This window comes from Halomonas sp. Ps84H-12 (assembly GCF_024124725.1).
GTDB lineage: Bacteria > Pseudomonadota > Gammaproteobacteria > Pseudomonadales > Halomonadaceae > Vreelandella > Vreelandella aquamarina.
Genome location: NZ_JAMXSJ010000009.1, coordinates 57,672 through 115,224, shown reverse-complemented (window position 1 = coordinate 115,224; position 57,553 = coordinate 57,672). Strand labels below are relative to the sequence as shown.

Below are 57,553 nucleotides of genomic sequence, written 5' to 3'. Positions count from 1 at the left end.
TTCTTAGCCGGTATCGTGCCTGGTTTCTTACTTGCCCTTGGGCTCTCAATTTACGTCTACTTCTTTGCAGGCGACCTTAGTACGGCGAAGGTAAAACAGCAGTCACGGCGTCACGCGTTACTGCATGGCCTACTGCCTGCGCTCATGCCGGTGTTTGTGGTGGGCGCCATTCTTGCGGGCATTGTCACTCCTACGGAGGCGGCAGCGTTTGCCGTCGTGTATGCGCTGATTCTCGGCGTGGTGCTCTACCGCAATATCAAACTGGTCAACCTGCCCGGTATCTTTGCCCGCGCCATGCGCGATAGTGCGGTGATCATGGTCATCATGGGTGCCGTGGCCGCCGCCAACTGGGTGTTAACGTTCGAGCGTGTGCCCAACATGCTGACAGAATGGGCCTTAATGAGCATTGATACCCAATGGACCTTCCTCATTGCCGTCATTCTTTTGCTGCTGGTGGTCGGGCTATTTTTAGAAGGCATTGCCGCTATTTTGGTGCTTGTCCCCATCCTTCACCCCATTGCCATGGCGCTGGGCATTGACCCCTTGCACTTCGGCATTGTGGTTATTTTTAACTTAATGATGGGCCTGATTACCCCTCCCATGGGTCTCTGCCTCTTTGTTGCGGACTCCGTCTCAGGCGTGGGCATGGGCCCCATTATCCGTCGCATTATGCCCATGCTCGCGGTCCAGTTCTTAGTGCTGCTGCTCATTACCTTTGTACCGTCCTTAGTGACGTTCCTGCCGCGTTTGGCTGGCTACTGATCTCCACCATTACAAGGAGCATGATGCTATGTACTCATCAATTGCTACCGTTTGCCTCAGCGGATCACTGGAAGAGAAAGTAGACGCGATTGCGCAGGCAGGCTTTGAAGGGCTCGAGCTATTTGAAAACGATTTAACCGCGTTCGCAGGCACGCCACGGGAAGCAGGCGAGCTCATTCGCGCCCGCGGTTTGAAGCTGGTCACCCTACAGCCTTTTCGTGACTTTGAAGGGCTACAGGGCCGCGCGCGGCAACGGGCCTTTGATCGCGCCGAGCATAAGTTCGACCTGATGGAAGAGCTCGGCACCGATTTGCTGATGGCATGCAGCACCGTCCACCCAGATGCACTCCCCGGGATTAGCCGCGCTGCCGATGATTTTTTCGAGCTTGGCGAGCGCGCTGCTAAACGCCAGTTACGCGTGGCCTATGAAGCGCTGGCCTGGGGGCGACATATTCACGATTACCGAGACAGCTGGGAAGTGGTCCGCCGTGCCGCCCACCCTCATGTTGGCTTGGTGCTGGATACTTTCCATATTTTCTCGCGCCAAACAGAGCTAGGCACCATTGGCCGTATTCCCGGCGATCGCATCTTTTTGGTACAGACCGCCGATGCGCCGCGCCTGTCTATGGATCATCTCTCATGGAGCCGCCACTACCGCTGTTTCCCCGGCCAAGGCGAGCTTCAGATGGATAAATTCATGGCCATGCTGGAAGAGACTCGTTACGACGGCCCGCTCTCCCATGAGATCTTTAACGATGTGTTCCGCATGGGCCACAGCGACCAAACCGCCCGCGATGGCTTGCGCTCTTACCATTTGCTGCGCAGCATGCAAGCCGATAGCGGCATTCCCGCTCCACAGCCGATTGAGTCCGTGGCCTTTCTCGAAATAGCGGTTGAACCCAATGATTTGGCACCGCTGCGCGAGCTGCTCAGCGCACTGGGAATGGCTTGCTTAGGTCGGCATCACACGCTGAACGCCGAGCGCTGGGCCGCAGGCGACGTCAACTTAGTACTGAATACTGAATCAAGCTTTACGGGCCGTGTACCAGGGCGTGACGCCACGGCCGTCACAGCGATTGGCCTACGTGTAGGCAACGCGTATGAGGCGTTTAAACGAGCAGACAAGCTGGGTTACGAGATTGTGGAGCCTGAAGAGGTAGGGGCAAGCCACCGAATGAGCGCGCTGCGCAATGTCGACGGCAGCCTCTCTTATATCATCGACGATTCGCAGCTGAGCCGCACGTGGGATCGCGAATTTCCAGTGGAGCGCCAGCCGGTTCCCCAAGGGTCACTGGTGGATATCGACCATATCAGCGTCGCGCTCTCCTACCATGACTATCTTTCACTGATGCTGCAGTACCGCGCCATCTTCCAGTTGGAGGTGACCCCCTCTTTCGATGTCACCGACCCACGGGGCTTGATTCAAAGCCAAGTCCTCCAAAACGGCAATGGTCGTTTTCGCTTGGCGCTCAATGCCAGCGCCTCACCGGATACGGCCAGCAACCGCTTTGTCCGTCAGTACGGTGGTTCAGGCGTTCATCACATTGCCTTAAGCACCACCTCCATGCGCGATACTAGTACGGCCTTACATCAGGCGAAGTCCCCAGTGCTACCGATACCCAGCAACTACTATCGTGACTTGGCGGCGCGTTTTGACCTCCCTGCACAAACGCACGCCTGGATGCAGGAGCACCACATTCTCTTTGACCAAGACAGTCACGGCGACTTCCATCAGCTCTATACGCAACCGAACCATAAAGCCTTCTTCATCGAATTGGTGCAGCGAGAGGGCTATCAAGGGTTAGGCGCGCCAAATGCCTTCGTGCGCGTCACGGCACAGCAGCGCCTAGAAGCTGACCTCTTAGCCTCAGATATTAATGGTGACACGGACAACACTCGTCGCGACACGGGAGAGCGCCCAGCATGATCAAATTAGGACTCGTCGGCGAAGGTATCGCCAAATCACAATCTCCCGACCTGCACGAACGCCTGGGCGCATCATTGGGCGTGGCTGTTCGCTACGACTTAGTGGACAGCCTAGGTATCGTGGATTTTGACTTCCCCAGCGCGATTCAAACGCTACGCGCAGAGGGATACCGGGGCACCAACGTCACCTTTCCCTTTAAAGAGAAAGCCGCAAAATTAGCGGACATCTGCGGAGAAGGCGTACAACGAGTCGGTACCGCCAATACGTTACTGTTCGATGAGCAGGGGTTGCGAGCCGAAAACACCGACTACACGGGTTTTATTAGCGCCTACCGCCACTCGTTTGGCAGCCAGCAAGCGGGCGATGTCTTACTGATCGGTGCCGGTGGCGTAGGACGCGCCGTGGCATGTGCGCTCGGTGAGCTGTCTGCCCACTGTATCCATATTCTGGAGCGCGACGAGCAGCGTGCCGACACCCTGTGTCGAGACCTTAACGCCATGGGCATCGCAGCGGAGTGCGTTTCAGCCAAGCAAGCGCAGCGCGAACTGGCAACGTGGCAAGGAGTCGTGAACTGCACCCCCATTGGACACATCAACCATCCTGGTTGCCCTATCGATACCACCGGTCTTGGCGCTCAGCACTGGGTGTTTGATGCGGTTTATATTCCGGCCCATACCGAGCTGTTAATGGCGGCTCATCGAGCAAAAGCGAAAACGCTCTCCGGCGTTGACCTGTTCGTCTTTCAGGGCGTGGACGCATTTCGATTTTTCACCCATGGCCACCTCAGCGCTGAACAGATTACGCCTCATGTGATCCCCCTGCGCACGCACTATATCGAGCAACTTGTCTCACCAAGAGCACAACGTGTGCCATGATAGACTCTCGCAATAGCGTACAATTATTCGCCATTCGAACTTGAGCCTTTCAACCTCCTAATGCGCTGGAGAGACTTCCATGCTCGCCATCCTAGCCATTACCACCCCTATTTTTCTGCTGATTGGTATTGGCTACATAGCTCGGTGGAGCGGGGTTATCCAGCGCGAACAGCTGCAAGGCGTGGGTATTTTTGTGCTGTACTGTGCCCTGCCAGCCCTGGTGATTCGCGCATTAACCCAACAGCCACTAGGCAAGATTTTTCAGCCCAGTTATTTGCTGGCGTACGGTTTGGGCTCGATAGCCGTGTTAGGCGCAGGCTTAGTACTTTGCTTAAAACTGCAGCGCCAACCCCTTAATGCCAGCGCCATGCAAGCGCTCGGAATGGCCGCATCGAATAGTGGATTTGTTGGCTACCCGGTCGCCGCGATGGTCATTGGCTCACCGGCTGCGGTGCTATTAGCTCTCAATATGCTCGTTGAAAACCTGCTTGTGATTCCCACCGCGCTTATTCTTGCTGAGATGGGTAACCAGCATGGCTCAAACGTGTGGCAGACCCTGCGCCAAACGGCACGAAGCCTGGCCAAAAACCCCATACTGATTGGGTTAACCGTGGGGATCGTCATCGCATCTACCGAGATCGTCATTCCTCCCCCTATTGATAAAGCGATTCATATGCTGGCGGAAGCAGCAGGACCTGCCGCGCTATTTGTCATCGGTGGATCGTTATTTGGTCTGCGCGCTCAAGGGATGATGAGAGATGTAGGACAAATTGTGGTTGGTAAGCTGCTCATTCACCCCTTGGCTATTTTGGTCGCGTTTCTACTGATGCCTAATATTGAGCCAATATACATGGCGGGTGCACTACTGTTTGCCGCGTCACCAATGATTAGCATCTATCCCCTATTTGGACAGCGCTATCACTTAGGAGACGTGAGTGCCACCGCCATGCTAGTGGCGACGATCGCTTCCTTTTTTACGCTTAGCCTACTTATTTGGCTCATGACACTCAGCGGTATTCTTAATATATAAACTATGTAGCGGATTCGCTTATGAGTGAGTTTAAAGCTGCCTGATAGCCATAAGTCCCAAGGCCTGCAATCACACCATCGGCACGCAGTGACACATAGGAGTGGTGGCGAAAGCTTTCCCGCTTGTGTACGTTTGAGATATGAACTTCAATCACTTTTCCTTCAAAAGCATTCAGCGCATCAAGGATAGCGACCGATGTGTGCGTGTAGGCAGCAGGATTAATGATGATGGCACTGGTCCCGTCTACTCGTGCCGAGTGAATTGCATCAATTAATGCGCCTTCATGATTGCTTTGAAAACAGTTGATCTCCCAACCGGATAGGACGGCTATTTCACGCAACGTATTATTCACATCCTCTAAGGTCTCATAGCCATAAATCTCAGGCTGACGAGTTCCCAAGAGATTCAAATTAGGCCCATGCAACACGGTGACTTTACGCTGGCTCATTATTCCGTCTCTTTGTGAATGAATCGAACAGTATGAATTTACCATAATGGGGAAGCTGTTCATCCGCCTATTAGCCAGAAAGCACAACTGTTCGCTATTCGAACACTATGCTACCTTAACGGCTGACCATGTAATAATACGATGAGTAGACAAGAATGGACGACTTCCCCCAGGAAGAGGCGCTCAAGCCCGACGACCGCGACTTTGTGACTGCCCTGGCAAGTGGTTTAGAAGTCATCATGGCTTTTGATGATAGCCACCCACGTATGACACTGAGTGAAGTGGCAGCCCGCACTAGCATGAACCGTGCCAAGGCTCGGCGTTTTCTACTGACACTGCACGCCCTTGGCTATGTTCGTAAACAGCAGCGCTACTTTGAATTAGCACCACGCGTACTCCAGCTAGGTTATTCGTATTTATCGTCCAATAATTACCGTAGTGCTATCCAACAGTATTTAGAAGAAATTACGCTCAAATGCGGTGAATCCTCCTCGTTGGGAGTACTGGATGGTGATGACGTAATTTACGTTGCTCGTTCAGCAGCGCACCACCGCTTAATGGCAATCACGCTCTCCGTGGGAACACGCTTACCAGCCGCACATACGTCGATGGGACGCGTCTTATTGGCTCAGTTGCCCGAAACCTCGCTAGACGATTATTTAGGACGTATCTCACTACAGCGATACACCGACAAAACCATTACGGATGTATCTAGCCTAAAAACATGCATTAACCAAGTGCGCCAGCAAGGCTATGCCATCTCCGACCAAGAGCTAGACTCTGGGCTTCGCTCGTTGGCCGTACCTGCCTTCGACGCAAACGGTAAACTGCTTGGCGCTATTAATATCAGCACTAATGCCGCTCGCGTCGATATGGACACCTTGCTCAAAGAGTATTTGCCGCTGTTGCAGGAAACGGCGCGCCTCATTCGCACTACGATTAGTGCGTAGCCCCCAATACCGACAACGCCTTATCCAGTGACGCCTGCTGGCGGCTTGCATACAGCGCAATCTCATCAATCACGGAGGCCCCCAGGTCACGTTCGAATTGGGCTTGGTTGGCTTGGCTTGCGTATTCGTCGCGCTGCTCGCTGCCCAGGTTCGACTGGAAGATGCCCGCCGCGCTGACCGGCAGAAAGTCCTCATAAATCATGGGCTGGCAAGTCAGCGCGCCTTGCTCGATGAGTGCGTCAAGGGTATCCGGGTTAATCTGCGCGGGTAGTGATGCAGTGGTACCCGGCACGGCGTGATAGTGGAAGAACGCCAGCCCTTCACGACGTAGCGTGGCGTGGTCGTCTGGGAATGCTTGGAATACTTCCGCCAGCTGCGCCTGATGAGCGCTGTTATCTTTAGCGGGAGGCAACTGCTGCGACTTGGCCAGCAGGCGGTCGTATAGCGCGCGTCCTTTTTGAGTGAGCGCAACCCCGCGCTGCTCGATCTCGCCAAAACGGGCGGTATGGTGGCCCGCCACGCTGTCGGCAAAGGTAATGGTCTCTTCCAGCGCTTTGAAGCTGGTTTGGCGCAGTAGAATCGGGCAGCGGCGACGGGGCGGGCCTTCGATCACCGCCTTAGGGTCGATGCCAACACTCGGCATCTGCTGCTGTACTGCATCGATATCCAAGGTGCGCGGGGTTAAATGGTTGATATGCGGGCCTCTAAAGCTCACCACGTCGGCAATCAACCGATGCTCTTGATGCAAACGGTCGTAGGTGGCGCGGTCGACGGTGGCATCGTGGTGCCAGCGGAACGTATTGAGCGCGGCCTGCACGAATGCCTTGGCATCGGTCGCGTTTAGGCCACCCTGCTCTTCGCAGCGGGCGATTAGCGCCTGGGCCTCGGGGGTGACGATTTCACGGTGGGAGAGAATTTCCCGCGCCTGCTCGCGAAGCGCTGCGTTTTCGATGAGCTCTAGCCGCAGCAGCGAGGTAAAGACACGAAAGGGATTGCGCTTCAAGGCGTCATCATCCACCGGGCGAAACGCCGTGGAGTGCACCGGTACCCCGGCAGCCGCCAAGTCGTAATACCCCACGGGGTGCATGCCCATCACCGCAAACATACGCCGCAGCAGTGACAGCTCTTCAGGCAAACCAACGCGGATCGCTCCATGCCGCTCAACGCTAAGGCGCGCCAGTTCGTCTGACGCTTCGAGCGTATGTGCTAAGGCGGCATCCTCTGCCAGCACATCATGATTCACGCTCTCTACCAGCGAGAGCAACGTGCCATATTGCGGCACTTCCTGTTGATACATCGCCGACATCGCTTTGGAAAACTGATCGCGAATATCGTCGGCGCTTACATGAGCAGCATCCATGAAGCGTTCCTGTCGGTTAATTGTTGAAGAATGCGATGATCACCATAGTAGCGCTGCAGTGGCCGGGAAAATTTCATAATTTTGGCCGTTATCTTCATTAACACGCCTTGCGCCCCCACCACCGCTCATGGTGTTACGGTTACACTAAGCCTTTCTGTTTCGACAATTCTACGTTTCGACAAAGGCCACCGCTTAGATGACTGCCTCACGCTCGCCTCTACCGCTCTATCTGGGCTTGCCCATGTGGGCCAATCAGGATTGGCAGGGCAGCCTCTACCCGCGCCAAGCCAAAACCGACCTGCTCAGTGATTACGCGGCAGTGTTTTCCAGCGTGGAGGGCAATACGACGTTTTACAGCGGTGCGCCCAAATCCGACACCATCGCTGCTTGGGCCCGCCAAGCCCCAGCGCACTTTCGCTTTTGCTTCAAACTGCCGGCGAGCGTGACGCATGACCAGCGCCTCGGCAGTTTAGCGTCTGCCTGGGAGTTTATAGAGGCACTGACGCCGCTCCATGACCGGCTTGGTCCAACCATGGTCCAACTACCGCGTGATTTCGGCCCCTCAGAGTTACCTAAACTCGAAGCATTGCTCGCCCACTGGCCAGCGTATCTGCCCTGCGCCGTGGAGGTGCGCCACCCTGTTTTTTTCCACAAGGGTGAGGAGGAGAAAGCCTTCAACCAATTGTTGATAACTTATGGCGCCAACCGTGTGATGCTCGATGTGCGCCCCGTGTTCTCGACCCCAGCCAATGGCCATGCAGGTCTCGCTCACGCTCAGCAGGAAAAGCCGAAACTCCCGTTACACGTGCTTTCCACAGCGGAGCTGCCGATTATTCGCTTCATTGGCCATATTGACAAAACCATTAATACTCGCTACTTCGCTCCGTGGATAGAGCGCCTAAAGCTGTGGATAAGTCAGGGGAAAACCCCTTTCTTATTTGTGCATACAGCGGATAACCGCGAGTCCCCCGAGATGGCTCGACACCTGTACCACACCCTTCAACAGCACATCGCACTGCCTGAGCTTGACCCCTTTGCCGATGAAAAGCAGAGCCAGCTGTTTTAAGCCGTCTTTTTAGATGAGCTGACTGGCATGCCCTACCATGATCGGATAAATTGCGCGTTCTTTCGGAAAAGTACGCTGGCAATTTCTCTATTTCCGAAAATCGGCGCAGCAAGCCGATAACGACTCATTACAATTGAACGTATAACACAGGTGATTTATGGCAAAACTTGCACATGCACAGTGGTCATCGCGTATGACCTTTGTGCTGGCCGCAGCGGGCTCAGCGGTTGGCTTAGGAAATATTTGGAAGTTCCCGTACATGGTGGGCGAAAGCGGCGGGGCTGCTTTCGTATTTGTTTATCTGCTTTGTATTGGGCTCATTGGCTTGCCCATTCTTGTTTCTGAGTGGCTTATCGGGCGGCGCGGCCAGAAGAATCCAGCAAGCACGATGTCTGAGCTGGCACGCCAAGCCAATAAATCCAGTATGTGGGCCGTGGTGGGTATTAGCGGCATTGTGGGGGCGTTTTTAATCCTGTCGTTCTATAGCGTGATCGGCGGCTGGTCGCTCTACTACACCCTTAACTCCGTAAGCGGCACCTTCAGCGGCCAAGACGCCGACGGCATCGGGGCGCTGTTTAACGGTATGCTCAGCAACCCCGGGCTGCTCCTGCTTGGCCACTCTGCCTTTATGCTGTTGGTGATTGGTATTGTTGCCCGTGGTGTAACAAAAGGGCTGGAAGGCGCTGTACGCATCTTGATGCCGGTACTCGCGTTACTGCTGGTCGTGCTGATCGGTTATGGCATGTCGACCGGCCATTTCGGTGAAGCGCTGGCATATATGTTCAACCCGGACTGGAGCAAGCTAAGCGCAGAGACAGTCCTGGCCGCGTTAGGGCACGCCTTTTTCACCCTGTCGCTGGGTATGGGCATCATGATGGCGTATGGCTCTTACCTGGGCAAAGAGATCAACCTACTCCAAACCGCCCGCACAGTGATCATTATGGATACGGTGATCGCTCTCGGCGCAGGTCTTGCGATCTTCCCCATCGTGTTTGCGAACAACCTTGACCTAGCCTCAGGCCCTGGGCTGATCTTTGTTACGCTGCCCTTAGCATTTGGCAATATGGACGGTGGCTCTCTGCTGGGTTTGATGTTCTTCCTGCTACTCACTTTCGCAGCGCTGACCTCGGCCATTTCGCTGCTTGAGCCCGTGGTTGAGTTTATTGAAGAGCGCACGCCGCTGTCTCGCGTGATGGCGACCGTTGTTGCCGGGGTGGGCGCTTGGGCGCTGGGTATTGCCGCTCTGCTCTCCTTCAACGTGTGGAGCGAGCCGCTCATGTTCGGTATGGGCGTGTTCGACCTACTGGATACGCTGACCAGCAAAATCATGCTGCCGCTTACCGGCTTGGGTGCGATTCTCTTCGCTGCGTGGTGCTTAGAGCGCAAGAGTGTCGAGGCTGAGCTTGGGCTGTCAGCCACTGGCGTAAGCGTATGGAACATCATCGCGCGCTATGTAGCGCCCGCAGGCGTCATCGCTGTCTTCGTCACAGGCTTACTCTAAGCCGTCACGGCCCCGCTAGCTGGCGGGGCTGTCTATCGCACGCTGTTGTTAGTGCAATTCGCTCTCTTGCGGTTCGTCATCGTCCGGCAAGGGAGCGATATCCCGCGACAATTTCTGAAACTCCCGATGCAGCTCAATCCCTCTGCGTGCCCTTAGGCTACGCTGGGCGGCGCTGCGCCGACGTTGGGCATGCTCATCGACCTCCATACTCATGAATATGTCGAGCAATTCGCTTTTTACCGAGGTCATTCGTTCGACGTTTCTCATGATCGACGCTCCTCCAGGTGAAGTTGCCTACGTCCACCTGCATCCGTGACGACTGATTTTTAAATGATGCAGTGCGGCACGTCACTTCTTACTATAACCTACTTGACAAAATGATGACGATTCTTGAAGAAAGGGGGTTAACGCCCTTTAAACGGCAGCCATTACGGGTGATTACCGCTGCCCTCTTCGCGTCACTCAGGCATACTGTGGCCACCTAGGCTGCATAAGCACGATCGAGAATTTAAGGAGCTGAACGTGAGCCGCGCCCTGTTCGATGAAATGAGACGCCGCATGGAGCATTTCCGTCGCTCCGAACAAAAGGTAGCGCGGTTCGTGCTGCGTAACCCCGATGAAGTGATCCATATGCGGATCGTGGACCTTGCCACCGAGGCGAAGGTGAGCGAGCCTACCGTGGTGCGCTTCTGCCGCGCCCTTGGCTGCAACGGTTTCCAGGACTTCAAGCTTCAGCTCGCCCAGATGCTGGCCAGCGGTAGTCAGTTCGCCCAGTTCTCGATGAACGATAGCGACTCAGTGGCGGAGTTCTCTCACAGCATTTTTGACTCCACCGTCGGCACACTGCTGTCGGTACGCGATCGGCTCGACAATGAAGCCTTGGGGCGAGCAGTGAATGCACTGGCCATGGCCAACCGGGTGGAGTTTTACGGCTTTGGTGCCTCTGGTGCGGTGGCCTTCGATGCCCAGCACAAGTTCTTCCGCCTGCAGATCTCAACCTCCGCCTACGCCGACCCGCACATGCAGAACATGTCGGCAGTGACCCTGCAGGAGGGCGACGTGGTGGTCGCCATCTCGCAGACAGGCCGAACCCGGGCGCTGGTGGCCAGCGTGCGCTTGGCCCGCGAAGCGGGCGCTACGGTGATTGGCCTGTGCCCCAGCGAGTCGCCGCTGGCCAATGAAGTGAGCCTACCGCTGTTTATCGATGTGCATGAAGATACCGAGATTTACACGCCGCTCAGCTCGCGCATCGCGCACTTGGTGCTGATCGACGTGCTGGCCGTTGGTGTCGCGAAAACCCGCGGCCCCAAACTCGCCGAGCAGCTTAAAGCGGTGAAAAAGAGCCTGACCACGCTGCGTTACCCAGACGACCACTAACGGCGGGCTAACGCGACGCACGCTGTATACCCAGCCAGTGGGCGGGCTGTGCTAAACTGACCGCCCATTTTTCGAACCGGCAGCGGCTTATATGGACGACGTCACGGCGATACTTGATCAGCTCAACCCCGCCCAGCGAGAGGCCGTCAGTGCCCCCCAGGGCAACCTACTGGTACTGGCGGGCGCGGGCTCCGGTAAAACCCGCGTGCTGGTTCACCGCATTGCCTGGCTGATGCAGGCCGAGGGGCTGTCTCCTTATGCGCTGCTGGCGGTCACGTTTACCAACAAAGCGGCACGGGAAATGCGCACGCGCTTAGAAGCGCTGCTGGGCATTTCCATGCGCCACGTGTGGGTCGGCACCTTCCACTCCATTGCCCACCGGCTGCTACGCACCCACTGGCAAGACGCCCGCTTGCCCCAACACTTTCAAATCATTGACTCCGACGACCAGCTCCGGCTGATCAAACGGCTGCTCAAAGATTACTCGATCGATGACGAGCGCTTCCCGCCCCGCCAGGTGCAGGGGTTCATTTCTGGTTGCAAGGAAGAGGGCCTGCGACCCCATCAAGTGAACGTCAATGGCGATGCGTACCTCGCCCAGATGGTCGAGCTCTACGAGCGCTACCAGTTCACCTGCGAGCGAGGCGGGCTGGTGGATTTTGGCGAGCTGCTGCTACGCAGCCTAGAGCTTCTGCGCGATAACCCGCCGCTGCTGAACCACTATCGCGAGCGCTTTGGCCATGTGCTGGTGGATGAGTTTCAGGATACCAACACCCTGCAGTACGCCTGGCTCAAACTGCTCACCGGCCAGCAAACGCCGATGACGGCGGTCGGCGATGATGACCAGTCCATTTACGGCTGGCGGGGCGCCAAGGTCGAGAACATTCGCCGCTTCGAAAAAGAGTTTCCCAACACCCATACCGTGCGCCTGGAGCAGAACTATCGCTCTACCAGCGCGATTCTGGAAGCGGCCAATACGCTGATCAGCCATAATAGCGAGCGGTTGGGCAAAAACCTCTGGACCGATGGTATCCAGGGCGAGCCGATCTCGGTGTATGCCGGGTTCAACGACCTGGAAGAAGCCCGCTACATCGTCGACACCATCAAAGAGAAAATCGAGGAGGGCTTCAACCGTCGTGATGTCGCCATCCTATACCGCTCCAACGCCCAGTCGCGACTGCTGGAAGAGACGCTGATTCGCCAGGGGATACCCTACCGCATCTACGGCGGCCACCGCTTTTATGAGCGGCTGGAGATCAAAAACGCCCTGGCCTACCTTCGCCTGCTGCTCAACCGGGACGACGACGCCTCCCTTGAACGCGTCATCAACGTGCCCACCCGAGGCATTGGCACCCGCACGGTGGAAATCGTCCGCCACCGCGCCCGTGAACAGGGCGTTTCGCTCTGGCAGGCGCTCCACGACGCGATTCAGGATGGCACCTTAAGAGGCCGGGCGGGCAACGCCGTGCAGGCCTTTACCAACTTGATCGAACAGCTGGACAACGACACGTCCGGGCTGCCGCTCCACGAGATCATCGACCACGTCACGGCGCGCACCGGGCTGATTGAACACCACCAAAGCGAGCGCGGTGAAAAAGGCCAGGCTCGGGTCGAGAACCTGGAAGAGCTGGTCAACGCCGCGCGCGCCTTCACCCATGGAGACGCCTTTGAAACCCCGGAAGCCGGAGAAGGCATGGCCGCGCTGGAAGCCTTCCTTTCGGAAGCCGCCCTCAACGCAGGCGACCATGAAGCCGAGGAGTTCGAGGACAGCGTGCAGCTGATGACGCTGCACTCAGCGAAAGGGCTAGAGTTTCCCGTTGTGTTTATCGCCGGTGTGGAGGAGGGGCTGTTCCCGCATAAGATGTCGGTGGAGGAGCCGGGGCGGCTCGAGGAGGAGCGTAGGCTTTGCTATGTAGGCGTTACCCGCGCCATGCAGAAGCTCTACCTGACCCACGCAGAAACCCGTCGCCTGCACGGAAAAGAGGTGTTTCCACGCCCGTCCCGGTTTCTTCGTGAGCTACCGCCTCATCTGCTGGAAGAAGTGCGTCTGCGCGGCCATATCTCCCGCCCGGTAACCGCATCGCGGCAAAGCTTCGCCCAAACCAGTATCGAGAGCGACGGCGAGCTGCCTGCGCTGCATGTCGGCCAGCGGGTCGAGCACCCGGTATTTGGTGAGGGGATTATTCTCAACGCCGAGGGCGAAGGTGCCCGTGCTCGCGTGCAGGTAAGCTTCGACGGTAACGGCGTGAAGTGGCTCGTGCTCGGGTTTGCCAAGCTTACGCCGCTTTAAAACCTATCGCCGTTTTAAAGCCTAAAAAGGGCAAGGGAAGACAGATACTTGCCCTATAAAAGCTGCTTAGCGCATACTGGCGGGCGGACACTGCGCTCACTGCGCTTATAAAAAACAGCCTATAATTTCGGAGTCATGCCCGCCATGCAACGCCGCCAATTTTTGAAAACCGCCGGCCTAGGTGCCGCCGGTGTCGCTGCTGCCCCCTTTGTTTCTACCGCCAGCGCTAACGAAACCTACACCTGGGATATGGTCACCTCCTGGCCGAAGAATTTCCCCGCCCTGGGTACCGGTGCTAACGACTTTGCTCGCCGTGTGGAACAGCTCTCTAACGGCCGCATGCGCATTCGCGTTCACGGTGCAGGCGAGCTGGTACCGGCACTGGAAGTCTTTGATGCCGTCGCCGCTGGCACGGCTGAAATGGGTCACTCCGCGTCTTACTACTGGCGCGGTAAAGTCGCGGCTTCTCAGTTCTTCACCGCCGTGCCATTTGGCATGACCACCACTGAAATGAACGCCTGGCTGTACCACGGCGGTGGTCAAGAACTGTGGGATGAGATCTACGCCAACCACAACCTGAAGCCGTTTGCCGTGGGTAACACCGGCACACAGATGGCGGGCTGGTTCAAAAAAGAGATCAACTCCCTCGACGATATGCAGGGCCTGAAGCTGCGCTTGCCGGGTCTCGCCGGTGAAGCCATGAACGGCATCGGTGTGAGCACCGTGAACATGGCCGGTTCAGAAATCTTCACCTCGCTACAAACCGGTGCGCTAGACGCCGCTGACTGGGTGGGTCCGTATAACGACCTGGCCTTTGGCCTGCACCAAGTGGCAGACTACTACTATACGTCCGTGTGGAACGAGCCCTCTGCCGTTCTTGAAGGCACCATCAACCTGGATGCGTGGAATGCGCTGCCGGAAGACCTGCAGGACGTGATCCGCGAAGCGGCACGCGCTGCTAACCTAGCGATGATCAGCGAGCTTGCCTACCGCAACGCCCAGGCCCTGGAAACGCTGGTGGAAGAGCACGGTGTGCAGCTGCGCACCTTCCCGGAAGACGTGATGGCCGCGCTGTACGAGTCGTCTAAAGAGGCCATTCAGCGTCAGGTAGATAGCGACGAAGAGTCTCGCCGCGTTTACGAATCCTACTCGGCGTTCCAGAAAGTGGTGCGCCCGTTTAGCGATGCGGGTGAGTACGCTTACCTGAAGAGCCGCGACAACGTAGGTGCATAACCTGTTCTCGGCTAATGACAAAAGGGCGCCTCGGCGCCCTTTTTGCTGCTTTGTAGATAGAACAAGTGACAGAGAGCTTAGCCGTGTACGGCGCGAATACGCCCATTGTCATCCAGCGCCACCATCACAAAGCGTGCTTCAGTGACTTTCTGGCGCTCTTCAATATGGCGGCCGTGGGGCGGGCGCACCCATACCTCTACATCAATTTTGATGGAGCTGTGGCCAATGTCTTGCACTTGAGTATACACGCTCACCATAGAGCCCACTCGCACAGGGCTGAGGAAATCCATCGCTTCAATGGCCACTGTGGCAGTGCGCCCACCGGCTTCGCGCCCGGCGGCCAATTCCGCCGCTTGATCCATTTGATTGACTAGCCAGCCGCCAGGAATATCGCCATAGAGATTGGTATCTTGTCGAGAAGCCAGTAACTTTAAGGTGAGCTGCCCTTTTGGGGCGGGTACATCGTCCAAGTCGGTGTCCAGCGGTGTCATAAGGTGGTCGCTTTGTAAGGTTATTGTTGTGATGTTACTCGGTGATACGGATGAGTGTCGTGTTGCTGCATTGCAACAGGTTGACGATAGTTAATCATAAGAGGGGTGACGTTTGAAGGGCAATGGTTTGAAGCGCTATCGCTTGAGGTTTAACCAACACTACCGCCTCTGGTTGGCAGGCGGGCTGCTATTTTTTTGCGCCTGCGCTTGGGGACAACCAAGCCCTGTTGGGGGCACTTTAGGGGCGGTTGGCTCCGACACCATGGCGGGGCTAATGCTACGCTGGGGGGAAGCGTTACATCACCGCTACCCTGATATTACGCTGCAGTTTCAAGCAGGCGGTTCCGCCAGCGCACCGACCGCCTTGGTGGCGGGCACAACGCGCTTTGGGCCGATGTCGCGCCCGATAACCGAGAGCGAGCGCCAGCAGTTTATCGAACGTTACGGCTACCCCCCTCACGAGCTGAGCGTCGCTCGGGATGCCCTGTTGTTGGTGGTTCACCGTCATAACCCGCTGGCATCGCTAACCCGCAAGCAGGCCGATGCCATCTTTTCCACATCGCTGGACTGCGGAGGACCCCAACCCATTCGCCGCTGGGAAGACCTGCTGCCCGCAGATCAGTGGCCCTATGGAAAAATTGCCCTGCACGGCCGAAATTTAGCCTCGGGCACCCATAGGCTATTTCAGGAACGGGCGCTATGTAACGGCCAGTTTCGCCGCGATATTAGCGAACACCCCGGCTCTTCAGCGGTGATTGCCGCCGTAGGCGAATCCCCCAACGCCATGGGCTATGCGGGCTATAACCACTTAAATCCCATGGTACGCGCGCTACCGCTGATCAACGATAAAGGCACTGCCATTACCCCCAGCGTGGCGACAATTCAGGACGATACCTATCCGCTCTCGCGGGATCTCTACCTTTACGTTAACCTGCCGCCCGGTGAGAGACTGCCGCCCGCCGAGCAGGCGTTTCTTGAACTGATTTTCTCGGATGAAGGGCAACAAATAGTACAAGCCGCTGGCTTTGTGCCTCTGCCTCAGACCCAGCGCTCACCTCTACTGCTTGGCGACTAAACTGTCACTTAACTGTCATAAACATACCGTAGGGTATAAAGCTTCGGCCATGTACGTACTTTTTGCTACGGCACTCGTTTCTTTATGATGTCGACATGACTCCTCCACGGCTTCCTTTTTTGCGTCAGCCGCTGCGCCTTATCCACGACCGTATTGCGACCGGGCTAATCACCGCCGGTGGTATTGGTGTTCTGTTGGCCATCCTCGCCATTGGCGTATTCCTTATTTGGGAAACACTGCCGCTGCTGGCGTTTGGTGACGCGTTTTCGATCAGCACCTTATCACCGCTTGCCTGGGGTACTCTTAAAGCAGCCCTCGCCGCGATGCTGTTTGCCACGCCTATTGCGCTGGGTGCGGCCATGTATTCGGCGCTGTTTATGTCGACACGACTGCGCAGCCGGGTAAAACCTATTCTTGAGCTGATGGAAGCCATCCCCGGCGTGGTGGTGGGCTTTGTTGCTGGGCTACTGCTAGCGCCGTGGGTAGAGCGTCACTTAGCCAGCACTTTGCTAGTGATCGTTTGGCTACCGCTTAGCGCCGCATTGGCAGGCGGGCTCTGGTATCTCGCCAACGCCCGCCTGCGCCAGTGGCTGCCGCTCTCTTGGGCAGGCGTCTGGCTGATGCCGTGGCTGGCCATCATGGTCACGCTGGCCTTATGGCTAGCTCCGCTGATGGAGCAAGCGTGGTTCGGCGGCGATCTTCGCCGCCTGCTCGACCAACAGTACGGGCTGGACTACGCCACTCGTAACGCGCTAATTGTGGGGATTGCCATGGGGTTTGCGGTGATTCCCAGCATCTACTCGCTGGCAGAAGATGCCTTTGCCGATGTGCCCGCAAGTTTAATGGAGGGTGCCCAAGCACTGGGGGCCAGCCGCTGGCAAGCGCTGTGGAAGGTGGCGCTCCCCACAGCAGGGCCAGGGGTCTTTTCAGCGGTAATGATTGGTGCCGGGCGCGCTGTGGGCGAAACCATGATTGTATTAATGGCCAGCGGCAATACCGCGCTCTTTAGCGCCAGCCCCTTTGAAGGACTACGCTCGCTTTCTGCATCTATTGCGATTGAGCTGCCGGAAGCTTCTCCCGGAGGCCTTACGTACCATCTACTGATTTTTGCCGCGCTATCCCTGTTTATCTTCACCTTTTTAGTCAATACGTTAGCGGAAGTGGTACGCCAACGTCTGCGGCGGCGCTATCAGCGTTTAGGAGGTAAACTCTAATGCGCTGGTCATTTCGTCCATCTCGTATCAGCGCTATGGGTAGTCTGCTGTGGCCCTGGTTGTGCGCCGCCAGCGTTGCCTTGTCGCTGCTGATGCTCGCCACGCTGCTCACCCTGCTCGCCACGCGCGGACTTGGCCACTTTTGGCCCGCCGCGCTGGAAGAGGCCACCCTTCACTCAGGAGAAACGGTCATCGGCCAGCCGGTGCGAGAAACCCCTCTGCCTAACACAGCGGGCATAGAGCGGCTCTACTTTACCGGCAACCGAGATATCGACGGCGCAAGCTGGCGCTGGGTGGCCCTGGACGATATCGACACCGTCGCCGTGCCCGACGACCTCATCCGGTTAGAGCGCTCCCCCTGGGGCGACTTTATTGGTCGTCTGGAGGCCGTAGAGATCGAAGGCCAGCGTTTTGAGGATGGCGCCGCCTGGGCGTTTGTCGCTCGTGCCCTGTCACTGCCCGACAGCCAGCGCCCTAACGCACAACTCAAACTGACCGCTGCCAATGGGCACACCATTACCCAGCCGCTGTCGGGCGTCACGCTTCTTCAAGCGCCCAACGCCATGTCCTGGGGGCAGAAAGTCGTCGTCTGGAGTGAACGCATTTGGCAATTCCTCAGCGAAGGCCCGCGTGCAGCCAATACCGGTGGCGGCGTTTGGCCCGCTATTTTCGGGACGGTACTGATGGTGATCCTGATGTCGGTCATCGTGACACCGTTTGGCGTGCTGGCCGCCATTTATCTGAATGAAATCGCGCACCAGAACCGCCTAACCCGCCTAGTGCGCATCGGCGTGCGCAATCTCGCAGGGGTACCCTCAATTGTATACGGGGTATTTGGCTTAGGAGTGTTTGTTTACGGCATCGGTGGCTCCATCGACAGCTGGTTTTTTGAGGATGCGCTGCCCTCGCCCACCTTTGGAACCGGCGGCCTCCTCTGGGCATCGTTGACTCTGGCGCTGCTAACGCTGCCGGTCGTCATCGTAGCCACCGAAGAGGGGCTAGCGCGTATTCCCGACGCCCAGCGGGAAGGTGCAGTGGCGCTGGGTGCCACCCGTCTGGAGATGCTGACCCGCGTGGTACTGCCCATGGCCACCCCCGCGATGCTCACCGGTGTGATTTTGGCGGTAGCTCGAGCCGCAGGGGAAGTCGCCCCGCTGATGCTGGTGGGCGTGGCGAAACTGGCCCCGCAAATGCCCGTCGATGGCGAATTTCCCTATCTGCATCTAGAGCGCAAGTTTATGCACCTCGGCTATCATTTATTTGATACCGCTTTTCACGGTGAAGATGTCCAAGCCGCTATCCCACTGGTGTTTGCCACCGCTCTGCTGTTAGTGCTGATTGTGCTGGTGCTTAATCTAACTGCCATATTTCTGCGTCATTATTTAAGGCGTCAACGAGGGAACGAATGCTAGCGTTATCGTCCGCCAACCCAACTCAAGCACCGGTCACTCGATTTTCAGCCGAGACCTGCTGTTTGAGCATCAACCAGTTTCACCTCGCTTATGCGGGGAAAACGGCGTTGCGCGACCTAACGCTTGACGTGCCTCGCCATCGAGTCACCGCGTTCATCGGCCCGTCGGGCTGTGGCAAATCTACTTTGCTGCGTGCGATTAATCGGCTGCATGACCTGAATGAATCGGTGACGCACCATGGGCAAATCCAGTTAGAAGGTCAGGACATCCACGCCCCGCAGATGAACGTTACCGAGCTGCGACGCCGTGTGGGCATGGTGTTTCAAACGCCCAACCCGTTTCCGATGTCGATCTATGAAAACGTGGCGTTTGGGCTGCGCCTGCAGGGGCGCCTACCTAAGCGCAAACGCGACGATATTATCGAGTGGGCGCTCACCTCAGCCGCCCTGTGGGATGAGGTGAAAGATCGCCTGCACCGTTCCGCGTGGCAGTTATCCGGTGGGCAGCAGCAGCGCTTAGTGATTGCCCGCACGCTGGCCGTACAGCCCGATGTATTGCTATTGGATGAGCCTGCCTCGGCGCTCGACCCTATTTCTACGCTTAAAATTGAAGAGCTAATTCGTAACCTGAAATCCCAGCTCACGCTGGTACTGGTTACCCACAATATGCAGCAAGCCGCACGGGTATCCGACTACACGGCTTTTTTGCAGCAAGGTGAACTCGTTGAATACGGGCCAACGGATCAAGTGTTCACCAACCCGCGTTTACAACGCACTGAAAACTACATCACCGGCCGCATGACCTAGGCCCAACCGACGTTACGTCAGGAGTGCTCAATGGATATTACGAGCGATAGCCACAGCCAGCATATCTCTCGCCAGTTCAACCAGGAGCTGGAAGAGCTGAAAACCCACCTGATGGCCATGGGCGGTCTGGTGGAAAAACAGGTACAAGACGCCGTTCACGCCCTGTTGGAAGGCGACAGCCGTCTGGCCGAAAAAGTGCGTGACAACGACCGCCAAGTGAACGACCTGCAACTGCAGATTGATGATGAGTGTACTCGCGTCCTGGCCCGCCGCCAGCCGGCCGCCTCGGACCTTCGCCTGGTGCTGGCCGTTATTCGTGCCACCTCAGACCTTGAGCGGATTGGCGATGAGGCGAGCAAAATTGCCCGCAACGCCCTACTGCTGAGTGAAAACAGCGGCGGCATTCGTGGCCTGGTCGAAGTGCGTCACATCAGTGAACACGTGCGTAAAATGCTGCGCGATGCACTGACGGCTTTTGCCCGCTTCGATACCGAACTTGCCATGCAGGTTGTGCGTGAAGATGAGTCGGTGGATGACGAATACGGCAGCGCCATGCGCTCTCTAATGACCTTTATGATGGAAGACTCCCGCTCTATTAGCTCCGTCCTCAGCATCATGTGGGTACTGCGGGCACTAGAGCGTGTGGGCGACCACGCCAATAACCTGGCAGAGTACGTGGTCTACCTGGTGAAGGGCCTGGATATTCGCCACAGCGACCCCGACACCTTAGAGCAGAAGGTGCTTAAAAAGTCTTGACCTAGCAGGTAATTCCTCCTGCAATACGCCCAGATGACACATCTGGGCGTTTGTATTTAAGGAGCAAGCATGGTGGATGCAATAACGGCGCTGAGCCAAGGCACACGTTTGGTGTACCAAAAAGGGCTGCGGCGCTACATTTTTCTGCCGATCCTGGTCAATCTCATCGTGTATGCCAGCATGCTAAGCTTGGTGTTTAACCGCTTTGATGGCTGGCTCGACAGTGCCATGACCATGCTCCCCAGCTGGTTGGAGTGGCTCTCTTGGCTTATCTGGCCGCTCTTCTTCGTTAGCCTCTTGGTGGTGATCTTTTTTACCTTCACCCTGGTGACACATCTGATTGCCGCGCCGTTTTACGGCTTTTTAGCCGCTAAAGTCGAGCGTCAGGCTACAGGACGGGAACCGTTGGATGATCGCGGGCTAGCTAAAACGGCCATCGATGCACTGGGTCGCGAACTGGTCAAGCTCGGCTATATTCTGCCGCGCATGGCGGCGCTGTTTATTCTCAGCTGGATACCAGGCCTCAATCTGTTGGCACCGATCTTGTGGGCACTGTTTTCCGCCTGGGTGATGGCCATCACTTACCTTGATTACCCGATGGATAACAACAAGGTCACGTTTCGCGATATGCGCAGCCGTCTTTCGCGCCGCTGGTGGCCCAGCCTCACCTTCGGCGGGCTGATCATGCTGGTCACCTGGATCCCGCTTGCCAATCTGTTTTTAATTCCTGGCGCCGTAGCGGGGGCGGTGCTGATGTGGGATGGTCACTACCGTGACACCCAAGATGTTGTCGCACGTCGTTAGAACACGCAGCCATACGCAAAAAACCCCGCCGGAGCGGGGTTTTTTGTGGAATTAATATCAACGCTTACCAACGAAGATCATCACCTTCATCACGGTTCAGCTCGCTAGCATCATAGCCAGCTTTACTGGTAGCCACGCTGTTGGAATCGCTGACGCTGCTTGAAGTGGAGTAGTCCAGCGTATCGCCTTCATTACGGGTCAAGTCACTAGCAGAGTACTGAGCCGGGCCTGACGTATTGTGCGAGTTAGGCTGCATCACATCGTGTCCTGCAGAGCGGTCTTTGTTGAGTTCAATGGATGTTTGGGCAAATGCCATCGGACTTGCTACCAAACCAAAAGCAACACCTAACACTGCAGCTTTTTTAGCTAACTCTTTGTCTTTGAAAAACATAAATTACTACTCCTTTAACATTGAGCCAGTCGACGTAGGGTGGAAACCAATTAAGCGCCTACGACTAATGGCTAACTTTATATCTTGTCACAGCATCCAGAATGCCAAGAATACCACATAAATTAAATATCTGTTAAAAAACATAAACTTATTTAATTTCAATTGCGCGCAATATAAAGCTGCAAAATCATTATACATGCAAATATACTGTATAATAATGGCACATGTGTCGGATAAGTGGCGCAAATTGACTCACTTGCCTTGCTGCCCAACCGCTTCATTATTCCCGCTAAGAGGGCAGCCATGCCATTCGCAGGGGTTTATGTGTTAGGCACAAAAAATTAGACCCCGCAGGGCGGGGTCTTGAGAACTCTTACTTTTACACGATACTTACATCTGGCTTCCAATCCTTTTGCGGGGCTCCAACCTTAGAATTTACCCTGACCAGTGTGTTGATCGTTTTTGATTCATTCCTTGAATCATTGAGAATCCTTGCGATGAGACATCCTTGCCTCTCTAGCTGCTCACTCCTTAAGCGTAAGAGTTTTTTACAGCTTTGCAAAGAAATATTACTCGTTACATACCACTATTTTCTTCTGGGAGTTCTTCGGTGCTGTCATAGGTAGCATCCGAGTCATCACTCATGGAGTTTGGTTCCATGTCGCTGGCGTTATCACCCTCGTCATGGGTTAAATCTTTCTTGTCATAATCAGACGGCATAGCTGAGTCATTAGACTGAGCTTCGACCGGCTGCTCATCTGGAGAAATGTTGCCTGCCGGATCTGCAGGCTCTTGAGCAAATGTCAGTGGGCTTGCTACCAGACCAAACGCTACACCTAAAATACCAGCTTTCTTGAGTAGTTCCTTGGACATCATATTCCGCCTCCTCGATCGCTGTGAAATACCGCTATTTAAGGAAGAGTAACATCTTGTCTTACCAGTTCCTGCGGTAATCTTCCTTGACAAGTATGTAGCAGCCTATATGCCAAAAACTCTCAATATAAATAAAATCTATTTATATACAGACACTTATAAAAACAAACACTATGCCGATTAACCCTCAAGCACTGGCTTAAGTAGATGATTAGTTGGCTACATATGACACATGCGCGGTGTTTGACCATGCTTGCATGCCAATATGGCACACTTATACATAAGTTATGCAAGCCAAGACGGAGAGTGGTATGACACCGTGTTAGCTGTTAACGACACGGGAGGGTGGGAAAACACAGCGGAACAACGCCCCCTCACCGGGTAACGACTCCACTTGAAGCTGTGCATCATGGCGCAGTAGAACGTGCTTAACAATGGCAAGGCCAAGACCAGTACCGCCAGTGGCGGTACTGCGGCCCTTATCAACGCGGTAGAAGCGTTCGGTGAGACGCGGGATATGCACCGGATCGATCCCTTCACCGTCGTCGTCCACTTCGATGCAGGCACTGCCATTGGGCAGAGCCGCCCAGCGGAGCGTGATTTGACTTCCCTCCGGCGTATAGCGCACTGCGTTGAATGCCAAGTTGGAGATCGCACTGCGCAGCTCCTGCTCACTGCCGATTAGACGCGCTTCGCAATCGAGTGCAATCTGTACGCTATGCTGCTGGTTCGAGAGCGCCAGCGCATCCCGGCGAATGCTCTCAAGCATCGACCCAACCTCAAGCGGCTGATGATCTTCGCCGCCTCGGTCAATCTCCAGGCGTGACAAAAGCAGTAGATCATTCACCAGGTTCTGCATACGCTTGGTCTGCTCTTCCATCTGACCAATGCCTTTACTCAGGCGCGGTGGCAGCATCTCTTTAAGATCGCCGTAGGTTTCCAGATAGCCGGAAAGAACGGTGAGTGGGGTGCGCAGCTCATGGGAAACGTTAGCGACGAAGTCGCGGCGCATCTGCTCTAGGCGATGCAAGCGGGTAATATCCCGCGCCATAACCAAGCGCTCGTCGTCGCCATACAGGGTGATTTGGTACTGCAGAATACGCCGCTCATCAATGGGCGAGGTGAGCGTGAGCGGCTCGCCATACTCCCGGGCATTGAAGTAGCTGATGAAACGCGGGTCGCGCAGCAGGTTAGTAATGTGCTGACCGCGGTCATGGGCGGTTTGCAGGCCTAGCATGTCGGTGGCGGCACTGTTCCACCACTCTAAATCACCATGGCGATCCAGCATCACGACGCTATCACGCATCGCTTCCGAGGATTCTTGAATACGCGCGAGGGTTGCTCGCAGCCGGCTTTGGGTAATGCGTTGGCTTTTTTGGTAACGGTAAAGGCGATCGAATAGCTCGCCCCACATGCCAGTTGCCGCAGGAGGCTCATCGTGCGGGTTGAGCGTTAGCCACTTGAACAGCGCCCTAAGCTGGCGGAGTTGATACACCAAACAGAGCGTTAGACCCGCAGCTAACCCGAAACCGGGGTAACCTAGCAGCCATCCCAGGCACATCCCTAGGAAAGCCAGCCAGATAATTCGCCACAGTTCACGGCTCCACAAACGCACGATTACACCCGAGCAGAGAAACGATACCCAGTGCCACGCACTGTTTGAATCAGATTCTGATGCGCTTCACCTAGCGCTTTGCGCAACCGGCGAATATGCACATCCACCGTGCGCTCTTCTACATACACATTGCCGCCCCACACCTGATCAAGTAGCTGGCTACGGGTATAGGCGCGCTCTTGGTGAGTCATAAAGAATTGCAGTAAGCGGTACTCGGTAGGGCCCATCTCCAGCGCTTTGCCATGGGCGCTGACGCGATGGCTCACTGGGTCCAGTAGCAATCCATTGATTTCGATGGGGTCTTCCACACCGCGCGGGGTCGCCCGGCGTAGCACGGCTTTAAGACGAGCCACCAACTCGCGGGGGGAAAACGGCTTGGTGATGTAGTCATCCGCCCCCGCCTCCAGGCCCTGAATTTTATTATCCTCTTCGCCTTTGGCGGTCAGCATAATAATTGGCAGCTCAGCGGTGGCCTCTTCGCGCTTGAGACGACGGGCCAGCTCGATGCCGCTGGTGCCCGGCATCATCCAGTCCAGCAGCAGCAGGTCGGGCTGGTGGTCAACGACCATCGCATGGGCATCCTGGGCGTTGTCCGCTTCAAGCACGCGATAGTCAGCCATTTCCAGCGCCACAGCGATCATCTCGCGAATGGGTGCCTCGTCATCGACAATCAGTACGGTCTTGGCGGTCATCCAGGGCCTCACGGTGTTCTATGAAAACTCGTTTATACAAAACAGTTCAATGACATGTCTGTGACGATGACACCATGACTTAATGACAATTCTATGACACCCAGCATAATTAGCCAGCTGCAGGCCACCAGCTCAGAACAATTCCGGCAAACACCAAGAGCCCTGACCAGTGGTTATTCAGAAACGCCTGGAAGCAGCGGTCGCGGTCACAGTGAAAAATTAACCGCTGCTGATGAGCAAACGTCGCTGCCATGCCTACCAAGCCCAGCCAGAAAAAACCGCCTAACTCAACCCGCAACCCCACCCAGGTAAGCAACGCCAGCGTAGCAAGCTGCAGCAGGCCAATGATGAAACGGTCGGCGCTGCCAAACAGCACCGCGGTGGATTTAATGCCGATTTTCAGATCATCGTCACGATCCACCATGGCGTATTGGGTATCGTAAGCCACCGTCCACAGCAGGTTAGCGCTAAATAGCAGCCAGCCTTCCAGCGGCACATGCCCCAGTACCGCGCCAAACGCCATCGGGATCGCCCAGGAGAAAGCCGCCCCGAGCACCACCTGAGGAAAGTGTGTGTAGCGTTTCATAAACGGATAAATAAATGCCAGCAGCACACCCCCAAGCGAGAGCAGCACGGTAAACCAGTTGGTCAGCAGCACTAAAATAAAGGCGGCAGCCACCAGCGCCACAAATAGCAGCTGCGCTTCGGTTTCGCTGATCCGACCGGTGGCCAGTGGCCGCTGCTTGGTACGCTTTACATGGCCATCGAAGTGGCGGTCGGCGTAGTCGTTCACCACGCAGCCTGCGGCGCGCATCACATATACCCCGGCAATAAAAATCAGCAGTACATCGCGGCCTGGCACGCCCTCTGACGCGACCCACAGCGCCCACAGCGTTGGCCACATCAGCAGCCAAGTGCCAATGGGCCGGTCCAAGCGCATTAACTGTAAGAAATCTGCCAAACGGGCCCACCCGGTCGGGCGCAACAGAGAACGGTCCATGCTCATGCTTACCTCGTCAAAAAAGCTGCTGCGTTAGCCTAGCGCGACGGAAGGCCCAGCGCATCCGCCATGGTAGATAAAAAATACTCCTGAACCAGTAACGAAAGCCCACCATGTTCAAAGACAGAGCGCCGCCCCCATAAGCTATTGGCCGATAGCCCCGGCTGCTGGTGGGTAAAACGTGGCGGCGTCGCCGTGGCTTCCAGCGGCCCACGAACCAAGTCGGGCTGCTGAAATAGCCAACTGCCTAACGAGCGTTCGCCCAACTTCCCTAACCCTTTTCCCTGTAGCTGGTGAAGCGGGGCCACCGAACGCGCTACCACCCACGGCGTTTCATCAACACACAGCGCCACCTCGCGCAGCCACGCGTAGCGGCGTGGCGCGATGCTTAGGGCCAAGGCTTCATCGCGCTGGGGCAGGCCAATGGTTTGGCGCAGCAAGCGCACCCGAAACGTTCCCGGCTCGCCTGCTGCCATGAGGCGCGCGGTTAAGGAATCCGTGGACGCTACCCACTGCCACCAAGGCGCACTCATGGCTGGCTGAGCGGCTGCCACGGGCAGCCACTGAGGGAAGAGCGAAAACGCAGGTGTGGATAACACAGGGGCGGTCACCTAAGCCTCCAAGGCGGTCAATTCAGAGCGGGCTAGTGTAACATGGTGGCTTTACAGGCTTTTGTTCCTCTGACGTTTGGTGACGGTATGCCCGACTCACACACGACATCTTCCAGAACACCTCACCACCACGCCGCGCTGGTGATTGTGGGCACCGGCATGGCAGGCGTTGGCCTCGCTCGCGCGCTGCGACGCCAAGGGGATACGCGCACAATCACGCTGGTCAGCGCTGACAGCGGTGATGATTACAGCAAACCGCTGCTGTCGACAGGCTTCGCCAAGCGCTTGAGCCCTGACAAGCTCGCCCAGCGCAGCGCTGAAGCGCTCGCCGATGAATTAAACGCACAGATCGTTACCCACACCCTCGTCACGCAACTGGATGTGGATAACCACGTACTGCAACTCAGCAGCGGAGCAACGCTTGGCTACGATGAGCTAGTGCTCGCCACCGGCGCGGCCCCTCGCACGCCGTTTCGCATACCGAGCGAGCTGGCCGAGCGCTGTTTTACCGTCAACGACTTGGATGACTACCGCCGCCTACACGGAGCACTCAACCAGCCTACTCGCGTCGCGATTATTGGCGCCGGATTAGTCGGCTGTGAATTCGCCAACGACCTACACGCAGGTGGGCACCAAGTCACTGTGATTGCACCAGAGAGCGCCCCTTTGCCGCGCCTACTCCCTGAGCGGCTGGGTAGCGCACTGGCCGATACGTTTCAAGAGGCTGGTATTCGTTTAGCGCTTGGACGCACCTTAGAGACATTATCCCAAGATGCAGACAACGCTTTGACGCTGCAACTCGACAATGGCGAGCGCCATACGGTAGATATCATCCTATTCGCGACCGGTTTGGCACCTCGCACGCAGCTTGCTGAAGCGGCAGGGCTGAGTGTTAGCCCCAGCGGCATTCAGGTTGACCGGCAGCTACGCACCAACCAGCCGCATATTTATGCGTTGGGCGATGCCGCGTGTATTGATGGGGTGAACGCCATGTATGTGCAGCCGCTGCAAGCAAGCGTCAAAGCCCTGGCAGCTACCCTTGGCGGCACCCCAACGTCTGTTAGCTTCGGCGCTTGGCCAGTCGTGGTGAAAACCCCGCTGCTACCCGTGGTGGCCTACCCTCCCACTCAGCCCCCAGAGCGCTGGCGGATTGAGGGCGACGGCAATGATTTCACCGCGTTAGCGGAAAATAAAGACGGACGTTTGATTGGTTTTGCGTTGACAGGCGGCTGCGTGAGAAGGAAAGTGGAGCTTTCCAGAGCTGCCCCAGGCCTGCTAGGCTGATTTTCGCCGCATCCACGACTAGGCTAAAGAAGCGCTGCCTGCTGGGTAGGCTACCAACAACATTGATGTTTGTTTTCCACAAGGGAGATTCCTTTATGCGCAAACCTGAACTCGCTGCAGCCATCGCTGAAAGTGCTGACCTTTCCAAAGACAAAGCTGGCCAAGTCCTCAATGTCATCCTGGACGAAATCACCAACAGCGTTGCTAAAGGTGAAGATGTAGCGCTGATCGGTTTTGGTACGTTTACCGTTCGCGAGCGCGCTGCCCGTACCGGTAAAAACCCGCAAACCGGCGCTCCACTGCAGATCCCGGCCAGCAAAAACGTCGCGTTTAAGCCAGGCAAAGCGCTCAAGGACGCCGTTTCCTAATGAAGCTTTCGCTGACGCTGTGGCTACTGGGCTTTATGCTCAAGCGAGCCCTGCGCCGCAAGCCGCGCTTTCGTGAGCAGCTTGAACGCATGCGCGGCCTCGACTGGGGTGTCGCTACGGAAGACTTAAGCACCGCCCGCTACTACCGGATGGCGCCTAACGGCATCACCACCGGCAAGGGGTTGCCCGTCGATCTAGACCTTGAGCTGCGCTTTCGCGACCAAGACGCGGCGCTGCGTATTCTCAAGAAGCCTACCCAGCAGGCGTTTCTGGACGGCATGGTGGCAGGAGACGTCCGCCTCGTCGGCGACTCCTCCGATATGAACAAGCTGCAAAAATTGTTGAAGTATTTGTAGCGCCATACGCCCAGCCGCAGGCAACCTGCTCCCCGCAGCCAAACGCTGCGGGGTTTTTCGTTAACGGCACACCATAGCCACGTACCGGCACACTATTTATACTAAAGTCTAACAACAGCAAACTCACAAGAGCCTCTATGCCTCTGACCCATTCCCTGCGCCGCCTTTGGACCCTAGATAAGTTCGCCTACAGCCTGCGGGTGTTTATCGCCTTCAGCGGGGCGCTGCTGTTTAGCGGGCTGGCGGGGGATGTGGCGCTGGTGATTCCGCTGTTTCTGGGCATTATTGCCAGCGCTCTCTCAGAGACCGACGATAGCTGGCAAGGGCGTTTGCAGGCGTTGGTGGTCACGCTGCTCTGCTTTGCCTCGGCGTCGTTCGTGGTGCAGTGGCTGTTTCCGTGGCCGTGGCTATTTGCGGTGGGTTTGGCGGTGTCCACCTTTACGCTGATCATGCTGGGGGCGATTGGCCAGCGTTACGCAACCATTGCCTCCGGAACGCTCATTCTTTCGATCTACTCCATGATCAATATTGAACAGCACGGCGGTGTGGATGAGGACGTCGCCTCCCGCCAGCTGCTGCTGTTGGCCGGTGCCGCCTGGTACGGAGCGATTTCGGTGGTGTGGTGCGCGCTGTTCTCCCGCCAGCCGGTGAAACAGAGCATGGCACGGGTGTACAAAGCCCTGGGTGAGTTCTTGATTTTGAAATCGGCGCTGTTTGAGCCGGTACGGGGCGTTGATGTAGAGGCCCGCCGCGTGGCGCTCGCTCGCCAGAACGGCAAGGTAGTGGATGCTCTTAACCAAGCAAAAGAGATGATCTTTCGCCGCCTGGAAGGCCAGCGCGGCAGCCGTAAGCTCAACCGCTACCTGAAAATTTACTTTATCGCTCAAGATATCCACGAGCGGGCAAGCTCCACCCACTACCCTTACAGCGCACTTACTGACGCCTTTTTTCATCACGACGTACTGTTTCGCTGCCAGCGGCTGCTGGACCAGCAGGGCCGTGCCTGCCGCCAGCTAGCCAAGTCGCTGCTGCTCAACCGCCCTTTCAGTCACGAGCAGAGCGAACAGGCGCTGGCCGACCTACGCGCTTCGATTGATAATCTTAGCGAGCGCGGCAAGCCCGAGTGGCGGCCGCTGATACGCCCGTTGAATGCGTTAGCGGACAACCTCTCCACGCTAGAAGCGCAGATTGCCAGCGTCCACAACCCGGACACCGGCAGCGAACGCCGGGATAGCGCGCTTTATGACCGCTCGCCCTCTAGCCTGCTGGAAGCCTGGAAACGGGTGCGGTTGAACTTCACGCTGGGTTCGCCCACCTTTCGCCACGCGGTGCGCTTAACCACCGCGCTGGTGGTGGGTTACGGGCTGTTGCAGTGGCTCGACCCACAGCAGGGCTTTTGGATTTTGCTGACCACGCTGTTCGTATGTCGACCTAACTTCGCCACCACCCGGCGCTTTCTCTCCCAGCGGATTCTGGGCACGGTGCTTGGGCTGATTGCAGGCTGGGCGTCTATCAGCCTGTTCCCCCAGCCACTTATCCAGAGCATGATTGCAGTGGCGGCAGGCGTATCGTTTTTTGCCAATCGGGAAAAGCACTATGTGGTTGCCACCGCCTCTATCACGCTGCTGGTGCTGTGCAGCTTTAACCAAGTGGGCGATGGCTTTGACCTGATCTGGCCGCGGCTGTTTGACACCTTGATTGGCTCGCTGATTGCGGGGCTGGCGGTGTTTTTTATTCTGCCGGATTGGCAAGGCCGCCGCCTGTACCGCGAAGCGGCCAAGGTGCTCACCAACCACCGCCGCTATTTGGACGAAATCGTTCACCAGTATGAAGAGGGCAAGCAGGACGATCTGGCTTACCGCTTAGCACGGCGTAACGCCCATAACGCGGATGCGGCGCTCTCGACCCTGCTTACCAACATGCTCCACGAGCCGGGGCACTATCGTAAGCAGGATGCTGATAACGGGCTGCGCTTTTTGGTACTTTCCAACACGCTGTTAAGCCACCTCTCCGCGCTGGGTGCCCACCGCCATCGGCTGGCAGAAGATGAGGACGATGCCGCTTTTGTGTCGCTTGCCAAGCGGATTAGTGCCCTGTTAGAGCAACTGGCCGAGCAGCTGGATAAACGCCTACCCGTGGAGCCGCTGACCGCGCCTGCCAACGAGCTGCTGAGTCAGTTAGAGGAGCAAAGCGGCGCAGCGGAAGAGAAGGCCGTCACGCTCTATCGCCCCATCCAAAGCCAGCTGCGCCTAATTGCCAGCCAGCTTGGCCCGCTGAGCGATGCCGCCAACCGCTTAACAAGCCCCAGCGCCGAAAAGCTCCACGAGCCTAACGCAGCGGTTTAGCACCGCGCGCATACCCATGCCCTGCCGCTACACCTGCCCGTAGCGGCCTGCCGCTTCACCCAGCCAGCGGCGCACCAGCACGGCCGTCACGTCGGCATTGCCCTGCAGCGCCTTGGCCAGGGCGGTCACCCGCTCTAGCTGGTCGGCATCGCGCTCTAAATCCGCGATTTTCATTTGGGCGAGGCCGGTTTGGCGAGTGCCAAGCACTTCGCCGGGGCCACGAATTTCCAAATCTTTTTCAGCAATGCGGAAGCCGTCGGTGGTTTCCCGCATCACGCCGAGCCGTTCCCGGGAGCTTTTGGAGAGCGGCGGGTGATAAAGCAGCACGCAGAAGCTTTCGGTGCTGCCGCGTCCTACCCGCCCACGCAGCTGGTGAAGCTGGGAAAGCCCTAAGCGCTCCGGGTTTTCGATGATCATCAGGCTGGCGTTGGGCACGTCGACTCCCACCTCAATCACCGTGGTGGCCACCAGTAGATCCAGCTCGCCGCTCTTGAAGGCGTCCATCACCTCGGCCTTTTCCGCAGCTTTCATGCGCCCATGAATCAGCCCAACGGCTAATTCCGGCAGCGCTTGGGTCAGCTCATCACGCGTTACCTCGGCGGCCTGACATTGGAGCACCTCGGATTCCTCAATCAGCGTGCACACCCAATACGCTTGGCGACCGTCACTGCAGGCGTTGCGGATGCGCTCGACCACCTCGGGGCGACGCTCGTCCGACACCACCACGGTTTTCACCGGCGTGCGCCCTGGCGGCAGCTCGTCGATCACCGACACATCCAGATCCGCGTAGGCGCTCATGGCCAGCGTGCGGGGAATCGGCGTGGCGGTCATGATCAGCTGATGGGGGGTTAACCCACCCGCTTCGCCCTTTTCACGCAGGGCGAGGCGTTGGTGAACGCCAAAGCGGTGCTGCTCATCGATAATCGCCAGCCCCAGGCACTGGAAGTGCACATCACCTTGAAACAGCGCGTGGGTGCCCACCACCATGCGCGCTCGGCCATCGGCAATGGCGGCTTTGGCATCCAGCCGGGCCTTGCCCTTTAGCTTGCCCGCCAGCCACGCGACTTCGATGCCCAGCGGCTCAAACCATGCCTTGAACGAACGATAGTGCTGCTCAGCGAGGATTTCCGTCGGTGCCATCATGGCCGCTTGGCAATTGCCCGCCAGCGCCGATAGCGCCGCCATGGCGGCCACCACGGTTTTTCCGGAGCCCACATCCCCCTGCACCAGCCGCAGCATGGGTGCAGGGCGTGCTAGGTCGAGGGCGATCTCTTCCAGCACCCGACGCTGGGCACCGGTGAGCGCAAACGGTAGCTGCGCCAGAAAGCGCGTTTGCAGGCTACGCCCGGAGGGCAGCTCTGGCGCGCCGTCTGCCTGAATACGCAGGCGCACTTCCCGCAGGCTAAGCTGATGGGCCAGCAGCTCTTCCAAGGCGAGCCGCCGCGTGGCGGGATGAAGGCCGTGGGCAAGCTGCTCTAAATCTACGTCTGGCGGCGGCTGGTGCAGTAGCTGCAAGCTGGCGTGTAGCCCCGGCAGTTGGAAGCGCTGACGCAGCGCATCGGGAATCACATCGGGCAGCGTTTCGGGGGCTTGCTCTAGCAGGCGCAACGCTTGCTGGGTCAGCGCTCGCAGACGGGTTTGGTGAAGCCCCTCGGTGGTGGGATAAATCGGCGTGTAGTACTCCTCGACCGGCGTTTCGCTACCGCCGCTAAGCCGATACTCGGGATGATAAATCTCCAGCCCCGTGGCGCCCGCCCGCGCTTCGCCAAACGCCCGAACGATGACGCCGGGGCGAAGCTGCTGCTGTTGGGCTGGCGAGAAGTGAAAAAACCGCAGGCTTAAAATGCCGCTACCGTCGCGCAGGCGAATCAGCAGGCTGCGCCGCCGCCCCTTAACGATATCGCAGGCAGTGACTTCGCCCTCTACTACCGCTTCATGGCCTGCTCGCAGCAGGCCAATGGGGGTAAGTCGCGTGCGGTCTTGGTAACGCAGCGGCAAGTGGAACAACAGGTCGCTGATGCGTTCCACGCCGAGCCGGGCGAGCTTAATCGCCAGCGCTTCCCCCACGCCCTTCAGCGCCGTGACCGGTGCAGACAGCTCACTCATGAGGGAGCATTCTTCTTATGCACCGGCTGCTGGCACTGGCTAATCGCCTTGGCCAAGGCATCAATGGCCTTGGGCCGTGGGAAGCTGGCCCGCCAGGCAATCGCCACGGTGCGTGAAGGGGCGGGGGCCACAAACGGGCGGCTGACCAGCATGGAATTTTCGTACTGGTCGGTGCCAAGTGCCGACTGAGGCAGCACGGTAATCCCCAGCTTAGAGGCCACCATATGGCGAATGGTCTCAAGCGAGCCGCCTTCGGCAATCAGGGTATTATTGGGGCTGTTGAGCTTTTGGGTAATCGCCGGGCAGGCTTCCAAAATTTGATCGCGGAAGCAGTGCCCTTCCCCTAATAGCAGCAGCCGCTCTTCTAATAAGTCTTCTTTATGGATCGCCTCGCGCTCGACCCACGGGTGGCTGGCGGGCATTAACACTTCAAAGTGCTCGTCGTAGATCGGCTTGGTGACCACGTCGGTTTCAGTAAACGGTAGCGCAACGATAATCACGTCTAGCTCGCCGCTGCGCAGCTTGGCCCGCAGCGTGCCGGTCATGCCCTCTTCAATATAGAGCGGCATTTGCGGCGCGGCGTTGGCCAGCGCGGGCACCAGGTGCGGGAACAGGTAAGGCCCGATGGTGTAAATCGCACCAATGCGCAGCGGGTTCGCTAGCTGGTCTTTGCCGGCACTGGCCAACTCATAAATCAGCCCGCTCTGCTCCAGCACACGCTGGGCCTGGGCGACGATTTTTTCGCCCAGAGGGGTGACTTGCACCGTGGATTTAGAGCGTTCAAACAGGGGAATTTCCAGCTCATCTTCGAGCTTTTTCACTGCGACTGAGAGCGTCGGTTGAGAAACATGGCAGCGTTCAGCGGCGCGGCCAAAGTGGCGCTCCTGGGCAAGGGTTACGATGTAGCGAAGTTCTGTTAAAGTCATAGCGGTGCCAGTGGCATCCTCTCGTTGCAGCTCGTGACTAGTAATGGTGTTAGCGAGACGGAAAAGGACAGACAAGCCTTATTGAAGATGGCACATCTCATAGGGACTTTGTATCTGATAGGGAATATTAATCAAGAGGGGTGAGCAAGTTGAAGCTAACGATACTGATTATCGGCTGTGGAGACATCGGCGTCACGCTTGGACAAGAGCTGCTGGACGAGGGGCATCGGGTGATTGGCGTGCGCCGCCAAGCCAAGGCATTAGAGCATACCGGCATTGAGCCGTTAGCCCTTGATCTCAGCACCTTGGAAGGGGCCGACGCCAGCGCACTGCCCCAAGCCGACTACGTGATTTACACCGTCAGCGCAGACCGCTTTGAAGAGAGTGCTTACCAGAGCGCCTACCCAGATGGTCTCAAGCGCGTTCTCAGCGTCATGGAACAGCACGAGAAGCCTCCGCGCCGCATCTTCTTTGTCTCCTCTACTAGCGTCTATGGTCAGCAAGAGGGCGAAGTCGTTAACGAAGAGAGCCCCACGGAATCCACCAGCTTCTCCGGCAACCTGATGCGCGAGGCGGAACAGGCGCTGCTCAACCATCCGCTGCCGGGTACGGTGGTGCGTTTTTCCGGCATTTATGGCCCGGGGCGTGACCGTTTGATTCACCAGGTTGCGGAGGGCCGTATTGCCGCCGTGACACCGGTGATCTACTCCAACCGCATCCATCGGGACGACTGCACCGGCATTCTGGCGCACCTGATCCGCTGCCAGGAGAGCGGCACACCGCTGGCCGACCTTTATCTCGGTAGCGACTGCGAACCGGTGACCCTGCACAACGTGATGGCGTGGTTGGCCAAACAGTTGAAGGTGGAGTCCACCGACACCATGCAGTCGCCGCTGCGCCGTCGTGCCAGCAAGCGTTGCGACAACCGCCGTATTCTCGAAACCGGCTACACCTTCCGCTATCCGACCTACAAAGAGGGCTATGCCCAGGTGTTGAAAGAGGGCGGTTTTTTAGAGTTGCAAAAAGCCTAGCGCCCTAGCCGCGAGTCGATTAGAACGCTAGAAAAGGCAAAGAGCGAGCCTCATCGGCTCGCTCTTTTTGTATGCGTCGGTGTCACGCCGTTTAGTCGCCGATCACCATTACGGCTTCGGCTTCTACCTGGCTGCCTTTAGGCAGCGCTTTAACACCCACCGCCGCACGCGCCGGGAACGGCGTGGAAAAGAACTCTTCCATCACCTTGTTGACGATCGCAAAGTTGTCCAAGTCGACCAGGTAGAGGTTGAGCTTGACGATATCGCCCAGCGAGCCTGCGGCTTCTTCACACACGGCCTGTAGGTTGGTGAACACCTGACGCGCCTGGGCTTCGAAATCATCAGAGACAATTTCCATGGTTTCCGGATTAAGCGGGATCTGACCCGACAGGTAAACCGTGTTGCCCGCTTTGACAGCCTGGGAGTACGGGCCGATGGCGGCAGGGGCTTTTTCTGTGTTGATAACCGCTTTATTGCTCATGGGGTGTCATGCTCCTGTATTAATGAAACGTTGATTATTATCACCATGGCCTACGCTGCCAGCTTGAAAAGCCAGCGCTAGGCGCATAAGCGTTTAGTTTGCAGTACGGGTAATTTTGCCAACGTTGGGCAGGTTGCGAATGCGTTTAATAATACGGGCGAGGTGTACCCGTCCTTTCACCGACAGCGTGAGATTGACGGTGGAAAGCCGAGCATCGCGCTCCTCAATGCCGATACGTTCGATATTGGCATCGGCATCGGTCACTAGGCCTGCCAGTTCAGCAACAAGGCCACGGCGGCTTTCAATTTCGATGCGCAGCGCCACAGGGAAGTCCTCATCAATATGCTCGGACCACTCCAGGGCAAACAGCTTTTCAGGATCGTTTTTACGGTCAGCGAGGTTTTTACACTCGCTACGGTGTACCACCAGCCCTTTACCGACCGACAGATGCCCTACCACCGGGTCGCCGGGTAACGGGTGGCAGCAGCGGGCAAAGTTAAGCACCATGCCTTCGCTTCCGCTAATCACCACAGCCTTATCGCTATTGTCGGAAAGCGTCTTATCAAAGCTATCGCCATGCGCAACATCGACCAAACGGCGGGCCACTACGTGGGCCATGCGGTTGCCTAACCCCAACGATTCGAGCAAGGCGTCCAGCGACGACACATCCAACTCTTTGAACGCCTGTTCGAAGACACTCTCGTCGAGCTCTTCCAGGCTCGTTTCGAACGATGCCAGCGCCTTGTTGAGCAGTCGACGGCCCAGCATCACCGCCTCCGCCTGCTGCTGATGCTTCAACGCATGGCGAATGGCGGAGCGCGCCTTGGCAGTGGTGACGAAATTCAGCCACGCTAGGTTCGGCCGCGCACCGGGGGCGGTGATAATCTCCAGCGTCTGGCCGCTTTCCAGCCTCGTGGAGAGCGGCGCGAGGTGGCGATCGATGCGGCAGGCGATGCAGTTATTGCCGATATCGGTGTGTACGCTGTAGGCGAAGTCGATCACCGTGGCGCCCTGGGGCAGCTCCATGATGTCGCCTTTTGGGGTGAACACGTAGACATCGTCGGGGAACAGGTCGTTTTTGACGTGTTCGATAAACTCCAACGAATCCCCCGCGTGGCGCTGCATCTCCAGCAGCCCTTTCACCCAGGCACGGGCGCGGGCATGGCTGCCTTCAGCAATCGGATGCGCCGTCTGCCCGGCTTTGTAGAGCCAGTGCGCGGCAATTCCGTTATTGGCCATGGCTTCCATTTCACGGGTGCGGATTTGCACCTCGATGGGCATGCCGCGCTGGCCAAACAGCGTGGTGTGCAGACTTTGGTAACCATTCGCCTTGGGAATCGCGATGTAGTCTTTAAAGCGCCCCGGTACCGGCTTATAGAGGTTATGCACGACGCCAAGGATGCGATAACAGCTGGCCACGTCTTCGGTGATAATGCGAAAACCGAAGACATCCATAATCTCGGCAAACGGCTTGCGCTGGTCGCGCATCTTTTTATAAATCGAGAGCAGATGTTTTTGGCGGCCAATCACCGTGCCTTTTAGGCCTTCGTCGTCCAGGCTCTGCTGCAGCGAGGCCTGGATTTCCCGCATGGCGCTGCGGCGATTGCCCCGCGCGCTGGCCACCGCGCGTTTGATACGCTCGGCCCGCATGGGGTGAATCGCCTGGAACGAGAGGTCTTCCAGCTCCACACGAATGGTGTTGATCCCCAGTCGCCCTGCAATACGGGCGTAGATTTCTAACGTTTCACGGGCAATGCGGCGTTTTTTATCGGGCCGCAGTGCGCCCAAGGTGCGCATGTTGTGCAGCCGGTCGGCCAGCTTGACGATGATGACGCGGATGTCCCGCGACATTGCCAACACCATCTTTTGAAAATTCTCCGCCTGAGCGACGGCTTTATCTTCAAAAGTGATTTGGGTCAGCTTGGAGACGCCATCTACCAACTCAGCCACAGGCTTGCCAAACTGCGCCGCCAGGGCTTTTTTAGAGACGCCGGTGTCTTCAATCACATCATGCAGCATGGCGGCCATCAGGCTCTGATGGTCCATGTGCATGTTAGCGAGAATATTAGCGACCGCCAGCGGATGGGTGACGTACGGCTCGCCAGAGCGGCGGCGCTGGCCATCGTGGGCCTGCTCAGCGTAGTAGAAGGCGCGCTTGACCTGCTGGATCTCATCCGGGGGTAAGTAGCCGCCGAGTCGGTCAGCTAGGTCATCAATGGTGAACATGTACCGCGCCTCTAATCGGTGCTAGCTTAATCGTCGATTTGAGCGCTAGGCGTCATAGCAGGACGCGCACGCACAGGAGCTTCAACTGGCTCGTCCAAAACGGTGTGGTCGACCAGGCCAGCGGCGATTTCACGCAACGCCATCACGGTCGGCTTGTCGTTTTCCCAGGGCAGCAGTGCATCGCGGGAGCCGCGGGCCAGCTGGCGAGCACGATGGGTGGAAATCATCACCAGTTTGAAGCGGTTTTCTACATTTTCCAGACAATCTTCAACGGTTACGCGAGCCATGGGGCCTTCCTGTAATGACGACGCCGGGCCGGCGTTGTTGAACAACGTCGCCGACCCAGCGAAAAGAGTGGTGATAGGACCTGATAGATTACTCGACGCTAGGCGCCTGTGACAAGAGCGCATCGAGCAAGGGGGCGTGGCGTTCTTGCATTGCAGCACGCGTGAGGCGGCGGCTGATCACCAGCGACTGCAGCTCTTGCAGGGCGGTGGTGAAATCGTCGTTAATCACTAAGTAATCGTACTCATCGTAATGAGACATCTCGCTGACCGCATCGCGCATGCGCCGAGCGATCACCGCGTGTTCGTCGGTGCCACGGCTGGAGAGACGTCGCTCCAGCTCGCTACGCGATGGCGGTAGGATGAAGATCGACACGGCAGAAGGCATCTGCTCGCGTACCTGCTGCGCGCCCTGCCAATCGATCTCTAGGATGACGTCTTGCCCCGCGTCTAGCAAGGTTTGGACCGACTGACGCGACGTGCCATAGTAATTGTCGAAGACCTTGGCATACTCGAAGAAGTCGCCGCGGTCGATCATCGCTTCGAAGTCAGGCACTTGGGTAAAGTGGTAGTTGACGCCATTGACCTCACCTTCGCGTTTGGCACGCGTGGTATGCGACACCGACACCTGAATGCCGTCCAGGCTTTCGATCAGCTCACGAACGAGGCTGGTTTTACCCGCGCCCGACGGGGCAGAAACAATAAACAGCGTACCCTGGGACATGAAGCGCTTCCCTAGTTAGTCAAAATGGTCGTTCGTTATCACGCAGGCCGGCCACTGCCGGCGTTATTGGGTGCGCAGTATCGCACACCCCTGGCAGGGACTGTAGGGGTTCAAGAAACCACACGGAGGTCAGATTACGCTGATTCGCGACTGGGATGACGAGGGAGAAATGGGAGAGCTCTTGCGGGCAGCGCGGGATGGCGCCTGCGATACCTTCGGCAATGTACTGGGGCCTGAGTACAACGCCGCGCATGCCGACCACTTTCATTTAGGCATGCGCGGCTTCAGGCTGTGTCGATAGATAGGCGGGTTAGTCGAGGTTGATATCGTCCTCATCAGTGGCGGCACCGGTGGCAGCACCCACGCCACCGCCAATCACAGCACCTTGGGTGACGCTACCACCGGTGACCGCAGCGGCCCCAGCACCAACAGCCGCCCCTACGCCAGCACCACTGGTAGCACGCTCGCTAGTGGTCGTTCCACAGCCCGCCAGCGCCAGAGTCATCGCTGCAATAGCACTTAATGTTACGAGTCGCGGGGTTACAACGCGCGATGTCTTCACTAGGTTATGCATAGGTCACCTCCTTATGGATTGCACCTTTACACCCTAGAAACGATAAGCGTTTTTTGCCACTTTAAATGCTCTAAATATTTATTTAGCAATCACTTATTTATAGCGCTTTATTTGTAGTTCTGAGCCACCGACGGCTCCGCGGGATAGGTGCGTTTTTCCAGCCAGCGCCCCCAAGCGAAAATCACTAGGCCACACAGCGCAAGCCCGGCCCCTACCAGCCCCGTGCTCGACCAGCTGAACCCAGCGCTAATCGCCAAGCCCGCCAGCCATGCCCCCAGCGCGTTCGCCCCGTTAAACGCCGCATGATTCATGGAGGCCGCCATGGTTTGGGCGTCTTCGGCCACGTCCATCAGGCGGGTTTGCAGCGACGGCGCAAGCGCCATGCTGGTGCCCACCAATCCCACGAACAGCAGTCCCGACCACACCTGGTTGGCAGCAAAGTAGAACAGCCCCTGCACCACCGCGCACCACACCAAAATGGTAGGAATGGCCCGCATCAGGTCTTTATCCGCCATGCGCCCGCCCACCAAGTTACCGGCGATGGAGCCCAGGCCAAAAATGACCAGCACCAAAGGCCCCAGCGCTTCGCTCATGCCCGCCTGCTGGGTCAGCGTCGGCATCACATAGCTGAAGATCGAAAACATACCGCCGCAACCAATACAGGCAATCGCAATGGTCACCAGCACCCGCTGCTTCACCAGTGCAGATAGCTCTCTTAACGGGCTCGCGTGGGCATCAAACGGCTGCACCGGCACGCATAACCGAATGAGCAGTGCCGTTAACAGCGCAATCACTCCCACACCGGCAAAAGCGATTTGCCAACCAAAGACGTTACCCGCCCAGGTACCCAGCGGTGCACCAATTAAAATCGCTACCGTGAGCCCCAACATTACCCGCGAAATAGCCCGCGCTCGCTGGTCAATCGGCACCGCTCCTGCCGCGACCAGCGCCGCTATGCCGAAGTAGGCACCATGAGGCAGCCCCGCCAAAAAGCGCAGGCCCACAAACGACCAAAACCCCGGCGCCATGGCGCTGGCAATATTGCCCACGGCAAACACCAGCATCAGCGCAATCAGCAGCGCCCGCCTGGGTACCCGTGCGGCCAGCGCCGAAATCAGCGGTGCACCCACTACCACGCCCAGTGCGTAGCTACTAATCGCATAGCCCACTTGCGGCACCGTTACGGCTAAATCCTCCGCCACGCGGTTCATCAGTCCCATGATCACGAACTCGCTGGTACCAATGCCGAACCCACCCAGCGCCAGTACAAACTCTGCCAATCGCGGGTTACGCGCCAGCCCCGATGACAACTCTTGCATACCTCTCTCCCCAGGCGCTGGATAAAACGCCTGCTTATCAAAACGGTCTTAGATTGCGTCAAATGATGGCAGGATTAGACGAAAGTAGAAATATATGACGCTAAAAAAGTTAGCGTGCAAAGGGGCAGCCCCGTGGACACTGACGCGGCAGCACCCAAGAAGCAACTGCTAGGATGTTACGATTATCTTTTCATCAAGTGAGCCGGTTATGACCTCCAGCACCATCGAGCACGCCATGCAGGCACTGGCCAATGCCGACCCCGACATTGCCCGCGCTTACCCCTTAGTCGGCGCGCCCAACCCGCGCCAGCGCGATCCAGGCTTTGCGACCTTCTTCTCGACCATCGTCAGCCAGCAGATCTCTACCGAGGCCGCACGGGCCATCATGGGCCGGGTGAATACGCTGCTGCCGGAGCTGCACGCCAAAGCGGTGATGGAGGTGGAAGGCCAGGCGCTGCGCGATGCGCGATGCGGGGCTATCGTGGCGTAAAATCGAGTATGCCAAAGGGCTGGCAGAGGCGGAGCTGGCGGGCACGTTTAGCGCCGATGGATTGGCGCACCTCAGCGATGACGAGGCGATTGCCGCGATTACCCAGCTGCGTGGGTTTGGCCGCTGGAGCGCCGAGATCTACCTGATGTTCTCACTCCAGCGCCCCGATATCTTCCCCGCCGACGACCTTGCGTTAAGAGTGGCGCTGGGCCGCCTGAAGGGCATGGAAAACAAACCCACGCCGAAGCAGGCGCGCCAGATGGTAGAGCACTGGGCACCCTGGCGCAGCGTGGGGTCGCTGTTTTTATGGCACTACTATCGCGGCGAGCCGGTGTAGCGCGGGCGTTTAGAGCATTAGCGGGTCTTTAAAGGGTAAGCCCGCCAAACTTGCCGTTCTGGTAATCCTCTACCGCCTGCACGATCTCGTCGCGGGTGGTCATCACGAAGGGGCCGTGGGAGTAGACCGGCTCATCAATGACATCGCCATGGCCAAACAGCAGGCGCGCATCGCTGGCTGCCTCGATGGCAAGGCTTTCGCCGTCACGGTCGAGCTCGATCAAATGGTGCGCTTTGGCAGGCTCGCCGCCCACCGTCACGTCACCACTCACCACGTACAGAAACACCTGCCGGCCAGGAGCCACGGGTAGCTGCTCACGCGCGCCCCCAGGCAGCGCTAGCGTCGACATGAACACGCCGGTCAGCGATTCAATCGGGCCTGTTTGCCCCTGCCACTCCCCGGCAATCAGGTTGAGCGTACCGCCGCCCGACAGCTCAACAGCGGGGATGCCCTCTTGCTGCAAGCCCACGTAGCGCGGCTCGCTCATCTTCAGCCGTGACGGCAGGTTGACCCACAGCTGCAAGATTTCCAGCGGGCCGCCCTCGCGCAGAAACTCCTCCGGCGAAATTTCCGCATGGACGATGCCGCTACCGGCGGTCATCCATTGCACACCGCCTGCGTGAATCACGCTCTGGTGCTTGGCGCTGTCGGCATGGGCCAGCGAGCCTTCTAAAATAAACGTCACCGTTTCAAACCCACGGTGCGGGTGCGGCCCAAAGGGCAGCCCGCGGTTGTTGGCCGGGTAAACCTGCGGGCCGTGGTGATTCAGGAACAGAAACGGATCGAGCTGATCCACGCCAGGCCCCGGCAGCGGCCTGCGGGTGACCAGGTCACCGATATCGTCCCGATGGGCAGGATGCTGAGCGACCACACGGCGAACGGATGGAGTATTGGCTGATGTCATAATGCTCTCCTTATCAATACGCCCAGCGTAAAACCTCAATTGACGGATGAGGAGCGAATAATTTGCCCCGGTTCATTGAAGGAAATGAATAGAACGCCTTAACGGCTGGGAACGCTCAGCCGCCCCACCACCGTGAAGCTATCCTCTTGCGGGCGCACGACCACCATTTCCCCAGAGCTAACGCCCCCACCGGTCAGCGCCGTGATACTCACCTGATGCGTTATCAGCAGCCCTCTTTTATCAGAATTCCGTGACGACGGTGACCCCCACGCCTTCAAACTTATCCATGTTGATCAACGCCTGCACCGACTCCTCTAGCGTGATGCGGCGGCCAATCAGCTTTTCCGGCGCCAGTTTGCCCGACTGAATCATCGCCAGCATGGCATCGTAGCGATGGGCCTGCATGCCATGACTGCCCAGAATTTCCAGCTCATTAGCAATCACCTTGCTCATGGGAATGGCTGGCGTGCTGTGATCTGCCAGCATCAACCCTACCTGGACATGCTTGCCGCGCTTTCGCAAATTGCTAATAGAGTTGAAGCAGGTGGTGGGGTGACCCAGCGCATCCAGCGAGACGTGCGCGCCCCCTTGAGTGATTTCCACCACCGACTCCACCACTTCGGCCTCTTGGTTGGCATTCACCGTGGCCACCGCGCCCAACTGGCGCGCCAAGGCGAGCGCCTGTTCGGATATATCCACCGCCACCACGTTCGCGCCCGCCGCGCTGGCGATCATGATGGCCGACAGCCCTACACCGCCGCAGCCGTGCACGGCCACCCACTGCCCGGGGGACACGCGGCCCTGATCCACCACCGCACGAAAAGAGGTCACGAACCGGCAACCCAGGCTGGCGGCAGTGTCGAACGCTAGGGTATCTGGCAGGGCGACTAGGTTCACATCGGCGTAGTAAATGCCCACATACTCGGCAAACGAGCCCCAGTGAGTAAACCCTGGCTGGAACTGGCTATCGCATACCTGATGGTGGCCTGCGTTACACTCCGGGCAAGTGCCGCAGCCGCCCACGAACGGCACGGTCACACGATCCCCGACCCGCCACTTCGTCACGTCCTTGCCCACCGCTTCCACCACGCCGGATAGCTCGTGCCCCGGCACATGGGGGAGCCGAATATCCGGGTCGTGGCCCATCCAGCCGTGCCAATCACTGCGGCATACGCCATTGGCCATCACCTTCACCACGACCCCGTGAGGCGCTGGCGCTGGGTCGGGCACCTGCTGGATGCTGGGCGGGGCGGAAAACTGCTCGAATACCACGGCTTTCATGGCTCACTCCTGAACGGTCGACGGTGCGTTGGATGTATACGCACTATAACGAGCCACGCCCGAAATTACGTTTCCTTCTGATGGACATCCTGCGCCTTTTTGAAGCACTCTTTTCAACAACATGAATAAACCGAAAGAGCCTTTCAAAATGAGCGAGCTTGATAAAAAGGAGGCCCGATTAGCCACCTTACTGCAGGCAGACGGGCGGGTGGCCAACGCACGGCTGGCCGAGCAGCTGCACCTGAGCGAAGCCACCTGCTGGCGACGCCACAAACGCCTGGAAGAGCTGGGAGTGATCGAAGGCTACCAGGCCATCCTCAACCGCCGTAAAGTCGGCGCCAGCGTGCTGGCCTTCGTGCAAATCACCTGCACCCAGCACAGCGAAGCCGCCACGGCAGAGTTCGAGCGCATCATCCAGGCCAGCTCCCGCGTACTGAGCTGCCACAACACCACCGGCGAAGCCGACTTCCTGCTACAGGTAGTCGCCAAAGACCTGGACGACTACAGCCACTTCGTCGAAACGGTGCTGCGCAAACTGCCCGGCGTGTCGAGCATCCGCTCCAACCTCTCGCTGAGGGAAATGAAGGCGACCAGCCACTTGCCGGTTGAGGAGTTGTTGGGGCTGTGAGCGGGGCTCTTTACGAAATCCGTAAACGCGTCAGACACCATCAGGTGTTAACGATCACTTTGCCAAGCGTGGATATCGAATCCTAGCCTGCCCCCCGGAATCATCGCCACGCGCTCGACCCGCTCGGCTGCCACCTCTCACTCAATATTCTGAATCTGCTCGAAGAATAAAAAATTAAAATCCTTTAAAAACAGATGATTGCCTTAATTTTTGCATCGATCTTCGCCCCACACTACCCATTTTACTACCCATGGGTAGAAACTTTATCTCTGAGCGGCCCAATCGGTTACTACCCATGATTATAAACTGGGATAAGTGGGAAACTGGGAATTTCTGATCCTTTTCCGATTTACCAACACCTTGTCTAAACCGAAAAAAACCTTCTGGCAAGTCTAGCAAGAGCGGCACTCCCGATGCACCACTGCGGATACATCGAAGTTTGCACTGACAGAACAAGCCTTTGATTTTATTAGATATTTCTTGATTTTCTTCTTGCATATTTGAAACTTCGTGCGAGTATTTTAGAAAACGCAGGAGTTCAAAATGACCAAGTTGAAGACTATTTGTTTTGCTGTAACTACAGCCGCGCTCGCGGGTTGCGCTGCCATGCCTCGACACTATGACGACGAATCATCCCGCGCACTGAATCTGGCCCGTGCCGGCGGCGTCTACGATCAGGACCTGCGGAATTCACCAGACGGGACGCGCTCGTACCGAAAGGGTTTGTTGGTAAGCGCCCTCGACCTGGCCAGTCTGGCTACCTCATTAGATGCGCCGCTTCGTCATCTTACCGGCACCCAGACGCTGCTCTTCAACGCCACTGACATCATGATGACGCCGGACAACCCTTCGGCGCGACCCAGCCTGATGGGCTGGATGCCGGAATCACTGGCGGCGAACGAGGATGACGCCTATGACCACTATGTTGCAGTCGTAGATGAGGCCATCACCCAGGCCGGCGAGTCGATGGCAATTACGGCAACGAAACTCACAGACGTGAAGACGCCAGAAATTGACGGGCACCCGCTCATGCTGTGGTCGGTAACAGCAGAGCGATATGGCTGTGCCGATAGCAACTGCATCATCGCCTACAACATCCAACAACCGAATCACTGGAAGACACCAAGCTATGTCATCGGCGGTGAAGCTGACAGTTACAACATCGCTGCCAACCACCCCGAGAAATACTCCCGACTGGTATTTCGGCAGTCCGGCCATGAACTCACCTTTCCTGTAGATGAATTCTATGGCGCTGTCAGCGCCGGCATGCCTCCCTGGATAGTGATGTACTTTCCACCGAACACCGTGATCCAGGACGGCGAGCCGCTCCCCTATCCGGTGTTGTATGAACAGGGCCAACAGCTGATGTTCAGGGAGCCCGACCATGAGTGACTGGCACGATGAACTTGAGTTGGCACTGCTGCCGCTGGAGGACCTGAGAGTCGATAGCGTCTACATGACTTTTGTGATCAGCAATGCCCTGAGCGAGCGAGGCATCTTCCATCAATGCCGGATCGGATACGCGGAGGACCGACTGAGCCGAATGACCACCGCTCCCCATTGCTGGGTAGAGCTCGAACAGGGTTGGTGTATCGATCTCCGGCTCAGACAGTGGCTGGGCGATGAGGACGACCTCCCTCATGGCGTATTCCAGCCATCCGACTACCCGCGAGCTCGATACCAAGGCACGGCGTTTCTGGTTCCACGCCTAGACGTGGAAGATTTGAGGGCGATGACGAATGATGCCTACAGCAAGGTGAAACTGCCGTGGCTGGCCGGGCAAGCCGCAGCGGCCTGACGCCGGGCAAAAATTGCATTTTCTCAGGTTCTGGTAGCTTCAATGTAAAGAACTATCGGGGACTGAAGCCATGGTGAGAGTGGCAAAGATCGTAGCAGTGGGGCTCGCCGGAATCGGCGTTGTGGAGATCGTCTTTAGGGGCGCCGATGCTGCGCTTTACGCATGGTATCTATTGTTCGCGCTCTGGATGGTCGCATTGCTCACTCGTTTCGCACTGGCCGCAGTCGATGCTTACAAGACGGTTTTCGCCAAAGGACCCGATGGAGAAATGACGTTTCCTGAATTCGAACAAAAGATGGCGTCGTTCAGTCGAGGCAGTGATGAGGAGACAACCGGCGCGAGCAACAAGGCAACTTCCGGCACTGGGAGCAATGGCGGTACAGAGGGTTTCTTCGATGACGACAGAATCAACCAGATTTATCGAGCGGACGATCCGTTCGGGGAGTTTCTCGACTCTTGAGATGGTTCCTTATGGGTACAGATCAGGAGAACCATAGGTTCGAACCCGGTAACGGCCACCAGAACCACCTAAACCAGACTGGTCAGAGAGAACCACTTATAACAGACTGAGGAACCGACGATGTTTATTCGAGCCTACCTTCGGGCATCCACGCAGGAACAGAATGCGGAGCGAGCCCGGGAGTCACTGGTACAGTTCGCAGCCAACCACGGTCAGCGCATTGCCGCTTTCTACGTGGAGAACGTGTCCGGCGCTACCCTGCACCGCCCCGAGCTGATGAAACTGATCGCAGATTCTGGTGAGGGCGACATCGTTCTGGTCGAACAAATTGATCGGCTGGCTCGCCTCAAACAGAGTGACTGGGACTCCCTCAAGCAAAAGCTGGCCGCCAAGCGGTTGGCCATCGTCTCCCCGGAATTACCAACCAGTTGGCTCGCCCTGGAAAAGAAAGACGATACCGGATTCACAGACTCCATTCTCCGGGCGGTCAACGCCATGATGCTCGACATGCTGGCTGCCGTGGCCCGCAAAGATTACGAAGACCGCCGGCGCCGGCAGTTCCAGGGCATCCATAAAGCAAAAACGGAGGGTAAGTACCAGGGGCGGCAGCCAGACCTGAAGCGCAGGCAACACATCGCCAGCCTTCTCAAGAGCGGCCTCAGCTACAGCGAGATCCAGGAGATGCTGAGCTGCTCGCGGCACTTGATCGCGTCTGTCGCCAAAGAACAAAGACAGGCCGATGCTGCGGCCTGAAACCAACAAAGTGCCCTGACAGGGCAATCAACTATTGGAGACCTGAATATGCTGAATCTATATGCCACCCTGATTGCATTCCTGAGCTTTGTCGCGGTCGTACTTTTTATCTGCGTTATGGCCTACCGCAACGCCGATCGGCTGGAAGTGTTCCTGGAGCGAAAGTTCCGAAAAAGATCACCCCGACACAATGGCGATCTGAAATAAATTCGGGGCAAACCGGTGTTCTTGCCCAAAACGGGCAGTTTGAGAGCCGTGCCTACTGCGTCGTCCATGGCAGCATAATCGTGAAGTCGATATGAGGTTATGCACATGACGGACAAAACAACCATGCTTCCCGAAAGCTTTCTATTTCTGCTGGAACAAGAAGAAAAGCGGAGGCAGCAGCGGGAGGACGCGGGGCTTCCGGCTCTCACAATACTGATCGACGCCGCTCATAGTGGAGGTGGCCAGGCCCGGCATATCAGGCGATTCCTTCTTGGCCTATATAAAGCCAGCCGCTGGCCATTCGAGTTGAACCGACTCAGGGCCTTGGATACCGAACTGCAACAGGCTGCGTTGCAGGTTCTGGCGCTGGATTGGAATGGCCGGGAGGTTCACACCTATCTGCCGGGTGGTGACCAGCTGTTTCAGTCCTGGTGGGAGTGGGAATCGGGAGACTGATAGCTTTATTGAGCTGGCCTGTTAGAAGCTCACCCCGTCTTATCTCATAGTATCAGGCAGCAGAAGGTCGTTGCTGACTTCTGGACTTTAACCTTTAATACTTTTGTCGTTGAGAACATCGCATGCGGAAAGCAGTTGCCTGGCATAGGCTTCTGCGGCGGCGAGCACCCATTTCTTCGTCGCTCCCAATACAACCAGAATGTGTACGACAATGACAGCTAAGGCAACGAGCGTAGCGGTATTTAACTCTATGATGGAAAACGGGAAGCTTTGCAAAGGTACAGTCAGCACAATGACGACTGCAGCTAGCACCAAATCCACCAACAGTGCCATAGGCCGTAAGGCCCAGAAATTCCTTCGGAAACCGTAATTCATGTTTTCTTCGAAAATGAGTTTAGCCGACTCTCGGTCTCGCGTCGCTTGCAAAAGCCAATCATTTGCTGATGCGTAGACTTCGTCTGCTGTTTCGGGATCATTCAACTCCTCTTCGGAGCTGGGCAGATCGATGTTCTGAATATGTGTGGATAGAAAGTTGTGATATCGCTCCTTCGTCAACTTGTTGAGGCGCTTATCGCGGTGGCGCAGCATAGAAATAGATGGCATGCCTCCCCACGATTGGAATAACTTGGTTTCCAGACGCTTTCCTCGGGCTCGACCGATTTGGGTCAGCCAGGTCGCACCTCCAAAATACGCAGCGACACCAACAAGTGTTGCAGCTTTTGACTCAAGCCCGGGAAAAAAAATCAAAGCGACGATACCAACTGGAAGAAGCGCCAATAGTGCGGGCTGCAGTCGTGCGCGCCGGTTATAGGGGTCTGTGACCAGCTCAGCAAGATTCATGCTTCCCCCTCACTGTTTGTCCTTTCAGCGAGGACTGCACGATAGCCATCTGGTGTGTGTATCAACAAGATTGAGGGAGCAAGACGGGCGAGCCCCATAGCCTGTGCTGACTGGTTGTCGAGCGCTGACGGTCCGCTTGGAGCCAAGTGGCTGTGCCAGGTGCCGAGACAATACAAAGTTGCATTTGTAGTTCTGACGTAGTTATCAAGAGTGCGCCTGAGGTCTTTCACACCGAGCTCAAACTTATGTCGTGAGCGCTGACTGTCCTCGGGGGCTGCCAGTACATCTATGACGTAAAAGCTCCGTGTTACTTCATCTTGTCGGCCGAGGAGCACTCCACCTGTCTCGACACTGGTCCAATGAGCAACCTCCCGTTCTATTTTTTCGTGCGCGCGGGCGCTCAAACGAATTGTCCAACCAGTTTCGTTTTCCGTTCTGACGATGCACACGGGGGCAACAGGAACATGCTCCCAACTAATACCGATTCCGGTACCAGAGAGCCGACCAATCAGGAGTTCACCTTCTGTAGGCAATCCATCTTGTTGACGGGATAGCAAATACTCAGACATTCCCGCCGCATACATCGAAATCCGCCCGTCCGAGACTTGCATTGTCGCTGAGCCACACCCTTCACCCACAACAATACGCTGAAGTTCGATATCACCACCCTCGGGATAAAGCTGCTGCCTTATTTTGTCGTCGCCAGAGGCCAGAGCATACAGTTCCGTGAAAATATCTCCGACGTCGGGGTTACGATTAGCACCCTCGGTTGCTATGACACCAAGGCTACCATTTGCGTATAGCAGGGCTTCAATTACTCTGTGACGAAACGCCTGTGTGCAGAGTGCAGCGCGGGCGCGCAGCGACGCTGTCGTATTGACGATTGCCCAGGTGTCGTTATGCCATGCGTGTTTTGATAGAGCGCGCGAGTGGAATACATCAACTATATCGTCGGTGATTGCCGTCACGTTCTGTGAAAGTCCGCCTAAGGCTTCTTTTAGTAATCGCGCCTTCATGTCCATTAACATAATTTGCTTGTCAGGCTCAGCGGGTATTATCGCGTGGCGAGCCGCATTGTGCGGTGCCATCATGGCCGAGTCTATGATCGTACTTGGCCCCCGGCCGGCTCTGCCTAAATGCAGAGCTATTTTCGATCCGAGACTACCCGCACCGATCAATGTCCATATAGGAGGGGTGTCTTCAGCGGGAAGACCGGATAGTGTAGATAATAGCTCTCGCGTGATGTGGTCACGATGAGCACAGGGTCTTACCGGCGTGTCATCACCATTAGGAAATGCCTCATTGGCGTAGAAGTCCAATGTATAGCAGCATATTTCTATGTTACTGGTGGTCCCAATGATATTGCATGGACGACGAGCACACAGCACAACTCCTATTGGACAGGCTTCCCTAGAGCGGTATTTTCTGACGCACTTTGCAAGCCTGTTTAGCCCATCGGTAAGCTCCCGAACACATCCGAACTCTCGTGCTTTTTCCTTCAGATCACTGAGATTTCTTACGTTATCCGGTACATAAACATCGCAAACAATAGGGTCACCAGAGGGTTGCTTGCCTGGCCATACAATCAATGCCAAGCTGTCTCCGTGTTGGAACTCCCCGTTATGGGTAGTCCATGTAACCGCATCACGTATGGACTTCTCATTCACAGGAACCTGGTCATTAAAAACTTGGCCGAATAGCCAATGCCCATGACGCCGAAAGTAACCCATACGGGTGAATCGGAACCCGCCATTGCGGCTGACTGTCGCTCGTAGGCTAGAGCTGTCAGCAACCAAGAAATCTTGAGTATCATCCCTTCGCTGGGGCTCCCAGCCTTGCTCAGGATCAATCAAACGCCCTTCAGCGGCATGCTCAAGCCATAACACAGTTTGATTTAAAATACCGGCAATACCATGTTGTTGCATGAACTCCGTAAGCTGTCCGTCTTGAATACACGGCACTGGTCGTTCATCGGAGGTAAGCCATGGCTGAATATGTGCATGATTTCGGCTGAAGTCAGCTCGCAGGGATAACTCCGGTGGGTCCAATGGATATAGCCGGGGGAACTTGAGATGAATCTCTTCAAATCGCCTCACCCCAGACGGGCTCTCACCTATAGCCCTCCAAGCATTGGGCATAGGAACCTCAAGTATCACATCAAGATGAAAAACGTCATCCTGGGTGTAAGGCTCACTAACCTGGTTCACCTGAGGGTGGGCTTTAATGATCGCAATCGTTCGATCAACTTCCCGCTTCTGTGAATGGCGAGAATCTCCTGAATTACCCATGGCCAACCGGCTGACTCCCAACCAGACCCGAACTCACGATGGCAGCCGAAGTCAGTAGTTTGGCTCTAGGCTTAGGACCATTGCTTCCAATTTCAATTTCCAACGCCTTTGGCGAAAGGTCCCCCACACACTCAAAGCTTCCATCGCATTCATCTGCAATATTTTCGTACTCTCGCTTTGCGCGAAAACAGGGCGGATCATTTGAGTCATTCAGCACCGGCTTACTGCTCGCAATCAGGATCGCACCAGGCTTGGCCTGAGACAGAGCGCTTTGCGCATCCTGACAAACCTGGGCATCTTCTCCTTTGTCGCTCCAGCTGTCGTATGACAAGCTGCGCCATGAACAGTGGTGCGGCGTCAGTAATACGTCATACGAGAGCACGTCAGGGTCTTTCTTATGCTGTTGCCACAATCTTTCCCAAATGGCCACTTCGGCATCGCCTCCCGTTAAATAGAGGCACTTACCCGGTACTCCGCCCCCGGCGATCGAAAATTGAAGAATAACGCTAGATTTATTCTTCGAAAGCTCCTCTTCATCGTCATTGATCGGAAGCGGCGCAAGCAATGTCGCTGAAAAGCTGTCATCTAATGAGCCATTCATAAAGCTGAAGGTTTCATCTACCTTGACGAGTATGTCGGTCAAATCATCAGTTTTACCGTTCTCGTCCTCACCGAGGATTAAAATCCGCTCCCCGTCTTTTCCAGCCCCTCCATCGCGAAAACGCTTTACGCGCCGTCTGGCCTCACTGTTCCACAGCCTCGCGTCTTCACAGAGCGTGTGATTTCGGCTTGCACGACGGAAAACGATTGGAGAAGACCACATTTCCCGGATCAATATTTTGTCATCCTTCTTCGACCATTCATCCGCCGGGCCAAGATGGAAGTGACTACCTAAGCCCCGGCAGTGGTCTTGGTCGGGGTGACTGAGCAGAAAGGCATCCACATAAAGTCGATCTTGGCTATCTCGGGGTAACAGCTTTCGAAGCTGAGCAGCTACATCTGGCTTTTCACCATCTGGGTCGTCTGCGTCCGACCTGATGTTGATGTCGACGAGCAAGAATCTGCCTGACTCCAACTGGAGCAGCGTCATGTCGCCGTTGTCCACAGGGAAAAATCGCATAATCGCAGTCATCATAAGCCACTCCCGTCAAGTCAATAGCCGGCAAGCCATCCCTCTGACTGTTGCCAGAGCTAAAGCCAATGAATCACATTAAAGCAATGGCCTACGACCCAGTCAACCTCATTTTGATCACAATACGTGCTCAAATTAGATTTGATATGGCACAATTTCTACTATCGTGCTAATTTAGCTCTAAATTTCCGTCAGGTAACCAAATGACCAGCAACCATCTGGACAACGTCAGTCAGGCGCAGAAAGAGCGCCTGTTTCACATAGACTTCCGGCTCCGGTTTCTAGGCACCGTGTCTCGCGCTGACCTTGTAAACCGCTTTGGCGTCAAGGCCGCTGCCGCCACGCGCGACCTGTCACTCTACAAGGAACTCGCCCCGGGCAATCTCGAGTACGACACCAAGGCCAAGATTTATAATGCCTCCGGACAGTTCACCCCTCTATTTGACTACTCCCAAGGCCAGGTTCTGGCTGCGCTCTGTCATGGGCTTGGCGACGACTATGTCGGCGTCCACCGCGCTCTGATTACCGCCGAGACTCCTACACAGCTAAACCTGCCCCAGTTGGATGTTCTCTCGATCATCAGTCGGGCCATTTATCAGAAAAAAGCGGTGCACGTTCAGTACCGCTCCCTTTCCAGCGGACAGACAAGCCGGGAAATTGTCCCCTTCGCCCTGGTCGATAACGGTCTGCGTTGGCATGTGCGGGCTTATGATCGCAAGCGGGAGCGCTTTACTGACTTCGTGATCAATCGCATCGCCAAACCTAGGCTCATTGCTGGGAAAGTGCTACCCAGCCATGAAACCAAAGAAGCGGATATCCAGTGGAACCGCATCGTCGAAATGCACCTGGTACCCCACCCGCAACTAAAGCATGCGGAAACCATCGAGTATGAATACGGGATGTACCAGGGCATGCTGAAAGTGCAGGTGCGGGCAGCGGTCGCTGGCTATGTATTGCGGCGGTGGAATATCGACTGTTCTGAAGACCATGGCCTGAAGGGTGCCGAGTACCATCTGTGGCTGCGTAATCACCAAACGCTCTACGGCGTCGAGAATCTGGTCATTGCGCCTGGCTTTAAATCTCCATCGACAGACCAAGTCCACACCAAGGACCAGGCTGTGATATCCACCATGGAATGGGGAGACGTTGAATGATCAAACTGGAAGACATCAAAAAAGACGCCCAAATTCGCGGCATCCAAGGCAGCGAAATTGTCCGGGTCGTACAAACTGAACCGGTCGGTGAGCATGCGCTCACCATCTACTACAAGGACAGTCAGGGCCGCCTGAACGAACAGATGCTTTTCCGTTCCGACGAAGCACGCCTGGAACTAGCGGAAGCGGGCCGACCTTGGGCCTTTGATGCTCCGGGGGCTGACTTCAAGCTCGGCCTTGAAGCCTACCGTATCACCCAAGCCGCGTTGTTCGACCCCATGATGGCTGTGCATACATCCAACGTCGAGCCATTGCCGCACCAGATTTCAGCAGTGTATGAGGCCATGCTGCCCCGTCAGCCCCTGCGCTTCGTACTGGCAGACGACCCCGGGGCAGGTAAAACCATCATGGCGGGTTTGCTGATTCGTGAGCTGCTCATGCGTGCGGATGCCAAGCGAATTCTGATTGTTTCACCAGGCGGGCTCACCGAACAGTGGCAGGACGAACTGCTAGAGAAATTTGGCGTCCAGTTCGAGATTTTCAGCCGTGAAAAACAGGAACAATGTGCCTCCGGCAACTTCTTTGACGAAGCCAACCAGCTTATCTGCCGTCTGGACCAGCTCTCCCGCAATGAAGATTTCCAGGAAAAGCTCAAGAATACCGAGTGGGACCTGATCATTGTCGATGAAGCACACAAGCTCTCAGCCAATTACTTTGGCAACAAGGTCAACAAAACCAAGCGGTTCCAACTCGGTGAAATGCTGGGCTCAATAACCCGGCACTTTCTACTGATGACCGCAACGCCCCACAACGGCAAGGAAGAAGACTTCCAGATCTGGCTCTCTCTGCTGGATGGTGACCGCTTCTACGGCAAATTCCGAGAAGGCGCACATAAGGTCGATGTCTCCGACATGATGCGTCGTATGGTCAAGGAAGAGCTGCTGAAGTTCGATGGTACTCCTCTCTTCCCAGAACGCCGGGCCTATACCGCCAACTATGAGTTGTCCGATGCCGAAGCCGAGCTTTATGCCGAAGTGACCAACTACGTCCGCAACGAAATGAACCGTGCGGACAATCTTGACGGTAAGCGTAAAGGCACTGTTGGCTTTGCCCTCACTCAGCTCCAGCGCCGCCTGGCTTCTAGCCCCGAAGCCATTTACCAGTCGCTGAAACGCCGCCGTAAGCGCCTGGAAGCCCGTTTGGACGAAATGAAGCTGGTTGCACGGGGCGAAGGGCTTAAAAAGGCTGGCCGGAATGGCGTGGCGGAAACCCTGGGCGAATATCAGGTCACCAAACAAATTGATGTGCCTGACAACATCGATGAGATGGATGAAGAGCTGAGCGCTGAAGAGTACGAAATGGTGGTCGATCAGGTGGTTGATCAAGCCACTGCCGCCGAAACCATTCCGGAACTGGAAGCCGAAATCGTCATCCTGAAAGACCTGGAATACCAGGCAATGACTGTGGTGCAGTCGAGCAACGACAAAAAATGGGAAGAGCTTTCCCATCTGCTGCAAGACCAGCCCGAGATGTATACCGCCGGTGGTAGCCGACGTAAACTCATTATTTTTACCGAGCACAAGGACACACTGAATTACCTTGTCCAACGCATCAGTGGGCTACTGGGTGACCCCGGCGCCGTCATAACCATTCATGGCGGTACCAACCGCGACGCCAGGCGCAAAGCGCAGGAAGAGTTCCGCAACAACCCAGACGTGCTGGTACTGGTGGCGACCGATGCTGCCGGTGAAGGCGTGAACCTGCAAAACGCCAGCCTTATGGTCAATTACGACCTGCCCTGGAACCCCAACCGGCTGGAACAGCGCTTTGGCCGCATTCATCGAATTGGACAAACCGAAGTCTGCCATCTGTGGAATCTGGTCGCCAATGAAACCCGGGAAGGCGATGTATTTCAGAAGCTGTTCGACAAGCTGGAAATCGAAAAACAGGCGCTGGGCGGCAAGGTCTTCGATATTCTTGGTGAAGCCTTCGAAAACAAATCCCTGAAAGATCTGCTCATCGAGGCAATTCGCTATGGCGAGTCGCCCGAGGTGAAAGACAAGCTCAACCAGGTGATTGACGGGGCACTGGATACTGATCATCTGAAGGAAATCCTACGCCGCAATGCCCTCGTCGAGCAGCATATGTCACTGGAAGACCTTTACGCTGTGAAAGAGGAGATGGAGAAGGCCGAAGCCCGCAAGCTCCAGCCCTACTTCATCCGCGCTTTCTTCACTGAGGCGTTTCAGACACTGAGCGGAGAAATGCGCCCCAGAGAAGCAGGTCGCTACGAGGTACGCCATGTACCGGCAGCTATACGTGAGCGGGACCGTATTATTGGCGAGAGCCGTACTCCGGTACTGAAAAAGTACGAACGAATCTGTTTTGAAAAGCAGCTTGTCCGGGTGCCGGGCAAGCCCATGGCCGATTTAATCCACCCAAGTCATCCGCTGATGCACGCTGCAACGGACCTGATTCTTCAGGCGCACCGCAGCAAACTCAAGCAGGGTGCCGTGCTTGTAGATCCGAACGACGAGAGCACTGAGCCAAAAATTCTGTTTATGGTGGATCACACCATTCGCGAGAGCATGAGCGACGGCGGCGACAAAGACAGCGGTAAGTCCACTGTTGCCTCCCGCCGACTGCAGTTTGTGGCGATTGATCAGCATGGCAATACTACCCATGCCGGCTGGGCGCCTCATCTCGACTTACAGCCCATCGACGACTACGACCACAAGCTGGTTCAAGACATCCTGAACGCCCCCTGGGTCACTGGCAACCTCGAAGGCCTGGCCCTGAATCATGCCTCCCAGCATCTGGTGCCGGAGCACTATCAGGAAGTAAAAACCCGCCGGGAGCGGCAAGCCGACAAAGTGCTGGCCGCCGTACACGAGCGGCTGGTTAAGGAAATCAGCTACTGGTCTGATCGCTACATCAAACTCACCGACGATGTAACCGCAGGCAAACAGCCCCGCATGCAGCCAGAGATGGCCCGCCGCCGGGTGGATGAGCTAACCGAGCGCCTGAACCAGCGCAAACGGGAACTGGAAGCCATGAAAAGCGTGGTCTCCAGCACCCCGGTCGTGATTGGTGGTGCTTTGGTTATCCCACAGGGTTTGCTAGCCATGCGTAAGGGCGAAACCACCTTTACAGTCGATGCACAGGCCCGCGCTCGGATCGAGCAGGTGGCCATGAAGGCCGTCACGGATCATGAAATGGCTTTGGGGCATACAGTCAAGGATGTCTCCGCTGAAAAATGCGGCTGGGATATTACGGCCAGGCTCCCGGCGGAGCCGGACGGTTCATTGCTGCCTGACCGGCATATCGAGGTCAAAGGCCGCGCCAAAGGCCAGGAAACCATCACCGTCAGCCGCAACGAGATCCTGTACGCCCTCAATCAGGCCGACAAGTTCTGGCTCGCCATCGTTATTGTTGACGGCGACAGCCACGATGGCCCGTTTTACGTGAAGAACCCCTTCACAACTGAACCCGATTTCGGCGTGCCTTCGGTTAATTATGAGCTCAAATACCTGCTATCAAAGGCAGAGCAGCAGGAGACAGGCTTATGAAGCTAGAAAAAATTACTATTAAAGATTTCAAGCGCTTTGCGGATCTCGAGATTTCGAACATTCCTGCGACAGCAAAATTGGTGCTACTTACGGGCCCAAATGGAAGTGGTAAAACTTCACTTTTTGAGGCGTTTAATTATTGGATGAAAATATCAGCACGCCAAGACTGGAACTACGATCCTGACTATTATATGAGGCCAACAGAAAGCCTCGCGCTGACTCCAGAGAAGGTGAAAAGAACTAGAAACTTGGCTCAAGAAGCTTGGGACAAGATCACTCCAAAATTTCATGGATTAGAAAACGAAATAAGACACGATCAAGAAGCTTGCAAAAAAGCTTTTTATATTCGCTCTGCATACCGCCATTCTCCGGACTTTACTATCGACGGGCTTCAGAAACTCGATGATGTCCTTAATGATTCGAGTAGAGCCTCAATGTTAATGCTCTCCGAATCCCGGGTCCAAGACAATTATCAGCGTTTGGTCGGCTTAAGTTTGGAGAACCTGTATGACCAAAACCAGAGGGATCGGACGGCAGGCCAAATCACAGATGAGTTAATCGGGGAAGTCCGAACCGCAATGCTTACTGTTTTCGATGGGCTGGTTCTGGAAGGCCCAGGGAACCCGTTAGAAGGTGGCACATTTCGTTTCACGAAAGGCACCGCATCAAGTTT

The 57,553-nt window shown here is 56.6% G+C and carries 53 protein-coding genes and 2 pseudogenes (2 of these 55 only partly in view); 32 read left to right on the top strand and 23 right to left on the bottom strand.

The window, feature by feature from the left end; genetic code table 11:
* The 4 genes from NH344_RS06925 to NH344_RS06910 form a co-directional block, all read left to right on the top strand.
* On the top strand, nt 1-762 hold the 3' portion of the coding sequence (locus NH344_RS06925; RefSeq protein ID WP_253027679.1) for a TRAP transporter large permease. Its footprint begins 504 nt before the window's first position; 762 of the gene's 1,266 nt are visible here — the last part of the coding sequence; its start codon lies beyond the left edge, outside the window; it ends in the stop codon at nt 760-762.
* 28 nt (nt 763-790) lie between these two features.
* A complete protein-coding gene (locus tag NH344_RS06920) occupies nt 791-2,689 on the top strand; it encodes a sugar phosphate isomerase/epimerase and 4-hydroxyphenylpyruvate domain-containing protein (RefSeq protein WP_253027678.1) in 1,899 nt (632 codons plus the stop codon).
* Nucleotides 2,686-3,564: a shikimate dehydrogenase gene (locus NH344_RS06915; RefSeq protein ID WP_062373329.1), complete on the top strand. Its 879-nt coding sequence runs from the start codon at nt 2,686-2,688 to the stop codon at nt 3,562-3,564. Before NH344_RS06920 ends, NH344_RS06915 begins: the two co-directional genes overlap by 4 nt.
* A gap of 79 nt (nt 3,565-3,643) precedes the next feature.
* Nucleotides 3,644-4,594 (top strand): AEC family transporter, encoded by a 951-nt coding sequence (locus NH344_RS06910; RefSeq protein WP_062373326.1) that lies wholly within the window; start codon nt 3,644-3,646, stop codon nt 4,592-4,594.
* 1 nt (nt 4,595) lies between these two features.
* Here the strand turns inward: NH344_RS06910 and aroQ are convergent, their stop codons facing one another.
* Complete coding sequence (aroQ, locus tag NH344_RS06905; RefSeq protein WP_062373323.1) at nt 4,596-5,042, bottom strand: type II 3-dehydroquinate dehydratase; 447 nt, start codon at nt 5,040-5,042, stop codon at nt 4,596-4,598.
* 155 nt (nt 5,043-5,197) lie between these two features.
* Between aroQ and NH344_RS06900 the strand changes: the two genes are divergently transcribed.
* Nucleotides 5,198-5,992, top strand: coding sequence for an IclR family transcriptional regulator C-terminal domain-containing protein (locus tag NH344_RS06900; protein ID WP_044629320.1), 795 nt, complete (start codon nt 5,198-5,200; stop codon nt 5,990-5,992).
* Here the strand turns inward: NH344_RS06900 and NH344_RS06895 are convergent.
* A complete protein-coding gene (locus tag NH344_RS06895; RefSeq protein ID WP_062375942.1) occupies nt 5,982-7,352 on the bottom strand; it encodes a VOC family protein in 1,371 nt (456 codons plus the stop codon). The genes NH344_RS06900 and NH344_RS06895 overlap by 11 nt on opposite strands.
* 196 nt (nt 7,353-7,548) lie before the next feature.
* Here NH344_RS06895 and NH344_RS06890 point away from each other — a divergent pair, with 196 nt between their 5' ends.
* A complete protein-coding gene (locus NH344_RS06890; RefSeq protein WP_253027677.1) occupies nt 7,549-8,418 on the top strand; it encodes a DUF72 domain-containing protein in 870 nt (289 codons plus the stop codon).
* A 157-nt stretch (nt 8,419-8,575) separates the two neighbouring features.
* Nucleotides 8,576-9,919 (top strand): sodium-dependent transporter, encoded by a 1,344-nt coding sequence (locus tag NH344_RS06885; protein ID WP_074211268.1) that lies wholly within the window; start codon nt 8,576-8,578, stop codon nt 9,917-9,919.
* A gap of 48 nt (nt 9,920-9,967) precedes the next feature.
* On the opposite strand, the gene NH344_RS06880 is transcribed toward NH344_RS06885, so the two are convergent.
* Nucleotides 9,968-10,186, bottom strand: coding sequence for a PA3496 family putative envelope integrity protein (locus NH344_RS06880; RefSeq protein ID WP_062374507.1), 219 nt, complete (start codon nt 10,184-10,186; stop codon nt 9,968-9,970).
* Between the two features lie 255 nt (nt 10,187-10,441).
* Here NH344_RS06880 and hexR point away from each other — a divergent pair, with 255 nt between their 5' ends.
* The 3 genes from hexR to NH344_RS06865 all read left to right on the top strand — a co-directional run bounded on the left by hexR (nt 10,442) and on the right by NH344_RS06865 (nt 14,819).
* Nucleotides 10,442-11,296, top strand: coding sequence for a transcriptional regulator HexR (gene hexR, locus NH344_RS06875; protein WP_253027676.1), 855 nt, complete (start codon nt 10,442-10,444; stop codon nt 11,294-11,296).
* A gap of 91 nt (nt 11,297-11,387) precedes the next feature.
* Nucleotides 11,388-13,586: a DNA helicase II gene (gene uvrD, locus NH344_RS06870; RefSeq protein WP_253027675.1), complete on the top strand. Its 2,199-nt coding sequence runs from the start codon at nt 11,388-11,390 to the stop codon at nt 13,584-13,586.
* Nucleotides 13,587-13,730: 144 nt separating this feature from the next.
* A complete protein-coding gene (locus NH344_RS06865; protein ID WP_058577682.1) occupies nt 13,731-14,819 on the top strand; it encodes a TRAP transporter substrate-binding protein in 1,089 nt (362 codons plus the stop codon).
* Between the two features lie 77 nt (nt 14,820-14,896).
* Here the strand turns inward: NH344_RS06865 and NH344_RS06860 are convergent, their stop codons facing one another.
* Nucleotides 14,897-15,310 carry an acyl-CoA thioesterase gene (locus tag NH344_RS06860; RefSeq protein WP_058577681.1) on the bottom strand — a complete coding sequence of 138 codons (414 nt, stop codon included), beginning with the start codon at nt 15,308-15,310 and terminating at the stop codon, nt 14,897-14,899.
* Between the two features lie 172 nt (nt 15,311-15,482).
* Between NH344_RS06860 and NH344_RS06855 the strand changes: the two genes are divergently transcribed.
* The 6 genes from NH344_RS06855 to cysZ all read left to right on the top strand — a co-directional run bounded on the left by NH344_RS06855 (nt 15,483) and on the right by cysZ (nt 21,377).
* Nucleotides 15,483-16,385, top strand: a complete 903-nt coding sequence (locus tag NH344_RS06855; protein ID WP_253027685.1) for a PstS family phosphate ABC transporter substrate-binding protein — start codon at nt 15,483-15,485, stop codon at nt 16,383-16,385.
* Nucleotides 16,386-16,480: 95 nt separating this feature from the next.
* The gene (locus NH344_RS06850; protein ID WP_253027674.1) at nt 16,481-17,599 is read left to right on the top strand and encodes an ABC transporter permease subunit; all 1,119 of its coding nucleotides are present in this window, start codon (nt 16,481-16,483) and stop codon (nt 17,597-17,599) included.
* Nucleotides 17,599-19,011, top strand: a complete 1,413-nt coding sequence (gene pstA, locus NH344_RS06845) for a phosphate ABC transporter permease PstA (RefSeq protein WP_058577679.1) — start codon at nt 17,599-17,601, stop codon at nt 19,009-19,011. Before NH344_RS06850 ends, pstA begins: the two co-directional genes overlap by 1 nt.
* Nucleotides 19,005-19,817: a phosphate ABC transporter ATP-binding protein PstB gene (gene pstB / locus NH344_RS06840; protein ID WP_054644914.1), complete on the top strand. Its 813-nt coding sequence runs from the start codon at nt 19,005-19,007 to the stop codon at nt 19,815-19,817. Before pstA ends, pstB begins: the two co-directional genes overlap by 7 nt.
* Nucleotides 19,818-19,847: 30 nt before the next feature.
* On the top strand, nt 19,848-20,573 hold the full coding sequence (gene phoU, locus NH344_RS06835; RefSeq protein WP_044629308.1) for a phosphate signaling complex protein PhoU: 726 nt from the start codon (nt 19,848-19,850) through the stop codon (nt 20,571-20,573).
* A 69-nt stretch (nt 20,574-20,642) separates the two neighbouring features.
* Entirely contained in the window at nt 20,643-21,377 is a 735-nt protein-coding gene (cysZ, locus tag NH344_RS06830; protein ID WP_058577677.1) for a sulfate transporter CysZ, read from the top strand.
* A 64-nt stretch (nt 21,378-21,441) separates the two neighbouring features.
* On the opposite strand, the gene NH344_RS06825 is transcribed toward cysZ, so the two are convergent.
* From NH344_RS06825 to NH344_RS06800, 6 genes are all read right to left on the bottom strand, one after another.
* A complete protein-coding gene (locus tag NH344_RS06825) occupies nt 21,442-21,768 on the bottom strand; it encodes a hypothetical protein (RefSeq protein ID WP_044629306.1) in 327 nt (108 codons plus the stop codon).
* Nucleotides 21,769-22,344: 576 nt separating this feature from the next.
* Nucleotides 22,345-22,644 carry a hypothetical protein gene (locus tag NH344_RS06820; protein ID WP_058577676.1) on the bottom strand — a complete coding sequence of 100 codons (300 nt, stop codon included), beginning with the start codon at nt 22,642-22,644 and terminating at the stop codon, nt 22,345-22,347.
* A 319-nt stretch (nt 22,645-22,963) separates the two neighbouring features.
* The gene (phoR, locus tag NH344_RS06815) at nt 22,964-24,256 is read right to left on the bottom strand and encodes a phosphate regulon sensor histidine kinase PhoR (protein WP_253027673.1); all 1,293 of its coding nucleotides are present in this window, start codon (nt 24,254-24,256) and stop codon (nt 22,964-22,966) included.
* 2 nt (nt 24,257-24,258) lie between these two features.
* A complete protein-coding gene (gene phoB / locus NH344_RS06810; protein ID WP_054640735.1) occupies nt 24,259-24,948 on the bottom strand; it encodes a phosphate regulon transcriptional regulator PhoB in 690 nt (229 codons plus the stop codon).
* Between the two features lie 109 nt (nt 24,949-25,057).
* Nucleotides 25,058-25,948 (bottom strand): 4-hydroxybenzoate octaprenyltransferase, encoded by an 891-nt coding sequence (gene ubiA, locus NH344_RS06805; protein ID WP_044629340.1) that lies wholly within the window; start codon nt 25,946-25,948, stop codon nt 25,058-25,060.
* A 38-nt stretch (nt 25,949-25,986) separates the two neighbouring features.
* A complete protein-coding gene (locus tag NH344_RS06800; protein WP_253027672.1) occupies nt 25,987-26,559 on the bottom strand; it encodes a chorismate lyase in 573 nt (190 codons plus the stop codon).
* An 87-nt stretch (nt 26,560-26,646) separates the two neighbouring features.
* Between NH344_RS06800 and NH344_RS06795 the strand changes: the two genes are divergently transcribed.
* From NH344_RS06795 to yccS, 4 genes are all read left to right on the top strand, one after another.
* Complete coding sequence (locus tag NH344_RS06795) at nt 26,647-27,843, top strand: FAD-dependent oxidoreductase (RefSeq protein ID WP_044629339.1); 1,197 nt, start codon at nt 26,647-26,649, stop codon at nt 27,841-27,843.
* A 95-nt stretch (nt 27,844-27,938) separates the two neighbouring features.
* Nucleotides 27,939-28,211: an HU family DNA-binding protein gene (locus NH344_RS06790; protein WP_018918476.1), complete on the top strand. Its 273-nt coding sequence runs from the start codon at nt 27,939-27,941 to the stop codon at nt 28,209-28,211.
* Nucleotides 28,211-28,567: a hypothetical protein gene (locus NH344_RS06785; RefSeq protein WP_044629301.1), complete on the top strand. Its 357-nt coding sequence runs from the start codon at nt 28,211-28,213 to the stop codon at nt 28,565-28,567. Before NH344_RS06790 ends, NH344_RS06785 begins: the two co-directional genes overlap by 1 nt.
* A gap of 137 nt (nt 28,568-28,704) precedes the next feature.
* A complete protein-coding gene (gene yccS, locus NH344_RS06780) occupies nt 28,705-30,912 on the top strand; it encodes a YccS family putative transporter (protein ID WP_253027671.1) in 2,208 nt (735 codons plus the stop codon).
* Between the two features lie 27 nt (nt 30,913-30,939).
* On the opposite strand, the gene recG is transcribed toward yccS, so the two are convergent.
* The gene (gene recG, locus NH344_RS06775) at nt 30,940-33,018 is read right to left on the bottom strand and encodes an ATP-dependent DNA helicase RecG (protein WP_253027670.1); all 2,079 of its coding nucleotides are present in this window, start codon (nt 33,016-33,018) and stop codon (nt 30,940-30,942) included.
* Nucleotides 33,015-33,944, bottom strand: coding sequence for a hydrogen peroxide-inducible genes activator (locus NH344_RS06770; RefSeq protein ID WP_089675568.1), 930 nt, complete (start codon nt 33,942-33,944; stop codon nt 33,015-33,017). Before NH344_RS06770 ends, recG begins: the two co-directional genes overlap by 4 nt.
* Nucleotides 33,945-34,093: 149 nt before the next feature.
* Between NH344_RS06770 and NH344_RS06765 the strand changes: the two genes are divergently transcribed.
* Nucleotides 34,094-34,975, top strand: coding sequence for an SDR family oxidoreductase (locus tag NH344_RS06765; RefSeq protein ID WP_230834427.1), 882 nt, complete (start codon nt 34,094-34,096; stop codon nt 34,973-34,975).
* Nucleotides 34,976-35,066: 91 nt separating this feature from the next.
* On the opposite strand, the gene NH344_RS06760 is transcribed toward NH344_RS06765, so the two are convergent.
* The 4 genes from NH344_RS06760 to gmk form a co-directional block, all read right to left on the bottom strand.
* Nucleotides 35,067-35,456 (bottom strand): RidA family protein, encoded by a 390-nt coding sequence (locus NH344_RS06760; protein ID WP_044629297.1) that lies wholly within the window; start codon nt 35,454-35,456, stop codon nt 35,067-35,069.
* Between the two features lie 93 nt (nt 35,457-35,549).
* On the bottom strand, nt 35,550-37,682 hold the full coding sequence (locus tag NH344_RS06755; protein ID WP_044629296.1) for a RelA/SpoT family protein: 2,133 nt from the start codon (nt 37,680-37,682) through the stop codon (nt 35,550-35,552).
* A gap of 26 nt (nt 37,683-37,708) precedes the next feature.
* Nucleotides 37,709-37,969: a DNA-directed RNA polymerase subunit omega gene (rpoZ, locus tag NH344_RS06750; RefSeq protein ID WP_044629295.1), complete on the bottom strand. Its 261-nt coding sequence runs from the start codon at nt 37,967-37,969 to the stop codon at nt 37,709-37,711.
* A gap of 88 nt (nt 37,970-38,057) precedes the next feature.
* On the bottom strand, nt 38,058-38,690 hold the full coding sequence (gene gmk / locus NH344_RS06745) for a guanylate kinase (RefSeq protein WP_044629294.1): 633 nt from the start codon (nt 38,688-38,690) through the stop codon (nt 38,058-38,060).
* A 121-nt stretch (nt 38,691-38,811) separates the two neighbouring features.
* Here gmk and NH344_RS06740 point away from each other — a divergent pair.
* Nucleotides 38,812-38,991: pseudogene (locus NH344_RS06740) on the top strand (extensin family protein); the annotation flags it as partial.
* 9 nt (nt 38,992-39,000) lie between these two features.
* Here NH344_RS06740 and NH344_RS06735 read toward each other — a convergent pair.
* Nucleotides 39,001-39,264 (bottom strand): hypothetical protein, encoded by a 264-nt coding sequence (locus NH344_RS06735; protein WP_044629293.1) that lies wholly within the window; start codon nt 39,262-39,264, stop codon nt 39,001-39,003.
* Between the two features lie 107 nt (nt 39,265-39,371).
* A complete protein-coding gene (locus tag NH344_RS06730) occupies nt 39,372-40,583 on the bottom strand; it encodes an MFS transporter (protein ID WP_074211257.1) in 1,212 nt (403 codons plus the stop codon).
* A gap of 208 nt (nt 40,584-40,791) precedes the next feature.
* On the opposite strand from NH344_RS06730, the pseudogene NH344_RS06725 reads away from it, so the two are divergent.
* Nucleotides 40,792-41,410, top strand: a pseudogene (locus NH344_RS06725) (DNA-3-methyladenine glycosylase 2 family protein).
* Between the two features lie 28 nt (nt 41,411-41,438).
* Here NH344_RS06725 and NH344_RS06720 read toward each other — a convergent pair.
* Both NH344_RS06720 and NH344_RS06715 read right to left on the bottom strand, forming a co-directional pair.
* The gene (locus tag NH344_RS06720; RefSeq protein WP_137093838.1) at nt 41,439-42,314 is read right to left on the bottom strand and encodes a pirin family protein; all 876 of its coding nucleotides are present in this window, start codon (nt 42,312-42,314) and stop codon (nt 41,439-41,441) included.
* 240 nt (nt 42,315-42,554) lie between these two features.
* The gene (locus NH344_RS06715; protein ID WP_172515115.1) at nt 42,555-43,595 is read right to left on the bottom strand and encodes a zinc-dependent alcohol dehydrogenase family protein; all 1,041 of its coding nucleotides are present in this window, start codon (nt 43,593-43,595) and stop codon (nt 42,555-42,557) included.
* A 148-nt stretch (nt 43,596-43,743) separates the two neighbouring features.
* Here NH344_RS06715 and NH344_RS06710 point away from each other — a divergent pair, with 148 nt between their 5' ends.
* The 6 genes from NH344_RS06710 to NH344_RS06685 all read left to right on the top strand — a co-directional run bounded on the left by NH344_RS06710 (nt 43,744) and on the right by NH344_RS06685 (nt 47,897).
* Complete coding sequence (locus NH344_RS06710) at nt 43,744-44,223, top strand: Lrp/AsnC family transcriptional regulator (RefSeq protein ID WP_044628641.1); 480 nt, start codon at nt 43,744-43,746, stop codon at nt 44,221-44,223.
* A gap of 543 nt (nt 44,224-44,766) precedes the next feature.
* Nucleotides 44,767-45,615, top strand: coding sequence for a hypothetical protein (locus NH344_RS06705; protein WP_044628640.1), 849 nt, complete (start codon nt 44,767-44,769; stop codon nt 45,613-45,615).
* Complete coding sequence (locus NH344_RS06700) at nt 45,608-46,021, top strand: hypothetical protein (protein ID WP_058577361.1); 414 nt, start codon at nt 45,608-45,610, stop codon at nt 46,019-46,021. The genes NH344_RS06705 and NH344_RS06700 overlap by 8 nt, the downstream gene beginning before the upstream one ends.
* Before the next feature lie 70 nt (nt 46,022-46,091).
* Entirely contained in the window at nt 46,092-46,481 is a 390-nt protein-coding gene (locus NH344_RS06695) for a hypothetical protein (protein WP_253027669.1), read from the top strand.
* Nucleotides 46,482-46,601: 120 nt separating this feature from the next.
* Nucleotides 46,602-47,234: a recombinase family protein gene (locus NH344_RS06690; protein ID WP_137093841.1), complete on the top strand. Its 633-nt coding sequence runs from the start codon at nt 46,602-46,604 to the stop codon at nt 47,232-47,234.
* A 312-nt stretch (nt 47,235-47,546) separates the two neighbouring features.
* Nucleotides 47,547-47,897 carry a hypothetical protein gene (locus NH344_RS06685; RefSeq protein ID WP_044628636.1) on the top strand — a complete coding sequence of 117 codons (351 nt, stop codon included), beginning with the start codon at nt 47,547-47,549 and terminating at the stop codon, nt 47,895-47,897.
* 87 nt (nt 47,898-47,984) lie between these two features.
* On the opposite strand, the gene NH344_RS06680 is transcribed toward NH344_RS06685, so the two are convergent.
* From NH344_RS06680 to NH344_RS06670, 3 genes are read right to left on the bottom strand one after another with little or no spacing between them, the layout of a single operon-like run.
* The gene (locus NH344_RS06680) at nt 47,985-48,737 is read right to left on the bottom strand and encodes a hypothetical protein (RefSeq protein ID WP_044628635.1); all 753 of its coding nucleotides are present in this window, start codon (nt 48,735-48,737) and stop codon (nt 47,985-47,987) included.
* The gene (locus NH344_RS06675; protein ID WP_228168735.1) at nt 48,734-51,025 is read right to left on the bottom strand and encodes a Mov34/MPN/PAD-1 family protein; all 2,292 of its coding nucleotides are present in this window, start codon (nt 51,023-51,025) and stop codon (nt 48,734-48,736) included. Before NH344_RS06675 ends, NH344_RS06680 begins: the two co-directional genes overlap by 4 nt.
* Nucleotides 51,018-52,160, bottom strand: coding sequence for a metallohydrolase (locus NH344_RS06670; protein ID WP_228168734.1), 1,143 nt, complete (start codon nt 52,158-52,160; stop codon nt 51,018-51,020). Before NH344_RS06670 ends, NH344_RS06675 begins: the two co-directional genes overlap by 8 nt.
* 200 nt (nt 52,161-52,360) lie before the next feature.
* On the opposite strand from NH344_RS06670, the gene NH344_RS06665 reads away from it, so the two are divergent.
* The 3 genes in view from NH344_RS06665 to NH344_RS06655 are tightly spaced (each overlapping or abutting the next) and all read left to right on the top strand, a layout consistent with a single transcriptional unit that may run on beyond the window.
* On the top strand, nt 52,361-53,311 hold the full coding sequence (locus tag NH344_RS06665; protein WP_137094576.1) for a WYL domain-containing protein: 951 nt from the start codon (nt 52,361-52,363) through the stop codon (nt 53,309-53,311).
* The gene (locus NH344_RS06660) at nt 53,308-56,880 is read left to right on the top strand and encodes a helicase-related protein (RefSeq protein WP_253027668.1); all 3,573 of its coding nucleotides are present in this window, start codon (nt 53,308-53,310) and stop codon (nt 56,878-56,880) included. The genes NH344_RS06665 and NH344_RS06660 overlap by 4 nt, the downstream gene beginning before the upstream one ends.
* A protein-coding gene (locus NH344_RS06655; protein ID WP_044628629.1) for an ATP-binding protein crosses the window boundary here: on the top strand, nt 56,877-57,553 show its 5' end (the start). It continues 1,000 nt past the right edge of the window; only the first 677 of its 1,677 coding nucleotides appear in the window; the start codon lies at nt 56,877-56,879; its stop codon lies off the right edge, out of view. The genes NH344_RS06660 and NH344_RS06655 overlap by 4 nt, the downstream gene beginning before the upstream one ends.

Bases quoted from the DNA above. Each gene is read 5' to 3' on its own strand.
- NH344_RS06920 (WP_253027678.1), top strand. From the start codon at position 791: ATGTACTCATCAATTGCTACCGTTTGCCTCAGCGGATCACTGGAAGAG.
- NH344_RS06915 (WP_062373329.1), top strand. From the start codon at position 2,686: ATGATCAAATTAGGACTCGTCGGCGAAGGTATCGCCAAATCACAATCT.
- NH344_RS06910 (WP_062373326.1), top strand. From the start codon at position 3,644: ATGCTCGCCATCCTAGCCATTACCACCCCTATTTTTCTGCTGATTGGT.
- aroQ (WP_062373323.1), bottom strand. From the start codon at position 5,042: ATGAGCCAGCGTAAAGTCACCGTGTTGCATGGGCCTAATTTGAATCTC.
- NH344_RS06900 (WP_044629320.1), top strand. From the start codon at position 5,198: ATGGACGACTTCCCCCAGGAAGAGGCGCTCAAGCCCGACGACCGCGAC.
- NH344_RS06895 (WP_062375942.1), bottom strand. From the start codon at position 7,352: ATGGATGCTGCTCATGTAAGCGCCGACGATATTCGCGATCAGTTTTCC.
- NH344_RS06890 (WP_253027677.1), top strand. From the start codon at position 7,549: ATGACTGCCTCACGCTCGCCTCTACCGCTCTATCTGGGCTTGCCCATG.
- NH344_RS06885 (WP_074211268.1), top strand. From the start codon at position 8,576: ATGGCAAAACTTGCACATGCACAGTGGTCATCGCGTATGACCTTTGTG.
- NH344_RS06880 (WP_062374507.1), bottom strand. From the start codon at position 10,186: ATGAGAAACGTCGAACGAATGACCTCGGTAAAAAGCGAATTGCTCGAC.
- uvrD (WP_253027675.1), top strand. From the start codon at position 11,388: ATGGACGACGTCACGGCGATACTTGATCAGCTCAACCCCGCCCAGCGA.
- NH344_RS06865 (WP_058577682.1), top strand. From the start codon at position 13,731: ATGCAACGCCGCCAATTTTTGAAAACCGCCGGCCTAGGTGCCGCCGGT.
- NH344_RS06860 (WP_058577681.1), bottom strand. From the start codon at position 15,310: ATGACACCGCTGGACACCGACTTGGACGATGTACCCGCCCCAAAAGGG.
- NH344_RS06850 (WP_253027674.1), top strand. From the start codon at position 16,481: ATGACTCCTCCACGGCTTCCTTTTTTGCGTCAGCCGCTGCGCCTTATC.
- pstA (WP_058577679.1), top strand. From the start codon at position 17,599: ATGCGCTGGTCATTTCGTCCATCTCGTATCAGCGCTATGGGTAGTCTG.
- pstB (WP_054644914.1), top strand. From the start codon at position 19,005: ATGCTAGCGTTATCGTCCGCCAACCCAACTCAAGCACCGGTCACTCGA.
- phoU (WP_044629308.1), top strand. From the start codon at position 19,848: ATGGATATTACGAGCGATAGCCACAGCCAGCATATCTCTCGCCAGTTC.
- cysZ (WP_058577677.1), top strand. From the start codon at position 20,643: ATGGTGGATGCAATAACGGCGCTGAGCCAAGGCACACGTTTGGTGTAC.
- NH344_RS06825 (WP_044629306.1), bottom strand. From the start codon at position 21,768: ATGTTTTTCAAAGACAAAGAGTTAGCTAAAAAAGCTGCAGTGTTAGGT.
- NH344_RS06820 (WP_058577676.1), bottom strand. From the start codon at position 22,644: ATGATGTCCAAGGAACTACTCAAGAAAGCTGGTATTTTAGGTGTAGCG.
- phoB (WP_054640735.1), bottom strand. From the start codon at position 24,948: ATGACCGCCAAGACCGTACTGATTGTCGATGACGAGGCACCCATTCGC.
- ubiA (WP_044629340.1), bottom strand. From the start codon at position 25,948: ATGGACCGTTCTCTGTTGCGCCCGACCGGGTGGGCCCGTTTGGCAGAT.
- NH344_RS06795 (WP_044629339.1), top strand. From the start codon at position 26,647: ATGCCCGACTCACACACGACATCTTCCAGAACACCTCACCACCACGCC.
- NH344_RS06790 (WP_018918476.1), top strand. From the start codon at position 27,939: ATGCGCAAACCTGAACTCGCTGCAGCCATCGCTGAAAGTGCTGACCTT.
- NH344_RS06785 (WP_044629301.1), top strand. From the start codon at position 28,211: ATGAAGCTTTCGCTGACGCTGTGGCTACTGGGCTTTATGCTCAAGCGA.
- yccS (WP_253027671.1), top strand. From the start codon at position 28,705: ATGCCTCTGACCCATTCCCTGCGCCGCCTTTGGACCCTAGATAAGTTC.
- recG (WP_253027670.1), bottom strand. From the start codon at position 33,018: ATGAGTGAGCTGTCTGCACCGGTCACGGCGCTGAAGGGCGTGGGGGAA.
- NH344_RS06770 (WP_089675568.1), bottom strand. From the start codon at position 33,944: ATGACTTTAACAGAACTTCGCTACATCGTAACCCTTGCCCAGGAGCGC.
- NH344_RS06760 (WP_044629297.1), bottom strand. From the start codon at position 35,456: ATGAGCAATAAAGCGGTTATCAACACAGAAAAAGCCCCTGCCGCCATC.
- NH344_RS06755 (WP_044629296.1), bottom strand. From the start codon at position 37,682: ATGTTCACCATTGATGACCTAGCTGACCGACTCGGCGGCTACTTACCC.
- rpoZ (WP_044629295.1), bottom strand. From the start codon at position 37,969: ATGGCTCGCGTAACCGTTGAAGATTGTCTGGAAAATGTAGAAAACCGC.
- gmk (WP_044629294.1), bottom strand. From the start codon at position 38,690: ATGTCCCAGGGTACGCTGTTTATTGTTTCTGCCCCGTCGGGCGCGGGT.
- NH344_RS06735 (WP_044629293.1), bottom strand. From the start codon at position 39,264: ATGCATAACCTAGTGAAGACATCGCGCGTTGTAACCCCGCGACTCGTA.
- NH344_RS06730 (WP_074211257.1), bottom strand. From the start codon at position 40,583: ATGCAAGAGTTGTCATCGGGGCTGGCGCGTAACCCGCGATTGGCAGAG.
- NH344_RS06720 (WP_137093838.1), bottom strand. From the start codon at position 42,314: ATGACATCAGCCAATACTCCATCCGTTCGCCGTGTGGTCGCTCAGCAT.
- NH344_RS06715 (WP_172515115.1), bottom strand. From the start codon at position 43,595: ATGAAAGCCGTGGTATTCGAGCAGTTTTCCGCCCCGCCCAGCATCCAG.
- NH344_RS06710 (WP_044628641.1), top strand. From the start codon at position 43,744: ATGAGCGAGCTTGATAAAAAGGAGGCCCGATTAGCCACCTTACTGCAG.
- NH344_RS06705 (WP_044628640.1), top strand. From the start codon at position 44,767: ATGACCAAGTTGAAGACTATTTGTTTTGCTGTAACTACAGCCGCGCTC.
- NH344_RS06700 (WP_058577361.1), top strand. From the start codon at position 45,608: ATGAGTGACTGGCACGATGAACTTGAGTTGGCACTGCTGCCGCTGGAG.
- NH344_RS06695 (WP_253027669.1), top strand. From the start codon at position 46,092: ATGGTGAGAGTGGCAAAGATCGTAGCAGTGGGGCTCGCCGGAATCGGC.
- NH344_RS06690 (WP_137093841.1), top strand. From the start codon at position 46,602: ATGTTTATTCGAGCCTACCTTCGGGCATCCACGCAGGAACAGAATGCG.
- NH344_RS06685 (WP_044628636.1), top strand. From the start codon at position 47,547: ATGACGGACAAAACAACCATGCTTCCCGAAAGCTTTCTATTTCTGCTG.
- NH344_RS06680 (WP_044628635.1), bottom strand. From the start codon at position 48,737: ATGAATCTTGCTGAGCTGGTCACAGACCCCTATAACCGGCGCGCACGA.
- NH344_RS06675 (WP_228168735.1), bottom strand. From the start codon at position 51,025: ATGGGTAATTCAGGAGATTCTCGCCATTCACAGAAGCGGGAAGTTGAT.
- NH344_RS06670 (WP_228168734.1), bottom strand. From the start codon at position 52,160: ATGATGACTGCGATTATGCGATTTTTCCCTGTGGACAACGGCGACATG.
- NH344_RS06665 (WP_137094576.1), top strand. From the start codon at position 52,361: ATGACCAGCAACCATCTGGACAACGTCAGTCAGGCGCAGAAAGAGCGC.
- NH344_RS06660 (WP_253027668.1), top strand. From the start codon at position 53,308: ATGATCAAACTGGAAGACATCAAAAAAGACGCCCAAATTCGCGGCATC.